The organism is Streptomyces sp. NPDC093089, from assembly GCF_044754405.1.
Taxonomy (GTDB): domain Bacteria; phylum Actinomycetota; class Actinomycetes; order Streptomycetales; family Streptomycetaceae; genus Streptomyces.
In genome coordinates this window covers 153091-208866 of record NZ_JBIVPA010000012.1, presented here as the reverse complement: position 1 = coordinate 208866, position 55776 = coordinate 153091, and the positions used below count along the sequence as shown (strand labels likewise).

The following is a 55776-nucleotide window of genomic DNA, read 5'->3' as shown; positions in this document are numbered from 1 at the left end:
GGTCGTGCCGGGCGCGGGGCACCTGGTGGTGGAGGAGTTCCCGGAGCGGGTCGCCGCACTGGTCGCCGCGGACCCGGCCCGGTGGGGGGACGGATAGGGCTATTCGACGAGGGCCATCTCGTGCGGGGTGTTGTTGAAGCGGTGGCCCGCGCCGTCCTCGGTCGCGGTGACGATGTCCTCGATGCGGACGCCGAAGCGGCCGGGGAGGTAGACGCCGGGTTCGATGGAGAAGCACATGCCGGGGACGATGGGGAGTTCCTCGCCCTCGATCATGTACGGGGGTTCGTGGGTGGTGACGCCGATGCCGTGGCCGGTGCGGTGGATGAAGTACTCGCCGTAGCCGGCGTCGGTGATGACCTTGCGGGCGGCGCGGTCGACGTCCTGGCAGGCGACGCCGGGGCGGACCGCCTCGAAGCCGGCCTGCTGGGCCTCGCGGACGAGGTCGTGGACGCGCCGCTCCTCGTCGGTGGGCTCGCCGACGTGGACGGTGCGGGTGGTGTCGGAGCCGTAGCCGTGCTTGAGGCCGCCGAAGTCGAGGACGACCATGTCGCCGCGCTCGATGACGCGGTCGCCCGCCTCGTGGTGCGGGTTGGCGCCGTTGGGTCCCGAGCCGACGACGGTGAAGTCGACCTGGGAGTGGCCGAAGCGCATGAGGAGCGCGGCGAGGTCGGCGGCGACGTCGGTCTCCTTGCGGCCGGCGAAGCGGACCTTGAGGATCTCGCCGTACGCCTGGTCGGCGGCGGCCCCGGCGGCGGCGATCCGGGCCAGCTCGTGCGCGTCCTTGACGCCGCGGAGCATCGGCAGGGCCTCGGTGAGGGAGACGTACGAGGTGCCGGGCAGGGCCTGCTGGAGGCCGAGGAGGTGCATGGCCCAGGCGTTGTCGCTGACGCCGAAGCGGCCGTCGACGTCGAGGAGCGGGGCGGTGACGGCGTAGGGGTCCTTGCCGTCGGTCCAGTCGCGCAGGGTGAGCGCGGCGGCCCCGGTGGCCCGCTCCGCGTCGGGTGCCTCCAGGGTGGGGACGACGAGGACCGGGTCCTGTCCGGCGGCGAGGACGAGGACGGTGAGCCGTTCGGTGATCGCGGTGGGCTGGTAGCCGGTCAGGTAGACCAGGTCGGGGCCGGGGGCGACGAGCACGCCGGCGAGCCCGGCGTCGGCCGCGGACTCGGCGGCGCGGGCCATCCGCGCCCGGTAGTCGTCCGCGGTGAAGGGCACGACCTCTTCGGTGGCGTGGCTGCTCGGCATGGTGCTTCTCCTCGGCGTCCTCGTCCGATGCGTCGTACAGCATCCTGCCGGGCGGAGGCGCGGCCCGCGACCGGGATCAGCGGCGGTCCGGGCCCTGGGCGATGAGCCGTTCCAGGAGGTCGTGGAAGTCGTCGCCGACGACGATCCGCAGGTCGCCCTGCTCCTCGTCGTGCTCGCTGAGCTGGGTGAGGGTGCCGTCGCGCCACCAGAAGACGTACGGGCTGATGGCACCGGGCACGTCCTCGTACCCGGAGGCGGCGAAGGAGGCCATCGCGCCGAGGGCCGGGATGATCGAGGTGTCGCGGATGGGGTGGAAGGCGAGCTGGTGGCGGAAGGGGAGGGCGACGAGGGCCCCGTGCTCGCCGAGCGGCACGCCGGTGACGCGGCGGACCACGCCGTCGAGGTCGAGGACGCGGCTGGCGGTGTAGAAGGAGTCGCCGAGGATGATCTCGAAGCACATGCCGTCGGCGTCGCGGACGGTCTCGTGCTCCTCGACGGGCAGCCCGCGCAGGTTCCGCAGGGCGCGGTCGCGGAGCTGCGCGTGGTCGCCGAGCCGTTCGAGCGCCTCGTCGGTGAGCATCATGACGCTCTCCGGGAGGTCGAGCGCGAGGATCTCGTACAGCCCGGGGGCGACGGTCCTGGCATAGCCGAAGGCGGCGGCGTCGATGCCGTCGCCGCTGACGACGCGGGGGTAGAGCTGGGCGCGGATCTGCTCGGGCGGCAGGGTGTCGAGGGCGGAGGGGCCGTCCATCGCGCGGACGACGAGGCCGATGTGCCGGTGGATCATGCCGGGCCAGACGCGGGGTCCGCGGCGGTCCTGGTGGCAGACGGCGGCGAGGTTCCCGAGCCCGAACCGCCGCCCCTTGTCGTCGACGACGTGGTCGGCGAAGACGGTGACCTCGAGGCCGAGTTCGGCGAAGGTCTCGCGGACCCGGCCGCGGAAGACCGCGGCCTCGCGCTGGGAGAAGTAGGCGAACTCGGGGTCCCTCGGTGCGTCGTCGCCGTCCCGCCTGGGTCCTCGTCGCAGCCACCCCACGCCTGCCCGCCTTCCGTCGCCGTTGCGGACAGGGTAGCGACTGCGGGTGTCAGCGCTTGAGCCGTCGGGTGAACTCGGCCACGGGTCCGTCCGCTTCGCGCCGTTCACCGGCCGGGAGCAGGAGTTCGGTGCGGTGCACGAGCCGGGGCGCGACGAGCGGGACGGCCGTGGCGCCGGGGACCCCGCCGGCCGCGGGGAGGGGCAGCAGCGCGAGGCCGTGGCCGGCGGCGGCCAGGGCGGCGAGGGTGCGGGTGTCGGTGCCCTCGTAGCGCAGGGCGGTGCGGAAGCCCCGTCCGGCGGGCCCGCCGTGGACGGCCCGCAGCCGGTCGAGGGGCAGGCCCGCGTCGGGGGCGTCGAGCCAGCGGGCGTCGACGAGGTCGTCGAGGCGGACGCCGGTGCGTGCGGCGAGCGGATGGCTCGCGGGCAGGACGACCGCGAGGGGTTCCTCGGCGACGCCGGTCGCGGCGAGCGGGGCGACGTCGGGCAGCCGCAGCGGATCGCTGGGCGCGGCGATGCCGTCGACGAGCCCGGCGTCGGCCTCGCCGGTGGCGACGGCGGCGGGTACCCGCTCGCGCGGCAGCCCGCGCAGGGTGGCGCCGGTGGCGGGGAGCGCGGCGAGGACCCGCGGGTGCAGGGCGAGCGGGGAGGCGGCGACGTGCAGGGTCGCGCGGGGCGCGGCCGCGAACCGGTCGAGGTCGGCGCGGGCCGCGTCGAGGCGGAGCAGCAGTGCCGTGGCGTGTTCGAGGAGCCGCTCGCCGGCCGGGGTGGGCGCGACGGGCCGCCGGGTGAGCAGCGGCAGTCCGAGGTCGTTCTCCAGGGCGGCGACGTGCTGGGAGACGGCGGACTGGGTGTAGCCGAGCGCGCGGGCCGCCTCGGAGAAGGAGGCGAGCCGGGCGACGGTGACGTACGTGCGGAGCAGGTGCGGGTCCATGGGGGTGCGGCGTTCAGGACCCGTCGGGGGCGGTGAGGAGGGCGCGGGCGTAGTGGGCGAGGGAGCGGTTGTAGCGGGGCAGCAGCGGGGCGAGGGCGCCGAGGGCGAGGGAGGCGGCCTCGCGGTCGCGGCCGGTGTCGGCGAGGGCGAGCGCGAGGAACGCGTCGACGGCTCCGCCGAGGGCGGCCTCGTCGGCGTCGAGCCGGTCGGCGGGGACGGCCCGTTCGGCGGTGAGCAGTTCGACGCTGCGGTCGGGCCGGCCGAGGTTGCGCAGGCTGCTGGCGAGCTGGATGACGGCGCGGCGCCGGCGCAGTCCGGTGAGGCCCTGGTCGAGGGCGCGCCGGTAGAGCGCGACCGCCTCCTCGGGCAGGCCGGTGGAGTCGTGGGCCGCGCCCCGCTCGAAGAGGGCGGCGGCGTCGTCCTCGGGCCGCTCGGCGGCGAGTTCGTCGACGCGGGCGCGGAACGCGGCGGGCTCGTGGTCGTCGAAGCGCTCCCAGAGCGCGGTGACGCGGTTCTCCCAGTCCTGATCGTTCGTCATGCGGCCAGCCTATCCAGCCGGGCATTAGCAACCGTGATGCGAAGTGCAGCAATCATCGTTGGACGTGAACCGCGGGTGCCGCCCAGCATGGTCGCCATGACCACCGACACGCCTCCCCAGGCTCCCCGCACGCCCCGCGTCGCCCTGGTCGGCGACCGATCCCCGCACGTCGGGTCGCACGTCCGCGTCCCCGTCCTCCTCGACTCCCTCGCCGAGCGGGACGGCCTCGTCCTCGACGCGTACTGGATCCCGACCGGGGACGCGGAGGCGCCCGGCGCCGTGAAGGGCTTCGACGCGGTGTGGGTGCTGCCCGGGAGCCCGTACGCCAGCGAGGCGGGGGCGCTCGCGGCGATCCACACCGCCCGCGAGGACGGCATCCCCTTCCTCGGCACCTGCGCCGGCTTCCAGCACGCCCTCCTGGAGTTCGCCCGGAACGTCTGCGGCCTGGAGCGGGCGGCGCACGCCGAGAACGCCCCGGCGGCCGACCCGGACGACCTCCTCGTCGCCCCGCTCTCCTGCTCCCTGGTCGGCCACGAGGGTCCCGTACGGGTCGCCCCCGGCTCCCTCGCCGAGCGGGCCCTCGGCGCCGAGCGCACGACCGAGCGCTACCACTGCGCGTACGGCCCCGACACCCGCCACCTCGACACCCTCACCGCCCACGGCCTGCGCTTCACCGGCACCGACGAGGAGGGCGCCGTCCGCATCGCCGAACTCCCCTCCCACCCCTTCTTCCTCGCCACCCTCTTCCAGCCGGAACTCGCGGGCGACGGCACCCGCCCGCACCCGCTGGTCCGGGCGCTGGCGGTGGCGGCGGCGACGCACGCGGCGGGTTAGTGCGGCAACGGTCTTCGTGGTGACGGTTGCCGTACCGGACCGAGGGCCGCGTCCGTGGGCGTTCTGCCGCCCCACCTGCCCGTGAGGGCAGGTGGGCCGGTGGAACCACGTGGCAGCGGGCGGAGGTGTGCGGATACGGTCCTTGCCGTGGCGCGTTGAATCATGCACGCGTCACATCAGGGAGGGAATTCATGCGTACACCCCTGTTCCGGCGTCTGGCCGCCACGGCCGCCGCGCTGGGACTCTCTTCGCTCGGCCTGCTCGGCGCGGGCGCCGCGCCCGCACAGGCCGCGGTGAGCGACTGCCCCACGGGGTACTTCTGTGCGTGGGCGAACACCGACAGCACGGGCTCGATGTTCAAGACGCAGTCGAGCAAGGCGACACTGGGCACGTGGGACAACAAGTTCCGCCTGATCATCAACCGCACGCCGGGTTTCGCCTGCACCTTCGACGAGCCGAACTACGAGGACGCTGCCGGGCGGTACGAGAACGACGGCTATTCCACCAGCATCGCCAGCAGGTCCGTCAGTTCGGTGAAGATCGTCCGCACGATCCGGGAGTGCGAGGGACCCGCGTACCCCTACTGGCTCGCGGAGACCTCGCCCAGGGCCGCGGGCTTCGGCGACATGAACGGCGACCGGAGGGCGGACGTCCTCGTCCGCGACCTGGTCGGACGCCTGTGGTTCCTGCCCGGTGACGGCAGTGGCCGGCTGGTCGGCACGGGCGGCTGGAACGTCTTCGACGCCATGGTCCGGCACGGCGACTTCAGCCGGGACAACCGCGAGGACGTGATCGTCCGCGAGGCGTCCACCGGCAGACTGTGGCTCTACCCCGGCACCGGGACCGGCGGCCTCGGCACGCGCAAGCTGATCGGCGCCGGCGGCTGGAACGCCATGAGCCGGATCGCCGCCTTCGGCGACCTGACCGGCGACGCGCGGGCCGACCTGCTCGCGGTGGAGAGGTCCACCGGCAGGCTGTGGCTGTACCCGGGCACCTCCACGGGCACCCTGGGCGCACGCAAGCTGCTCGGCGCCGGCGGCTGGAACGGCATGAACGCCCTGGCGGGCGTCGGCGACATGAACGGCGACGGCCGGGCCGACCTCTACGCCCGCGAGGCGTCGACCGGCAAGCTCTGGCTCTACCCGGGCAGGGTCGGCGCGCTCGGTTCGCGTGTGCTGGTCGGTAGCGGCGGCTGGAACGGCATGCCGGTGATCATCGCCAACGGCGACTGGTCGGGCGACGGCCGACCCGACCTCATCGCGACGAAGGCCGACGACGGCATGCTGTACCGGTACCCGGGTACGGGCAGCGGCGGCCTCGGAGCCGGCGACTGGCTCGGCGGCGGCGACTGGCGGGACCTGAACGGCGCCTTCTGACCCTCGAAAGGGCCTCCGCCTCCGGGCGGGGGCCCTTTCACGCACCCGGCAGCGACCGTTGCAGTACGAGGGGTGTCCTGTCGATCAGGTCGGGCTCGCGGGGCCTGATCGACGTGACGCTCCCCGGCCGCCGGCGGGACGCGTGGATCAGCAGGCGTATCCGCCGCCGTAGTTGCTCCAGAAGTTCAGCGCGGCCCAGGTCTTGGGGCCGACGATGCCGTCGACACCGGTGTCGGCACAGCCGCTGCCCTGGAACTTGATCACGGCGTCGTAGGTCTGCTGCCCGAAGATGCCGTCCACGGCGATGTGCGTGTTGGTCATGGCGGTGTTCAGCTCGCACTGCAGGGCCTTGACCGACGGACCGGTGTCGCCGTACTCCAGCATCGGCTCCGAGGTGGAGTACATTCCGCAGTTCATGGGGCTGGTCGCCGCGGCGGCGGACGTGGCGGTCGACAGACCCACGCCGGCGAGCAGGGCGGTGCCGGCGGCGACGAGGGCGAGCTTCTTGATCACGAGGATCCTTTCCTGACGGGATGTCGCCAGGAGTGTTCCACTGCCCGGAGCCGCCGCACGGCACTCCGCCGTCCCGGACGCGGAACCGGGACGCCCCCGGGACGCGCGGGACGGGGCGGGGCACCGTCCACGCGCCGGCCGCCGGCTACTGCATCGTCACGACCAGGTGCGCCCGGTCCCGGCCGCGTGCCACCAGGCGCGCGTTGGCCTCGTCGGAGTCGCGGACCCAGCGCTCGGCGCGGGCCCTGTCCTTGCCGAAGCGGACGTGCCGCTCGACGAGCCGGGGGACCCGCCGGCCGGCGTCCAGGTCGAGGTACCAGGCCTCGTCGAGCAGCGGCAGGACGGCGGCCCAGGGGCCCTCGTCGTGCAGCAGATAGTTACCCTCGGTGACGACGAGCGGTACGTCGGCGGGCACCGCTATCGACCCCGCGACCGGCTCCTCCAGGGCCCGGTCGAAGGCGGGGGCGTAGACGGTCGTGCCGGGAACGGGCGTCCGCAGCCGGGCGAGGAGCGCGGTGTACCCGTCGGCGTCGAAGGTGTCCGGCGCGCCCTTCCGGTCCGCCCTGCCCAGCCGCTCCAGCTCGGCCTGCGCCAGGTGGAACCCGTCCATCGGGACCAGCACGGCGAGCCCGCCGAGGCGGCCGACGAGCCGCGCGGCCAGCGTGGACTTCCCGGCGCCGGGGGCCCCGGCCAGCCCCAGCACACGACGGCCGCCGGGCTCGGCGAGATCCCGCGCGCGGCCCACGAGCCGGTCGAACCCCTGTGCGTCCATGCGGGCGATTGTCCCACCGTGACCGCCCGAACGGCAGTGCCCCGGCTCGCTCCCCCCTGCCCCTCGGCCACCCGGGCCTCAGCGCCCACAGGCCGATCCGCTCCCCCTCGGCCGTACGCCCGACAGACCCCGGGTCGACCCACCGGCCTCTCCCCGGGCCGATCCACCACCCCCGGCCCTTCCCTCCGTCCCGCCCCCGCCCCACCCCTCTCGGCCCTTCCCTCCGTCCCACCCGTCCCACCTCTCCCAACCCTTCCCTCCGTCCTACCCGTCCCACCTCTCCCAACCCTTCCCTCCGTCCCACCCGTCCCACCTCTCCCAACCCTTCCCTTCGCCCCTCCCCCGACCCTTGCTCCGACCCTCGATAGGGAGAGGGTCCGGCCGGGGGTGACGCGGGTCGACGTGGATGGTTCCCGCCGGTTGCGCGTATTACGTTGGGTTAATGCCGTCCATCGCACTTGTGACCCTCGTCGTCCGTGAATACGACGAGGCCATCGCCTTCTACACCGACGCCGTCGGCTTCGAGCTGGTCGAGGACACCGACCGGGGTGACGGGAGCCGCTGGGTCGTCGTCCGCCCCCGCAGCGCCTCCGGTTTCGGCGGCCTCGGCAACGCGGGCCTGCTGCTGGCCCGGGCCAAGAACGACGCCGAGGCGGCCTCGGTCGGCAGCCAGACGGGCGGCCGGGTCGGCTTCTTCCTGCACACCGAGGACTTCGCCGGCGACCACGACCGGATGACGGCCGCCGGGGTGAAGTTCCTGGAGGAGCCGCGCCACGAGCCGTACGGTTCGGTCGCCGTCTTCGAGGACCTGTACGGCAACCGCTGGGACCTGCTCCAGCCCGCCGCGTAGCACCCGCCTTAATTCGGTGTCGCCCGCGCGGCGGCGCTCCCTACACTCACGGCACGGCGCACCGACCGGTGGGCCGTGCCGTCACGTCGACCGAGGGGAGCCGACCGTGCGTTGCCGCCTGTCCGTTCCCCGTGCCCGCCGCTTCGACGTGATCCTCGCCTCTCGTGCCGGCCGGTGGCGGCTGCGCGCCCGCCATCGCCGACCCGTGGCACACCGCCCTCACTGAGGGACGTCCGGGAATCGCGCTGCCCTGTTCTCCACGCAGCAGCGAAAGGCACGACACCGTGCGTACCACCACCCTCGGCATCCGCAACCTCGGCATCCTCGCCCACGTCGACGCGGGCAAGACCACCGTCACCGAGCGGATCCTCTTCCTCACCGGTGCCACCCACAAGCGCGGCGAGGTCCACGACGGGACGACCGTCACCGACTTCGACCCGCAGGAGCGGGACCGGGGCATCACAATCTTCGCCGCGGCCGTCAGCTGCGACTGGGCGGGCCACCGGATCAACCTGATCGACACGCCCGGCCACGTCGACTTCTCCGACGAGGTCGAGCGCTCGCTGCGCGTCCTCGACGGGGCCGTCGCCGTCTTCGACGCCGTCGCGGGCGTCGAGCCGCAGAGCGAGAGCGTGTGGCGGCAGGCCGACCGGCACGGCGTGCCCCGCCTCGCGTTCGTCAACAAGCTCGACCGCGCGGGCGCGGAGCTCGACGGCGCCGTCGAGTCGATCCGTACCCGCCTCGGCGCCGTCCCGCTCCCCGTCCAGCTCCCCATCGGCCGCGAGGACGCCTTCACGGGCGTCGTGGACCTGCTCAGGATGCGGGCGTACGTGTGGGCCGACGACGCCGACACGTACACGGACGAGCCGGTCCCGGACGACCTCCGGGACGAGGCCCGCCGCCGCAGGCGACACCTGGAGGAGACCGTGGCGGAGCTCCATCCGGGCGCCCTGGACGAGTTCTGCGACCGGGACGCGCTCTCCGCGGAGACCCTCGCGGGTGCGCTGCGCGACCTCACGCTCTCCGGCGCGGCCGTCGTCGTCCTGTGCGGCTCGGCGTACCGCAACCGGGGGGTCGAGCCCCTGCTCGACGCCGTCGTCGCGTACCTCCCGGCGCCGTCCGACATGCCCCCGGTACGCGGCGAGACCCCCGCCGACCCGGAGGCGCCGTTCACCGCGCTCGCCTTCAAGGTGAGCGCGACCGCCACCGGCCGCATGACCTACCTCCGCGTCTACGCGGGCACGATCGGGAAAGGAGACACCGTGCTGGACACGACCGCGGGACGCACCGAGCGGATCGCCCGCATCCTGCGCGTCCAGGCCGACCGCACGACCGAGGCCGACACGGCCCGCGCCGGTGACATCGTCGCCGTCGTCGGCCCCAAGTCGGCCCGCGCCGGCGCGACCCTCTGCGCCCCGGACGCCCCGCTCGTCCTCGAACCGCCCTCGACCGCCGACCCGGTCGTCTCGGTGGCCGTCGAGGCACGCCGCGGCACGGACACCGGCCGCCTCGCGACGGCCCTCGCCCGCATGACGGAGGAGGACCCCTCCCTCGTCGTGCGGTCCGACCCGGAGACGGGCCAGACCGTGCTGTCCGGCCTCGGCGAACTCCACCTGGAGGTCGCGGTGGAGAAGCTCCGGCGCGACCGCGGCCTCGAGGTCACGGTCGGCCGCCCCCAGGTCGCGTACCGCGAGACGGTGACGAAGGGCGTCACCGGCCTGCTCTACCGCCACGTCAAACAGGACGGCGGCGCGGGCCAGTTCGCCCACGTCGTCATCGACGTCGAACCACTGGAGTCCGATGAGGAGTTCGCCTTCCGCTCCACCGTAACGGGCGGCCGCGTCCCGCAGGAGTACATCCGCGCGGTCGAGGCCGGCTGCCGGGACGCCCTCACCGAGGGCCCCCTCGGCGGCCACCCGGTGACCGGCGTCCGCGTCACCCTCGCGGACGGCGCCACCCACCCGAAGGACTCCTCGGAGATGGCCTTCCGCACGGCCGGCCGCTTCGCCCTGCGCGAGGCACTGCGCGCGAGCGTCGTCACCCTCCTGGAGCCGGTGGCCGACGTCACGGTCACCGTCCCCGCCGAGTCCGTCGGCTCGGTCCTCGGCGACCTCGCCTCCCGCCGCGGCCGCGTCACGGACTCCACGACCCGCTCCGGCACGGCCGTGGTCACGGCGACGGTCCCGCTCGCCGAACTCTTCGGCTACGCGTCCCGCCTCCGCGGCCGCACCCAGGGCCGCGGCACCTTCACCACCCGCCCGGCGGGCTACGCCCCGGCCCCGTAGGACCGTCGGACGTCGCCGTCCGGCCCGCACGAACGGTGCGGGCCGGACGCGCGGCGGCCACGTCCGTGCGCTGCCGCGGGCGGAGACGTAGGCGGAGGCGGAGGCGGAGGCGTACGGAAGGTCAGTCGTCCGCCCCGGGCGTCCAGGTGTAGCGGAAGCGGAGGGCGGCGACCGCGTCCTGGGCGTGGCGCAGGGCCTCGGCCGGGGTGGTGCCGACGGTCAGGACGGCGGCGGAGCGGTCGGAACTCCGCCGGACGGTGGTCTGCGGGCTGCCGGGCTGCTTGAGCAGGTCGACGCGGTGGACGTGCGGCAGGCCGCGGACCTCCTCCACTCCCTGGATCTCGGTGAGGACGTTGCTCGGCGGTCCGGACGGGTCGGCGAACCAGACGGCGGCCGCACCCGCCGCGGTGCCGGCGGCGGCCAGGAGCGGGGACACGTCCTCGCCGATCGCCTGCCGGGCCACCAGCTCGTGCACGTCGACGCCGGTGGCGAGCTCGACCAGGTCCATGATCGAGTCACCGCCGATCCGGTTGTGGGTCTCGATGATCCGCGGGCCGTCGGCGGTGAGGACGAGCTCGGTGTGCGAGGGGCAGTCGTGGAAGCCGAGGGTGTCCAGCACCCGCTCCACGTACGCGGTGATCGCGGCCTCGGCGGCCGGGTCGAGCGGGGCGGGGACGAGGTGTCCGCGTTCGACGAAGGTCCGGGCGTCCTTGTACTTCTTGGTGATCGCGAGGATGTGGTGACGGGTCCCGGTCGAGACGGCCTCGACGCTGTACTCCTCGCCGACCAGGAACTCCTCGACCATGACTCCGCGTTCGAGCCGCTCGCCGAGGCGCCGCAGGGCGGGTTCCAGGTCGTCGGCGGTGTCGATCCGGGCCACTCCGGTGCTGGCCTCGCCGTCCACCGGCTTGACGACGCAGGGAAAGCCGACCGCGGTGACCGCGGCGCGGACCGACTCGTGGTCGCGGGCGAGCCGGTGACGGCAGCCGGGGACACCGTGCCGGTCGAGGACCTCCCGGGTGCGGGACTTGTCGAGGACCCGCTCGAAGAGTTCGACGTCGACCGCGGTCGGGACGCCGAGCCGGTCGGCGACGGCCTCGACGATCCGGTAGGTGTGCTCGTTGAAGGCCACCACGGCGTCGAACGGGGCCTCGGCGTGCAGTACTTCGGCGACGGCGACCCACAGCTCGGGGGCGTCGGCGTCGAGGACGACGGTGTGCCGGTAGACGCCCGTGGCGTCCTCGGGGCGGGCCCGGCCGCGGGGCATCAGCAGGACCAGTTCGTGTCCCAGGTCGTGCAGTCGGTCGTGGCACATCCGGTTGGTGCCCACCACCAGTACTCGCATCTCGCGTCCTTCGCCTTGGGGAACTGTTCGGTGCCGCGGGAGCGGGAACAGCGGGAACATCAGCCGGGCGTCCGCCACCGGACGGCTCGCCCCGGACGGGTCGTCAGCCGACGGCCTTCGCGGGCTCCACGGGGTCGGCGAGAGCCCGCAGGCCGGGGCTGCTCACCCGCAGCCGCTGGGTGAGCAGCGCGGAGAGCAGGGCGAACCCCGCGGCGAACAGCCAGAAGTCGGCGCCGCGCCCGCCGTCGCCGAGCCAGCGGTAGACCGCCACACCGAGGCCGGCGCCGACGGCTTCGCCGAGGGCGTTGCCGATCGAGAAGACGCCGTAGCCGAGGGCGCGGCTCCGGTCGCCGAGCAGCCGGAGCAGCAGTACGTCCATGGTGGGTACGAACATCATCTCGCCCAGGGTGAACAGCACCACGCCGACCACCGCGCCGGAGTAGCCGGGAACCAGGTGGACGGTGGCGAAGGCCAGCGCGAAGGTGGTGTAGGCGGCGACGGTGGTGACGGTCTGCCGGCCCTTGGAGAGCTTCTCGCTCAGCCGGGTGACGCCGAGTTGGGCGACGACGATGAGCAGCGCGTTCAGCGTGTACAGCCAGCCGAGGCGGTCGACGGCCCCGGTGTCGGAGGAGACGTGCAGGGCCAGCGCGTTGAACAGCTGGCCGTAGCAGCACCAGCCGAGCAGGTTGATCAGCATGAACGAGCGCATGCCGGGCAGCGCGAGGATGTCGAGGTAGCCGCGCAGCGAGGAGTCGGGGGCGCGGACCCGGCTGTCCGTCCGCAGACGCCGGTAGTTGAGGAAGGTGATCAGGCCGGCCAGGCAGTAGACCGCCGAGACTCCGCTGAGCACCAGGCCGTGCTGGTGGCGCTGGACGAAGAACAGGGCCACCGGGGCGGCCAGTGCGGAGGCGACGTTGACCGCGATGTTGATCAGCGAGAACAGCCGGGCGCGGTCCCCGGTGCGGTCGCTGGCGTCGGCGGCCAGCTGCTTGCTGGCGAGGGCGTTGACCGAGACGCCCAGGCCCGCCAGCGCGAGGACGGCGGCGGTGGCGGGCAGCCCGTCGGCGATCCGCAGTGCGGTGAAGCCGACCGCCGCGGTGAGGCAACCGAGCAGCACCGACAGGGCCGCCGGGATCCGGTCCAGCCAACGCGCCAGCGGCACCTTGGAGACCTTGTTGGCGATGGTGAAGACCAGGATCAGGAAACCGGCCTGCCCGCCGCTGAAGCCGGCTGCCGTCAGCGACACCACGAGCGTGGAGAGCAGGCCGAACAGGCCCATGTTGGTCATGAAGTAGTGCAGCGTGATGGATCGGGTGCTGCCGCGGGCCGCGGAGGCGTCCGCCGGGGTCGGCCCGCTCATACGGCCCGCTGCGCGGCGGGTTCGAGCCGGACCAGGTCGCGGGCGGCCTCGGCCTTGGCGACCGCGTCGGCGGTGGACTCGCCCTCGCAGATCACATAGCCCTGCCGGGCGTCCGAGGAGGCAAGGTCGGTGAGCACCCGGCCGGGCGTCAGGGTGGAGGCCATGCGCACCAGGCCGGGTGCCCGCCGGGCGTCCTCGAGTCCGTGGACCTCGCCGACGGTGGTGTGCTCGAAGGCGAGGAAGCGGATCGCGGCGGCCTGGGCGCGCGGGGTACGGGCGGGCGCGGGCAGGCCGAGCAGACCGGTGAGCGTCTCGCTGATCACGTCCACGCCGGTCACCAGTTCGGTCAGCTCCCATATCTGGTCGCCGCCGGCCCGGGTCTGCGCCTCGATGAGCCGGGGGCCTGCCGCGGTCACCCGCAGCTCGGTGTGGACCGGGCCGGTGCGCTGCCCGATCAGGTCGAGGAAGCGCAGCACCAGCGCGTCGATCGCCTCGCGCACGTCCGGGGCGAGCCGGGCGGGCTGCTGGTGGCCGAGCTCCACGAAGCCGGGGGCCCCGGTGGTGAGCTTCTCGGTCACCATGACGATCTCGTGCTTGCCGCCCTGGGAGAGGGACTCGACGCTGTACTCGGGCCCGTCGAGGTACTCCTCGGCGAGGACCGGCCCGTCCGTCCAGCGGGTGGTCCAGGTCCAGCGCTCGGCGATCTGGCTGTCCTCGGTGACCAGGTACACGCCCTCGCTGAGGCCGCCGGCGGTGGGCTTCAGCACGATCGGTCCGCCGCCGAGGCCGGCCATGAACGCGCCGGCCTCGGCCGGATCGGCGCACACCCGGTGGCGGACGGGGCTCAGGCCGTGGCGGTCGAGCAGTTCCCGGGTGCGGGTCTTGTCCCGGGTCGCCAGGACCGCTGGGAGGTTGTCGCCGGCCGCGCCGAGGTCGATCGCGCAGCGCGAGGCCGGCTCCAGGCCGTACTCGGTGAAGGACAGCACCGCGTCGAAGGGGTCGGCGGCGTGCCACTTCCGGACCACCGGCAGGATCTCCTCCCACTGCCGGTAGTCGAGCACGGCGTAGTTCTCCGCGCCCGCACGGTGGTCGGCGTCCTCCCGCTCGGGGATCTGGACCATCGAGTAACGCAGGCCCAGTCGACGGGCCTTGGGCACCTCGTGCCCAGGCCCGCCGACGAACAGTACGTGTCGTCCCGTCACGGGAAACCGCCTTCCAGAACTCTTCTACTCGGACCTCGGGAGCTCGGGGAGCTCGGGCCGGTGCCTACTGGCGCAGGCGGGAGAGGTCGATGTCCATCTGGTGCGCCAGCGCCCGGCCGCGCGCCATCACCACGTCGAACAGCTCCGAGTGGGTCACCTTCAGCTCCTCGGGGTTGAGGGCGAGGGCGAGCAGCTCGCCGATCCGCTGGCGGACGTGCAGGCGCAGGTTGGCCTCGTCCAGGGCCTTGCGGCCGAGCCCGATCGAGTCGCTCAGCAGCACGATCCGGTGGAACCACCAGGCCGGCAGGTAGAGCACGTCGCCCGGCTTGAGCACGAAGCGGGTGAGCCGGGTGGCCGGCGAGTCGAGCAGGGCCCGGACGTCGAGTTCGCCGTCCGGACCGGGGAGCAGCTCGGCGTCGGGGCCCATGACGTACCAGAGCTTCTCGCCGACGATCTGGGCGTGCAGCACGTCGACCGAGTACGAGTCCTGGTGCAGCCGGGTGATGCCGCCCTGCTGGCCGAGCCACAGCTGGTGGTTGGTGGAGGCCGCGTCGCCGTACAGGCTGCGCCGGAAGTCGTACTGGGCGATGTCCAGTTCGGGCATGTCCTCGGCCAGCTCCGGGGCGGTGGTCTTGTAGTACCACTCCTGGAGGTAGATCGGGGCCGCACCGGTGCCCGCGCTCTCCTTGAGCAGGGTGACGAACTCGGCGAAGGTGGTCTTCTTCGCCGCCGCGCTGCTGTAGCTGTCGACCACGACGGGGACGTCCCCGCAGCGCTCGGCCAGGTTGTCGAAGGTCCAGTCGCGCACCGACGGCCAGTTCGCGGCGTAGCCCTCGAGGACGACCGGGCGGCCCTTGGCTCGGTACTCGGCGTCGAACTCCTCGTGGGTGAGGTCGGTGCGGCGCTCGATGTCGGGCGCGGTCTCCAGTGCTTCGGCGAGCGGTCCGGACGTGAACGCCGCCTCCACCGCCCGGAGGCTGTCCAGGTCGCGCCGCTTCAGGTAGTTGGGTTCGATCGCCATCGCGTTCAGCTCATCCTCTGCGGGTCGATTGCCGGGTCGGTCGCCGGCCTGGGCGACGGGATCGGGAGCGGGGCCGACAGCACGCGCGCGATCGTCCGCACCACGCGCTCCCGGTCGGCGGGCTCGTCGGGCAGCCGGCGGTGGACGAAGTGGTCGTAGCCCTCCAGCCAGAGGACCTCGGTCGAGCGGGCCCGCCCGGCGCTGTCCAGGTAGCCCTCGACCACGGTCCGGGCGACCACCTGGTCCTCGGCGGCGCCGATGATCAGCAGGTCGCCGTCGAACTCGGCCAGGCCCGCGTAGGCCGGCGAGTCGGGGTAGTTGCCGGGCCGGGCGAGGCTGCTGCCGTCGAAGGGCGAGTCGGCGGCGGACGCCGGGTAGGCCGCGGGACAGAAGAACACCAGCGCGCGCGGGCGTAGTTGCGGTACCAGGGTGGCGGCCAGGTGCGCGCCCATGCTGGTGCCGATCAGCACGGGCGCACGGTCCTGGTCGAGGTGGGCGGCGGCGGCCCGGGTCTCCGCCAGCCGCCCGCGCAGGGTGGACTCGCGCAGCAGGCCGGTGCTGTCCCCGTTGCCGGAGAAGTCGAAGCTGAGCCAGCCGAGGCCGGTCGGCTCCAGCTCTTCCAGCAGGTAGCGGATCCGGTGGCGGCTCGACGTCTCGCCGAGGCCGTGCAGGGCCAGCAGGGCCGGTCGCGAGCCGTCGGCCGGAGCCGTCCGGGTCGCGGTGAGCTTCTGGCCGTTGCCCTCGAAGACGAGGTCCTCGGTGTCCACGGTGTGCTTGTCCCCCTCGGTGAACTGCGGTGAGATGCCTGACAGGATCCGGGTCAGCCCCGGGTGAGGCCGCTGAAGCGCTCGCTGCGCACGGTGGGCCACTCGTCGCGCAGGATGCTGTAGTAGATGACGTCGCGGCGCCGGCCGCCGGGCATGTAGTTGAAGCTGCGCAGCACGCCCTCCTCGGTCGCGCCGATCCCGGCCAGCCCGCGACGGGCCCCGGTGTTCAGCACGTCCGTCTTGAACTCCACGCGCTCGCAGTCGAGTTCGCCGAAGGCGTGGTCGAGCAGGGCGAGCTTGGCGGACCGGTTGATCCCGGTGCGCCGGGCGGCCGAGCAGACCCAGGACCAGCCGATCTCGACCCGCCGGTCGGCCTCGGCCAGGTTGCCGTACGCGCTGGAGCCGACGATCCGGCCGGTGGCGTTGTCGACGATGGCGTAGACGATGCGGGTGCCGTTCAGGCTGTCCTTGACCGCGGCCTCCACGAAGCCGTCGAGGTCCTCCGGGGTGGCGATCCGGGTGACGAAGTACTCCCAGGTCTCGGGCTCGTAGACGATCCGCGAGAACTCCTCGACGTCGCCGATCCGGACCCGCCGCAGCGTCACCCGATCGTTGGACAGCACCGTGTCCGCCAGCTTCTCCCAGCCCATCATTCCTCCGACTTCTCGGTGCGCGGTCGGCCGACCGCAGCGGTCACCAGGACGGGCAGTCCGTCCTCGGTGCCGTCGTTGTACACGGTGTGCTTCTGGTACACCAGGTCGAGATCGTCGCCGTACACGCGGCCGATCTCCTTGCGCACCAGTTTGAACTGCGCGTTCAGCAGTGCGTTGTCGACGGAGAACCGTTCCCCCGCGACCACCACGCCGTAGATCCGCTGCTCGTAGCGCAGTTCGTCGTTCAGACGGCCGATCGCGGCGGCCAGGGCCTCCGGGTCGGTGTCGGCGGCGGCCGGCGAGACGACCGCGCTCAGGTACGGCTTGCCGTCGCCGAAGACCGCGCAGTCGTGCACCTCGGGCAGCTCGCGCAGCCGTTCCTCGACCGCCGGGACGAGGATGTTCAGTGCCCCGCTGAGGGTGACGATGTCGTCGACCCGGCCGTCGATGTAGAGGAAGCCGTCCTCGTCGACGTGGCCGATGTCGAAGGTCTTGACCTCACCGGTGGGCAGGTAGGTCTTCTCGTTGGCGCCCGGTCCGCACCAGGTGTAGCGGGTGTTCACCGGGTCGAGGCCGCCGACGATCAGGATGCCGTCCCGGTCGAAGCGGATCCGCTTGTGCGGCAGCACCTTGCCGACGCTGCCGACCCGGTGTGCGCCGGGGTGGTTCTTGGCCACGATGCAGGTCTCGTTGAGGCCGTAGCCCTCGTAGAGTGGGACGCCGCAGTCGTTGAAGAAGTCCAGCACGGCCCGGCCGGCCGGGGCCGAGCCGGTCCACAGGTAGCGGATGCGGCCGCCGAGTTCGGCCTGGACCGCGGCCCGTCGGCCGTCCGGGTCGGCGGGCGCGCCGGCTGCCTCGAGCCGGGCCTTGACCTGCTCGTAGAAGCCCGGAACGCCCATGATCACGGTCGGTTCGGTGGCCTGCGCCACCTCGATCACGTTGGCCCGGTCGGCCAGGGTCAGGTCGTGGCCGTGGGCCAGCGCCGAGTAGATCCAGTAGCGCTGCTGGAGGAAGCGCACCGGCAGGAAGACCAGCACGTTGTCGCCGTCGCCGTGGGCGAACATCTCCTGGACGGCGGCGATCGACCGGTTGACGCTGGCGACCGTCACCTCGATGCCCTTGGGCACGCCGGTGGAGCCCGAGGTCTGCTTGATCGCGAAGACGTCCGCCGGGTCGTACGGCCGGCGGGCCGGCAGCGACGCCGGGTCGGCCCCGGTGTCCTCGGCCCAGGCCGCCACGGTGGCGATGTCCCGGACGCCGCTCTCCTCCGGCCCGTCCTCGGCGAACAGCAGGGTGAGGCCGAAGTCGGCGATCAGCTGCTCCGGCCGGTGGCGGCCGGGCTCGAAGCCGGCCACCACGGCGCCGAGCTTGAGCACGGCCAGGTCGAGCAGCACCCACTCGATCCGGTTGCGGGACGTGATCCCGATCCGGTCGCGGGCCTTCACCCCGGCGGCGTGCAGGTGGCAGGCCACCCGGGCCGCACCGCGGTCCAGCTCGGCGAGGGTCATCGAACGGACCTCGTCGCCGACGCGGAACCTGATCCGGTGCACGCTGTCCCGGCACTCCGTCGTGGCGACGGTGTTGAGCGTGTCGGGAACGGGCGCGGCGAGGTCGAGAGTGGAGCCCGCGCTCTGATCGGCCACGGTGCTGATCCTCCTGGAGGGTGGGGACGGGACGGGACGGTACTACGGTCAGGCGGGCGAGACACCGGCCAGGTCGCCGGCGGCCAGGGCGTACGGGCGCAGCCGCTCCCAGGCCTGCGAGGCGTACCAGGCCTTGTCGAAGCCGCCGACCGGGCCGACGGGCAGGGTGCCGTCCTGCAGGCCCTGGGCGAGGGTGCGCCACATCTCGTCGACCAGCGAGCAGTGCCGGACGGCGTCGACGAGCTCGGTCATCGTGTACGGCGGGCCCTCCATCCGGACCAGCCGGATGTCGTAGCAGCCGCGGTAGCCGTGGCCGAACACGCTGAACGGCGGGTGCCAGACCTGCGCGCCGGGCGCGCGGAGCGTGTAGCGCACCCGGGAGGCGACGTGGCCCCCGTGGTGGAACTCGGAGTGCTCCGCGATGTCCGGGATCTGCGGCGGGAAGAAGTAGTGCCGCTTCTCCGGGATCTCGGCCCGGTCGTACTCGCCGGGGGCGAAGTGCCAGCGGTTGTACATCATCCGCTGGGCGGCCCGCCAGATGATCGGGGTGGTCTCCTCGCCGACGTGCGCCATCCGGGTGGGGCTCGGCAGGCAGCAGCAGAAGAAGTCGCCCTTCTTCAGCGCCAGCACGCCGTCCGGCCCGCCCGGCCGCGCGCCGCGCAGCCCGTTCAGGTCGCGCACCGAGCTGCTCATGCCGTAGTCGGAGTCGGTCGTCACGATCGCCGACAGCACGATCGCGCCGAGCAGTTCACCGACCGCGCTGTGCTCCCGGAGGACCTCCTCGGACGCCGCCTCGGCGTCGAGGGCGACGGCGGCCACCGTCATCGCCCGCACGTCCTCGCGGACGTTGCCGCTCGGCGTGATGCCGAGGTTCAACTCACCGTGCCGGGCGATCAGATCGGGCATCACCTGGGGGTCGCGCGGGAGCGGGAACTCCAGCATGTGCTCGTTCTTGACGAAGGTCAGGCCGTTGATGCGCCGGTAGCGCATCAGCTGCGAGCGGTCGACCTCGTACATCAACCCACGTATCAGCTCCGCGAGTTCCAGCAGCGGCAGGGCAGCCGGGTTGCCGGGATCGCGCTCCAGGGCGGCGCAGTACTGGGCGTTGCGGTTGATCAGGAACTCCCGCACTCCGGTGGCGGAGAGCTGGCGTCCGTTGAACTCCTCGAACCGCACCGACCGGCCGCTGAGGAACAGCGCGTAGGCCAGGACGACGAACAGCCGGTCGGCCGGCCGCCAGGTGTCGACCGGACATTCCCGGAGGTTCGCCAGCAGGCCTTCCCGGGTCAGGGTGTTCGTTCCCGCGTCGGACTTCGAGAAGACCTCGCGGCCGATCAGGATGTACACCGTCTCGACCCGCTCGACCCAGTCGGCGAGCCGGGCCAGCCGGTCGTCGAGTTCGCCGTTCTTCTCCCACTCGCGCAGCAGTGCCTCGACCTCGGCGCGGTCGGCGGCTTCCCGGGCTTCGACCACCCGGGTCTCCTCGGCCACCATGTCGAGGAGCTCCTGCGGCACCCGCAGGCCGCCGAGGCGTTCGGCGCCCGCTTCGGGCAGCTCGCCGGGCCCCCAGAGGTTCAGTCCGGCCAGCGGTGACCGGGTGACCGGCACCAGGCCCGGCGCGGGCGGCTCGGCGGTGGCGACGAACTCGACGTCCGACCGGCCCAGCACGTGCTGCACCAGGATCGACTCCCAGGCGGTCAGCCGGGACCAGGCGAGTCGGAGGGGTATCCGTCCGTTCCTGGTGAGTTCGGCGAGCAGTGTGTCGGTCGCCGCCGAGACGGCGGTGAGGGGCTCGCCGGAGAGTGTCGGAATCACGACTCTCCTCCCCGTACGTGTGGTTCGACAGAAGTATCGGCAGAAGGGCCGGTCACGAGGGGATCGGCCACGAGGACGAGGTCAGACGAGCGCGTGACGCTCGAACAGGCAATGCCAGGGGTCACCATTTTCACTGCCTTCCAGGGGAGTCGAAAGATCGGAAGGTGCACTTCTGAAGGCGATCCGGTGGACTCCGGGCTCGCTCCAGTCAGCGACTCCGAGGACGAGGCTCGTCCGGCCGGAGCCGCCGGTGAGCACGGTGGAAGCGGCGGCGTCCCGCTCCGTCGGCGCGGTCCGGGTGAAGCCCAGCGCCCCTTCGCAGAAGGCCGCGTAGCTTTCGAGGCGATCGGCCGGGCAGCGGATCGCCAGGTGGTCGAATCCGTGGACCGGGCCGGTCGGGTGGGCGGGTGCGCCCGGGGTGGCGGCCCAACGCCGCCCGGCGGGCAGTGCGGGACCGCCGTCCGGGCTCGCCGGGAGCAGGGTGTGGGAGAAGACGGCGGCTCCGCCCACGACCGCGTTGCCGTGTGCCGAGCGGCGCACGCTCGCGCCGGCCGCCAGCGCGGCACCCTGGACGGCGCCGACGGAGCGGCAGTTCAGGGCGATGTCGGCGACGCCCTCCCCGTGTTCGGACAGGAACCGCCAGGTGCCGCGACCGGAGGTGACGACCAGTTGGACCGGTCCCTGCCGGAGCAGGACCGAACTGCGGTCCATCTCCACGCAGTCGGCGACCCGCGTGAAACCCAGTGCCGACACCAGGTGCCGGACCGCCCGGACTTTGTCCTTGGCGTACAGCTCTACGTACGCGATGTCCTCGACCGTCACGGGGTCACGGCTCCTTGCAGGGGGTGGGTCCGACGGGTGTCAGGCGGGCTGGGCGGTGAACTCCCGCTCCCGCTCGATCTCGGCGGTGGTCTTGGCCATCCGTCCGGTGGTGCGGCGCAGGATCGGCGGCGCCATCACGGAGGTGACCACCGCGACCAGCACCACGATGCTGTAGGAGGCCGGGGTGAGCACGCCGATCCGCAGGCCCACCGAGGCGAGCACGATCTCCACCACGCCGCGTGCGTTCAGCCCGGCGCCGACGGCCAGCGATTCGCCGGGGGAGAGCCGTCCGGCCCGGCCGCCGAGGTAGCCGCCGGCGAACTTCGCGCCGATGGCGACCAGCAGCGTGACCACGCCGGCCAGCATCACCTGCGGGTCCCGCAGCGCCGAGAGGTCCACCTGGAGGCCGGCGGTGGCGAGGAAGAGCGGGGCGAGGACGGCCATCACGAAGGTGCGCATGGAGTCCAGCGAGCGGCGGCTCTCACCGCCGAGCGAGCCGATCACGATGCCGCACAGGAACGCGCCGAGGATCGGCTCCATGCCCAGTGCGTGGGTGCCCGCGGCGGACAGCACGATCAGCACCACGATGACCGCGATGCTGAGCTCCCGCCCGGCCGCGCGCTCCACCGGTTGCAGGATCCGCCGGATCAGCGGGCGGGCGACGAAGGCGGCGACCGCCAGCACCAGCAGCAGGTAGCCGACCGACTCGGCGACCACGCCCATCTGCAGCCCGAAGGTGGCCATCGCCGCGACCACGGACAGCAGCAGCCATCCGACGATGTCGCTGACCGCGGCCGAACCGATGATGATCTGGCCGACGTTGCGGTGCAGCAGCCCCATGTCCAGCAGGGTCTTGGCGATCACCGGAAGGGCGCTGACCGCGACCGCCACGCCCATGAACAGCGCGAAGGTCGGCCGGTCCCCCGCGTTCCCCAGCATCGCCGCGGGGAGTACGAAGCCGAGGCCGAAGCCGAGCGCCAGCGGCAGCAGCACGCTGCCGGCGCTCACCCAGGCGATCGCCCGCCGACGGCGGACCAGCAGCCCCAGGTCGATGTGCGCGCCGGTGATCCCCACCAGCAGCAGCACGCCGAGCTGGGCGACCGCGCCCAGCAGGTGCATCTGGCCGGGGTCGCGGGGCAGCAGCCAGCCGGAGAGGCCGGGGGCCAGGTTGCCGAGCAGCGAGGGGCCGAGCAGCACGCCGGCGGTGAGTTCGCCCACCACGGCGGGCATGCCGATCCGGACGGCGAGCCGGCCGAGGCCGGTCGCCACCCCGAGCAGCAGGCCGATCTGCAGCAGCAGCACCAGCAGGTGGTGGTGGTCGATGCCGGGGACCGGCGCGGTGGCGAGCAGCATCGTCACGACTCCTTCCGCGCCGGCGCGCCGAGGTACAGGCCGTCCTGCTCCAGGGCCCGCAGCGCGCGGTAGTCGCGCTCCACGTCCGCCGGGTCCTCGGCGGCGAGGTAGACGTACCCGGGCGAGTTGATCAGGTCGGTGGTGGCCTCCAGCGGCGCACCGGGCCGGACTCCGTGGGTGAGGCCGACCAGCGTGGGCAGCTGTTCGAGCTGCGCCGTCCAGTCCAGTGACTGCACCAGCCCCGCCTCGTGGTTGATCAGGGCGACGTTGCGCACCGCGCTGGACCAGGTGACCGCGCCATCGTCGAAGGCGAGGAGCCGGCCCGGGTCGATCAGCGAGTCGGCGAAGAGCGCGGTCTGCGAGATCCCGGAGAACTTCTCCACCAGGGCGGGCGTGGTGCCGCCGCCCAGCCGGGCGCCGGTCTCGATCAGCACCGGCCCGCGGGCGGTCATCATCACCTCGGTGTGGGCGGCCCCGGAGACCACGCCCAGCGCGTCCAGTGCCGCGGCGACGAAGGCGCGCAGCGGCGCGGCCTCGGCCGAGCCGACCGGCACCGGCTCCTCGTAGTCGTAGATCGGGAAGCCCGAGCCGCCGGTCCGCTTGGTGTAGCGCCACAGCTCGGCCACCCGGTGCACGCCCTCGTGCGAGACGGTGTTGGCGTAGTACTCGACGCCGTGCACCCGCTCCTGGACCAGCACCACGGCGTTGCGCTGCCCGTACAGGTTGGCGGCGGCGAGCACCACCCGGCAGGCCTCGCGCACCTCGGCCGGGGTGCGGCAGAAGCGGACGTTGTCGGTGCCGGCGCTGCTCGGCGGCTTCACCACGGCCTCGGTCAGGCCGCGCTCCAGGAACCAGGCCTCGGCCTCGGCGGCGTCGTCGAAGGCCTCGCCGAGGGGGGTGGCCACCCCGGCGGCGGCCGCGACCCGGCCCATCAGCACCTTGTCGCGGCGGGCCGCGATGGTCTCGTGGCGGTTGCCCGGCAAGCCCATCAGGTGGGCCAGGGTGTCCGCGAGGATCACTCCGGACTCGGTGCCCGCCACCACCCGCCGGACGCCCAACCGGGTCAGTTCGGCGGCGAGTTCGGACGGCTCGCCGCCGCCGGCCAGGGTGGCCTCGTAGTCCCCGGGCTCGAAGCCCCGGGTGAAGTACTCCGACATCTGCGGCGAGCTCTGCACGTGGATGCAGGCGCTTCCGCGGTTGCGCAGCGCGGACACCAGCGCGCGTCCGGTCGAGTAGCCGTCGACGACCGCGATCCTCATGACGTCGACCCGCCCTGCTCCGAGGACTCGTCCTCGGAGTCCTTCTGGTAGAGGGAGCACGCGACCCGGGCCCCGCCGTTCATGCTGACCACGCCGACCTCCGGGTTGGTGCTGCCGCGCACGAGGCAGCCGTTGTAGCCGTCGCCGCCGGTGACCCGGGGGTCGGTGGCGAAGACGCCCCAGTTGAGGTAGAGCTCCTGCGAGCCGCTGCCCTCGTTGGCGGGGAACAGTTCGGGCACCGGGCGGATCCGCCGCTGCACCACGTACGGGCCGTCCATGGCGGCCGCCAGCTGCTCCCGCCACTCCTCGGCGGAGACCGTCCAGCCGGGCACGACGCCGGTGCCGCCGTGCAGCAGGGTGGGCTTGAGGATCAGGTCGTGCTGCTCGGCCGCCGCGTGCGCCACCAGGTCGATCTCCTGGCCGGCCTGGTCGGTGGCGGTGCGCCGCACGTGCCGGGTCCAGGGCAGGAAGCGGTCGACGACCTCGCGCTCCTGGTCCGAGAAGGCGTGGCGGTTCTCGTCGTCGGAGAGCATCGCCAGCGCGCCCTTGTTGCCGTACAGCTCGGCGTCGAGGCGGCTGAACATGCCGATCCTGCCCTCCTCGAAGGCGCGGAGGACCGGTGCGACCAGCTCCTCGTCGGCGGGGGTGGAGATCTCCTCGACGAGGAAGAAGCGGTAGACCACGTCGATGGTCCGGCCGTGCACCTCCAGGCGCCCGCCGCGCTCGCTGATCTGGCCGACGTGGCAGGGGACGGCGTCGATGCCGAAGCCGTCGAAGAGCGCCGCCATCACCTTCAGCCGCGGCTCGTAGCTCTTGAAGCTCTCCGGCCAGTCGACCAGCGCGACCACCGGGCGGCGGCTGCCGTCGCCCATGTGCTCGGCGCACTCGGCGAACAGGGTCTGCACGATGCCGTGCAGGGTGTCGACGTAGTCAAGCCGGTGCTCGGCGGCGAACTCTGCCAGCGCCGGATGGGCCAGCATCGCCCGGCAGATGCCGGCGTTCTCGAAGCCTCCGAGCGCGCTGGTGATGTTGAGCTCCAGCAGCTTGAAGCCGTCCGCGTCGCGGTAGCAGTCGGAGCGGGCCAGCGGGAGCAGCGGCTGCCCGGCCTTGGTGGCCCGCTCGACCACGGACGCCTGGGTCTCGGTCATCCCGACCGCGCGGGCCAGGGCGCCGGCGTCGCCGCCGAACAGCCGCTCCGGGAGCTGGGTCAGCAGGGTGTGCACGGTGCCCAGGTCGGCGGCCAGCCGGGCCCGTTCGGCGGCGGAGACGAAGACCGGGGCGGGCAGGTAGCGGCCCCGGTAGGCGACCGCGACCAGCTCGTCGGCGACGACCTGCCGCATCAGCTCCTCGGGGCCGGTGCCGCGCCGGGCGAGGTGCGCCAGGTAGTCCGCGGCCAGCCCGGAGCGGGGGACGAGCGGAGCGTGCGAAGGCTGCGTCATGAGGGGGTGGCTCTTTTCTCGGTCGGCTTGGCGGTACGGGGCACCGGGTGGCGGCGCGGGGGCTCCGCTCAGGGAGTCGCCGCGATCGCCTGCAGGTGCGCCAGACAGTGCCGCAGCTGATCCAGTGGGACGAACTCGTCGGCGGTGTGGGCCTCGCTGATGAAGCCCGGGCCGCAGACCACGGTCGGCAGCCCGGCGATGCCCCGGATCAGTCCGGCCTCGGTCCCGAACGGCACGTACTCCGGCGCGGTGTCCTGCCCGGTCGCCGCCGTGGCGCGGGCGATGAAGGCGTGGTCCGACTCCATCGCGAAGGAGGGGGTGTCGGAGAGCTGCTCCAGCTCGGCCTCGGCCGGCGCGTAGCGCTTGCGCATCGCGGCCAGCAACTCGCCCTCGGTGTACCGGCGCAGCTCCTCGGCGATGTCCGCGCAGGCGTGGTCGGGAACGTTGCGGATCTCCAGCTCCACCGTGCAGCCGTCCGGCACGATGTTGGCCTTGAGGCCGCCCTCGATCCGGCCGACGTTGATCCAGGAGTGGCCGATGGAGAACCGCTCGTCGTACGGACCGGAGTCGCGGAAGCGCTCGTTGAGCGACTCGGCGAAGCCGATGAACTCGGCGGCCGACACGATCGGGTTGGCGGTCTGGGAGGCGAGCGCGGCGTGCTTGGGCTCGCCGGTCAGCCGCAGCCGGTAGTTCTGCTTGCCCTTGTGGCCGACGACCACCCGCATGCCGGTGGGCTCGCCCACCACGACGCCGGTCACCTCGCCGGTCCAGGTCCGCATCTCCTCGACCAGGCTGCGGGCGCCGACGCAGCCCACTTCCTCGTCGTAGGTGAGGACCAGGGTGACCGGGATCGGCAGCGCCTGCTGGTCGACGGTGGACAGCAGCGCCAGGCAGCAGGCCAGGAAGCCCTTCATGTCGGCGGTGCCGCGGCCGATCGCCCGGTCCTCGGTCACGCGCAGCGTGAACGGGTCGGCCGTCCAGGCCTGCCCGGTGACCGGGACGGTGTCGGTGTGGGCGGACCAGACGATGCCGCGCCGCCCGTCACCGGCCGGCCCTGCGGTGGCCACCAGGTTGGCCTTGGAGCGGTCCTCGTTGTGGTGCAGGTGGCTGTCGATGCCGTTGGCCGACAGCAGGCCCTGGACGTAGCCGAGCAGTTCCAGGTTGGAGTGGTGGCTCGTGGTGTCGAAGCCCACCAGCCGCTCGAGGATGCTCAGCATGTGGGCGTACAGCTCGTTGTCGGTGTGCTTGACCGGGAATCCCGAGGACATGATGGCTCGCTGACGCGTCGAGGACGGACTGATGGGGGGAGCGGGGGCACCCGCCCGGAACCGGGCGCCCCGCTCAAGTGACTGACGGACCGTCAGTCGGAGGAGTTCGGCGAGCGCCGGCTGTGGCCCACCTCGGGGAGCGAGGGGGTGACCGCGGAACCGGCCGTGGTCAGTCGCAGCAGCCGCCGGACGTGCTTCTCGTCGAGGTCCTTGGTGGTGGCCGAGTGCAGCACGCAGCGGTTGTCCCAGACAACGACGTCGAGGGGGCTCCACCTGTGGCGGTAGACGAAGGCGTCGCTCGTGATGTGCGCGATCAGCTCGTCGATCAGCGCGGTGCTCTCGTCCTCCGGCAGACCGTCGATGCCGATCACGCTGCCGATGATGCGCGGCTGGATGAACAGCGTCTCGCGACCGGTGTCCGGGTGGCGGCGCACCAGCGGGTGGGTGATCTCCGGGGTCTGCTTGCGCTCCTCGGGGCCGATGTACTTCCAGCGGGCCCACGGGTCCTCGCGGTCCGGCGACCAGCGGTACTGGTGGCGCACCCGGAGCGTGCGCAGGTAGGCCTTGCGCTCCTCCGGCAGCGCCGCGAAGGCGGCCTCGGCGTCGGCGAACAGGGTGTCGCCGCCGGGGGTGTCGGGGATCTCCAGGCCGTGCAGCATGGTCGCGCTGCCGGGCACCAGCTTGTACGAGTAGTCCGAGTGCCAGCCCTGGCCGGAGGTCTTCATCTCCTTGTTCCGGCCGGGCTCGTTCTGGTTGGACAGCCAGGTGAGGGTCGGCTCCTCGGGGTGGCGGAGCTTGAGCACGTGGTGCTCCTCCGGGCGCCCGAAGATGGTGCCGAAATCGGCGAAAGTGCGGGCCGTTATGTCCTGGGCGCGGAACACCAGGACCTTGTGTTCCAGGTACGTCTCGTAGATCGCCCGACCCGATTCACGGATGGTCTCGGAGGTGAGGTTCGGAGACTTCACCTCCGCGGCGAAGGTGGCGGCGAGTCGGTTCGCTATGGGCGTGGATTCGAGGGCCACTACTGTGCACTCCCGTTTCAGTGGGCAGCCGGGTTCAGGTCTTTGGTAAAGAAGACGCGACGCGCATTCTCGGTCTCCTCGGAATGCGTGTACACGTAGTCGAGCCCTTTATAGAAGGCTATGTTGTCGCTCATTTCTGCACGGGTCCACAAACGAACTCCGCGCAGATTTCCATCCCGCGCCATTTCCTCGACCAGGGAAACCAGCCGCCGACCTATTCCGCGCCCCTGCTGGGTCGGCCGGACGGCGAGGTTGCGCAGGATCAGATGCGGCTCACTGGGCTCGACCGTCACCATTCCGAGCACCTCGTCCGCCTCCACCGCAAGATAGGTGCGGCCCGCGGCGGCGACCTTCTCGTAGTCGAGCAGTATCGGTGCCGGCGGCTCGTCCAGCTCGGCCAGGTATTTGCCGTACGCCTCGCGCGCTATCTCGGCCAGTTGCCCGCCGTCGGCAGGCCGGGCCGGTCGCAGCGTGATCCGGGTGCCGTTCCCGACGCTTGCCATGGGTTTTGCGGTCCTTGTCTCTGGGGGCGGCGGTCCGCGGCTCTTCGGTGACGTTCCGCGGTGTTTCGGCGATGTTCCGCGGCGTTCTCAGGGCAGCGCGACGGCCCGCCGGGCACCGGGTTCCTGAGGGGATCCCGATGCCCGTGCGGGAGGTGCGGCTCAGCCCAGGGTGCGGGCCTCGCGGGTGCCGTCGAAGTGCGGGCTGTCGTAGACCCGGTCGCCGTCAGCCTTGCCGACGACCTCGTTGAAGTCGCTGCCCACGTCGTAGTTGAAGGTCACCCGCGGGAAGGCGAGCGACTCGACCCGGGACTCGTCCCAACGGGCGTCGATCGAGGAGAAGCGCAGCGCGTAGGCCAGCCGGGAGGCCAGGGGGCCCTCGCCCAGCGGGACGCTGCGGTGCAGCACGTACTTGTCGAAGATCAGCGCGTCACCGGGCTCGAAGTCGTCCTCGACCGCGAAGAAGTCGAGGATCGGCTTGATCTCCGGCGAGTTGAGGAGGTTGTTCTTCAGCGTGTGGAAGTCGTCGTAGCCGATCTCCTTGCCGACCGCGATCTCGTTGCGCATGTAGTCCGGCAGCATGTTGATGTGCTGGTAGACGAACTCGCCCGAGAACACGTTCTTGGAGACGTACTTCATGCCGCCGGCCTGCTCATCGGCCCGGATCTCAGTGAGCGGGGTCCAGATGGTGAAGCCGAGGTCCTCGCGGCGCTGGAAGCCGAAGCTCTGGGTTCCGACGTGCCAGGGGAAACCGGTGCTCTTGTTCTTCTCCAGCTCGAATCCGAGGCCCTGGGTGAAGAAAAGCTGCGCATCGGTGAGCTGCTTCATCGCGGCGGAGAAGGCCGGGTCGCTCATGAGCGAAAGGATCGTCGGGTCGTCGTTCCCGATGTCGTACTTCAGCTTACTGAAGCCGGCGCCGTAGTTGTCGGTCGGCGACGTCACCTGGGAACCGCTGAGGGTCCTCATGTGCTCGACGAGCTCCTGGGAGAATATTCCCTTGAGCTTCAGGAAGCCGTGCTCCCTGAAGCTTTCTACATCCTCGTCGCTGATCGCGAAGTCTGGGTTGATCATGTCAGCTCCCCGTCCAATTCTTTCCGGCGCTTCGGTGACATTATCAGCGGACCCAACGAGAGCAAAGGCTCGGCGTCTATTCCCGATACCCCTTCGGGCGCTGAATTTCTCGGAAATCGACAATCTGGCGTGCGGGAGCCAACTGCTGGGCGAACTCCAGCCAACTGGCGGCGTACTGCGAGGCCAGATCGGCCACCAGCGTGGCGCGGTGCGGCGGGACGGCGGAGCTCAGCCCCGACCACTCGGCGGCGGCGTTCTGCTGGAGCAGGCGCAGCAGGTGCCGGCCCTCCTCCTTCAGCCGCAGCGAGGGGTCGCGCAGCAGCTTCTCCAGCAGTTGGGCGGGAGTGGGCGGGGGCAGCGCGGGCGCGGCCGGGGCGAGCGCCACCGGCGCCGGGGCCGCCCGGAGCACCCAGCCTTCCTTCGGTCGCAGCGCGGTCGGCGCTTCGCCGTCCGACGCCTCGCCCCGCGGCCCGTCGCCGTCCGACGCCTCACCCCGCGGCCCGTCGCCGCGCGATGCGCTGCCCGCCACGCCGTCGCCGACCGGCAGTCGGCCGGCCTGGAGGCGTTTGCGCACGTCGCTCGCGGTGGCCGGGGAGATCCCGGCGACCAGGGCGATCTCCCGCAGTGAGGCGCCCGGGTTCTCGGCGATGAACTCGGCGGCCCGCTGTCTGCCCTCGGCGCTGCTGAGCGGGCGGACCCGCCCGTCGCGTCCGACCCGGGTGTTCAACTGCGGATCCGCCGCAGTTGAACGCGCCCTGATGCCGGCCACCGTCTTCGCCCCCAGCCCGGACACCCGGGCGATCGCCCGGTCGGACATCTGGGGGTGCGAGGCGATGATCCGCTCGGCCGCCGCCCGCCGGTCCGCCAGCGAGAGCGGCAGGCCGTGGGCGGTGTTCGCCTCCACGGCACGCAGGAAGGCGTCCTCGGCGGACCCTTCGAAGAACTCGACGTCGATGGTCTCCTGCCCCCGGACACAGGCGGCCAGCAAGCGGTGCATGCCGTCGATGACACGCATGTCGGATCGGCGCACCAGGATCGGCGGCAGCGGACCGTCCACGTCGGCGAGCCGGCACGCGTGCTCCCGGTCGAGCCCTTCCGAGCGCGGCGACTCACCGGGCAGCAGGGCGGCCACCGGGACGGCGGTCACCCTCGGAGCCTGTACCTCGGCCAGTGCGCCGACGGCGGCATGACGAACCGCCGGTGCGGGAGAGGCCGGGACGAGCGCCCCGGCGTGAGACTGCGACATTTCACGCACCCCGCGAGTCGGTACGGGCTGGATGCCACGAGTGATCCGGGCACGGCATTGCTGTCGCCTTTCTTCCGCCGATTGCGGGATTGCGCCCCTCGGGCCTTGTGGGCCCGAGGGGTCATAGGAGGTCGAGGATCTGGCCGGTACGCCCTGTCACGTGGCACTGCTCGGCTGCCGATCGGCCCGCACCACAGTCCCACGTGACGAGCACGGAGCCTGAACATGTTCATATCCCGTGAGGGTGTTGTCGAGATCTACGCTGCGATCCTCTATGCCGACACCGGCGCACGCCTGAGTTCAAGGCGGCGTCAAGTCGGCTTTCAGCCTGATCTGTTACCGCCGAGTCACTCCACCGGTCGGGTGGTGACCACCTGGACGGCGGTGAGCTCGGCCACCGCGGCAGCGCAGTCGGCCACCCCGTCGGCCGCCAGGGTGGCCACCCCGAGCCGGTCCGCCGAGGAGCGCAGCGGCTGCACCAGGTCTCCCACCGACACCGAGACCTCCCAGTCCACCACCCGGCCGCGGCCCAGCTCGGGCTGCTCGGCGACCCGCTCCACCAGGCCCGGCGCCGCGGTGAAGAACACCTTGGCCGCGGCGGCCGCAGCGGCCTCCTCGCGGCGCAGGCCCTCGCCGAGCGGCCAGCCGAGCGCGGTCCGCCGCCAGTTGATCCCGGTGGTCAGCCGCACCAGTTCGGCGATGCCGTCGCCGCCGGGCCGGTTGTGCGTCTCGATCACGACGACCCGCTCACCGTCGAGCTTCACCTCGGTGTGGCTCGGGCCGTCGGCCAGGCCCACCGCGTCCAGCAGCTCGGCCACCGCGCGCTCCACCAGCCGCCGCCCGGCGGCGTCCAGCGAGGGCGCCGGCATCAGGTGGCTGACCTCGACGAAGCCGTCCGTGGTGCCCTTCTCGGCGATCCCGACCACGGTGTGCCGACCGCCCTCGGAGAAGGTCTCGATGCTGAACTCACGCCCGCCGGCGAACTGTTCCAGCAGGGTCCCGCCGGTGCGGTGCTCCGGCGTGAGCTGCCCGGGGTGCTCGAGGAGCGCGATCGACGTCGAGCCCGCGCCGTCCACCGGCTTGGCCACCACCAGCGGATGTCCGGCGAACAGCCGGGCCACCGCTTCGGCGTCGTCGCCGGCGGCGAAGTCCGGGTTCAGGTGCGGCGCCCTGCGCGCGAGGATCCGCCGCATCTCCAGCTTGTCCCTGGTGGCGCGCACCACGGCGGGCGAGGCGCCGCGGCAGCCGAGCCGCTCGGTCGCGACCGCCGCCGGTTCCAGACCCAGCTCGGTCAGCGAGACCACGGCGGTCGGAGCCAGCGGTCGGAGCGTCGAATCCACGAACTCAAGAAAGTCCGAATCCCGTCGGAAGTCGACGGTGAGGACCGGCGAGCTCCCCTCCTGCGCAGGAGTGCCGGGCAGCTGAACGTGAACAACGTCACCCGGCAGCGTCTCGGCTGCCCGGGCGACCTCCGGGTTGGCCCCGATGACGATCAGGGTCACGGCGACACCCTCCGGGTTCGGGCACTGCGGAACATCCCCCACACACACTTTCTTGAGAATCCGTCCGGCCGAGCGATCGCTCCGAGCCGTTGAGGCGGCGTCATGAGAGCAGCGGCGCGCGGCGGGTGTCAACGACCGTCGACCTGTGCGCGGAAGCCCGGGAGTCCACGCGATCCGCACGCTCGACAGAGAGTTGACAGAGAGTGGGACGCACGCTTGCGGAACTCGACCGAACCGGTTCAAGATCAGGCCGTTTCGGGTACCGTCCCGAACGATCGCGGGGGGGCGCATCCGGCGTACCGTCATGCCCGAGATGCAGCATTCCCTTCGCCGCAGTGTTTCGCACCCTGCTCCGTTCCACTGCTGTTCGTCTCGGCGTGGTTCCGGCCGCTCTTCACCGATCTCCGCCCTTCCTCCCAGTGACCGAGGCACTTCTGATGTCCCTGAGCGACACCGTCACCCATGTTCTGGTCGGCTACGGCGCCTGGATCCTGCCCGAGCTCGAGGAACGCCTCCCGGAGCGGTCGGTGCTGATCCTGGAGGAGCCGAGCGTCGTCGCCGCCCGCGGCGCACACGAACTGGCCGCCCGATTCCGCTGCGTGGCCGCCCTGGTCGAGGCCCCGACCCAGGACGAGGAACACCCGGAACGGCTCGTCGCCGCCCTTCCCCGGCCGCAGAACGTGCAGGCCGTCATCCCCGCCGTCGAGTACGCCGTGGTCGCCGCCGCCGCACTCGCCGAGGCCTGGGGCCTGCCCGGGGCCGGTCTCCCCGCCGCCCGGGTCTTCCGCGACAAGGCCCTGCTGCGCACCGTCGCCGACGAGGCCGGCATCCCCCAGCCCCGGTGGGCCTCCGTCCAGGGCCCCGACGCGGTGGAGCGCTTCCGCGCCGAGCACGGCGCCGCCTGTGTGATCAAGCCGGCCAACCGCCAGGCCAGCCTCGGCGTTCAGCTGCTCGAACCCGAGGACGACGCCCACGCCCTCTGGGAGCACACGGCCGGGGCCGGCGAGACCCGCCAGCGCGCCCCGTACGAGGGCGCCGACCGCTACCTGGTCGAGCAGCGCGTCTACGGGCCCGAGGTCAGCGTCGAGGCCCTCGTCCACCAGGGCGTGGTCGGCTTCCGCAACGTCACCGCCAAGACCGTCCAGGGCTCCCGCCACCCCGTCGAACTGGCCCACACCGTCCCCGCCGGGCTGCCCGCCGCCACCGAGGCCGCGCTGCACGACGTCGTCCAGAAGCTCGCCACCGCCGCCGGCTTCCGGGACGGCGTGCTGCACGCCGAGTGGATCCTCGGTGACGGCGGCCCCTACCTGGTGGAGTGCGCGGCCCGGCTGCCCGGGGACGGCATCTCCGTCCTCATCTCGCTCGCCTACGGCGGCAACTTCGTCGGCGACCTGCTCGGACTGCTCGAAGGCCGCGGGCCGGTCCCGCCGCGGGACCCGGTGGCCGGAGCGGCGGTGCGCTTCCTCAGCGCCGCCCCCGGCCTGGTCGAAGCCGTCCAGGGCGAGGAGGAGGCACGGCAGGCCAAGGGCGTGCACGAGGTCCAGCTCGCCGTCGCCGCCGGCGACACCGTCAGGCCCACCACCAGCTCCTGGGAGCGGGCCGGACAGATCATCGCCGTCGGCGCGGACGGTCCCGAGGCCGCCGCCAACGCGCTGGCCGCGGCCGACCTCATCACCGTCCGCTCGGTGGAGGCCCCCGCTCCCGGCTCCGACTCCGCTCCCGCGGCCTCCGAGGGCGACCGGTCGTGAAGCTGCCCTCCGTCGCCGACTACGTCCCGGCCACCCCCGCCGGGCGGACCTTCGCCCTCACCGCGCTGATCAGCTCGGTCGGCACCGGCCTCTTCCTGGCCGGCTCCACCGTCTTCTTCATCCGCTACGTCGGCCTCAGCAACGCCCAGATCGGCCTCGGCCTCGCGGTCGCCGCCTGCTTCGGCTTCCTCGCCACCGTCCCGGTCGGCGTCATCGGCGACCGCTTCGGGCCGCACCGCACGCTCATCGGCGCCCAACTCTGGCGAGCGGGCTGCTTCGTCGGCCTGGTCTTCGTCGACGGACCGCTGGCCTTCGTCGTCGTCGCCTCCTGCATGGCCGCCGCCGAAGGCTCCACCCCGCCCCTCACGCAGGCCGTGGTCGCCGAGACCACCGGCCCCGAGGACCGGGTCCGCACCATGGCGATCATCCGCACCGTCCGCAACGTCGGCTTCTCGCTCGGCGCGCTGCTCGCCGCTCCCCTGCTGTCCGCCTCCAGCACCACCGCGTACCAGAGCATCGTGCTCGGCAACGCGCTCGCCTTCGCCCTCTCCGCCGGGCTGCTGCTGCGGCTGCGACTGCCGAAGAGCACCGTCGCCCGCACCTCGCGCAGCGCACTGCGCGCGATCCGCGGCTTCCGCGACTGGCGCTACGTCACCCTCGCCGGGCTCAACGGCACGCTCTCCCTGCACATGACCATCCTCTCGGTCGGCATCCCGCTGTGGACCGTCCAGGCCACCGAGGCGCCCGCCGCGATCGTCCCGATCCTGGTGTTCACCAACACCGTGCTCGCCGTCCTGCTCCAAGTCCCCTTCTCCAACGGGGCCGACGACTCCCCCGGGGCGGGGCGGGCACTGCGGCGCGGCGGGCTGGCGCTGGCCGGCTGCTGCGTCGCCTTCGCGCTGGCCCAGGGGACGAGCGCCGTCGTGGCGGTCGGGGTGCTGGCCGTCGGCTGCGTCCTGCTCACCTTCGGCGAGCTCTGGCAGGCCGTCGGCGGCTGGCAGCTCTCCTACCTCTACGCCCCCGAGAAGCAGAAGGCCACCTACCTCTCGGTCTTCAACCTCGGCTCGACCGGCCAGGGCATCATCGGGCCCAGCATCGTCACCACCGTCGTCATCGGCACCGGCCGGATCGGCTGGATCGGTCTCGCCGTCTTCTTCGTCCTCGCCGCGCTCCTGGTCCGCCCCGTCATCACGCTCCTCGACCGGGCCCCGCGCCCCGCTCCCGCCGACGAGCCCGCTTCCGAACCGCTCTCTCCCTGAGGTCCGTCCAGTCCCGCCGGCCACCTTCGGGCGCCGTCCCGGGCAGCCGCGCGGTCCGTGGTCCCCTGTGTCAAGATGCGGGACCGGCCGTCCACCGCACACGGACGGGCCGGTGACTTACGACACGAGGAGCGACACGATGACCGCGACCCCCGCCCGCTTCCTCTCCGAGCTGTTCTCGCTCGACGGGCGCACCGCCCTGGTCACCGGCGGCAGTTCCGGCATCGGCCGGGCCGTCGCCGGGGCGCTGGCCCGGGCCGGGGCCCGTGTGGTCGTCCTGGCGCGCAAGGAGGGCGAGCTCGCCGCGACGGTGGACGAGCTGACGGCCGACGGCTGCGAAGCGGCCTGGGTGAGCGCCGACCTGGGCACCCGCGCGGGGATCAGGTCCGGAGCGGAGGCGGCGGCCGCCGTCTTCGGCGAGCCCGACATCCTGGTCAACTCCGCCGGCGTCAACCTGCGTCCTGCCCTCGGCGAGTTGGGCGAGGAGGTCTGGGACACCACGATGACCGTGAACCTGGAGGCGCCCTTCCTCCTCGGTCAGCGCTTCGGCCCCGGCATGGCCGAGCGCGGCTTCGGCCGGATCATCCACATCACCTCCCAGCAGGCGCACCGCGCCTTCGTCCAGAGCGGTGCGTACGGGGTCTCCAAGGGCGCCCTCGAGTCCCTCGCCCGCTCCCAGGCCGAGGCCTGGTCCCCGTACGGCGTGACCGCCAACACCCTGGTCCCCGGCTTCGTCATGACGCCGCTCAACCGCCGCCTCTCCTCCGACCCCGAGAGGGTCGCCGCGCTCGCCGCCCGCACCATGGTCGGCCGCAACGGCCTCCCCGACGACTTCACCGGCGCCGCCGTCTTCCTCGCGAGCCCCTCCTCCGCCTACGTCACGGGCCAGTCCCTCTTCGTGGACGGCGGCTTCTCCGTCCACTGAAAGGACCGGGTCAGGCGAAGTGGTCCTCGGCGTCCGGCATGGGCGCGTGGGCCAGGGCGATCATCGCCTCGTGCTTGTCGGCGCCCATGTAGTAGTCGCCGGTGTGGTGCAGGTAGAAGAAGCGGCCGCGGTCGTCGATGACGACGGGCGAGCCCTCCGAGCAGTCCACGCCGACGGGGAAGAGCGGGACGCCGAGGCGGCGGCCCAGTTCGGCGATGGCGCCGGCGGCGGAGTGCCAGGGGAGCGCGGGGGTGAGGTGGAGGTGGTCGCCGCGCCGGGCGTCGAGGGTGAGCCGGAGTCCCGCGTGCTCGGCGAGGAAGTCCGTGGCGGCGGGGAACGGCGCCAGGGGGAAGCCCTGGCGCCGGGAGTCCTCGGTGACGTCCGCGAGGATCGCCGGTACCAGGCCGGCGACGTCCCGGCCGGGGAACCATCCGTGTTCCCCGAACCAGGCGTCGACGTCCTGCGCGGTCTCCATGCGCGGCACGAGGACCGCTCCCGTCCGGCGTCAGCCCTCGCGCGGCTCCAGCCGCAGCGAGATGGAGTTGATGCAGTAGCGCTGGTCGGTCGGCGTGGGGTAGCCCTCGCCCTCGAAGACGTGGCCCAGGTGGGAGCCGCAGCGGGAGCAGCGGACCTCGGTGCGGACCATGCCGTGGGAGGTGTCGGCGATCAGCTCGACGGCCTCGCTGTCCTTCGGGTCGAAGAAGGACGGCCAGCCGCAGTGCGACTCGAACTTCTCGTTCGAGGTGAAGAGCTCCGCGCCGCACGCACGGCAGGAGTAGACGCCCTGCGTCCTGGTGTCCGTGTACTCACCGCGGAAGGCGGGTTCCGTGCCGGCCAACCGGAGCACCTGGTACTCCGACGGGGTCAGCTGCGCCTGCCATTCCTCGTCGGTCTTCTCGACCTCGTACGCCATCGTTCGTCCACTCCCTCAGTTCGACAGGCGGGCGAGGATCTGCGGACCCAGGTCCGTGACGTCGCCCGCGCCCATCGTGAGAACGAGGTCGCCGGGGCCGGCCATTCCCGCGATCACGTCGGGCACGGCGGCCTTGTCGTGGACGGGCGTGACGTCGGCGCCGGCGCGCTGGGCGGCGGCGATGATCAGCTCGCTGGTGATGCCCGGGATCGGGTCCTCGCGGGCCGGGTAGATGTCGAGGACGACGGAGGCGTCGGCGAGGGCCAGCGCGTCGCCCATCTCCTTGCCCAGCTCCTGGGTGCGGGAGAACAGGTGGGGCTGGAAGACGACCAGGAGGCGGGAGGCGCCGGCGGCGCCCCGCATGGCCTCCAGGTCGGCGGTCATCTCGGTGGGGTGGTGCGCGTACGAGTCGATGACCTGGACGCCGCGCGCCTCGCCCTTGAGCTGGAGGCGGCGGCCGACTCCGGTGTAGGCGGTGAGGGCCTGGGCCAGCTCGGCCGGGTCGATGCCGACGCGGGCGCCGGCGGCGAGGGCCGCGGCGGCGTTGTGGGCGTAGTGGCGGCCGGGGACGGAGACGGTGAAGGTGTGCTCGGTGCCGTCGAGGAGGACGGTCACCTCGCTCTTCATCCCGTTCGGGACGATCTTGAGGATGCGGGCGTCCGAGTCGGCGGACTCGCCGACCGTGACGATGTGCAGACCCTCGCGGTCCGCGACCCTGCGGGCGAGTTCGCGGGCGCCCGCGTGCTCGCCGACGACGAGGGTGCCGCCGGGGCGGATCTTGGCGGTGAAGGCCTCGAAGGACTCGTAGATCTCGTCCATGGAGGCGTAGTTCGCGTGGTGGTCCAGCTCGACGTTGAGGACGATCGCGACCTCGGGGTCGTACTTCTGGAAGCTGCGGTCGCTCTCGTCGGCCTCGGCGACGAAGACCTCGCCGGTGCCGTGCAGGGCGTTGGTGCCGGGGCCCGCGAGGTCGCCCCCGATGGCGTACGACGGGTCGAGGCCGAGCTCGGTGAGCGCGACGGCCAGCATCGACGTGGTCGTGGTCTTGCCGTGCGTACCGGCGACGGCGACGGCGCGCAGACCGTCCATGAGGGAGGCGAGCGCGTCGGAGCGGTGGACGACCGGGATGCCGAGTTCGGCGGCGCGGGCCAGCTCGGGGTTGTCGGCGCGGATGGCGCTGGAGACGACGACGGCGGAGGCGTCGTCGGCGAGGTGCTCGGCGGCGTGCCCGATGTGCACGGTCGCGCCGAGGGCGCGCAGCGACTCGGCGGTCGGGGACTCCTTGGCGTCACTGCCCGCGACCTTGGCGCCGCGCTGGGCGAGGATCTTCGCGATGCCCGACATTCCGGCACCGCCGATGCCGATGAAGTGCGGCCGTTCCATGGCGGCGGGAATGGCGGGTGCCATGCGGATCTCTCCCCGGGGTGGTGGTTCTGGAGCTTCCCAGCCTAGTGGTTCCGGCCGGGCGCCCCGGGCGGCCGGCGGCCGTGTCCGCGCGGGGCGGCGAGCCGGGCCCGGGACGGAGGGGCTTGCCCGCGCGCGGGGGCGGCGAGCCCGGGACGGGAGGGGCCGTGCCCGCGCCCCCTGCACGGGGCGCGGGCACGGCCGGGGTCCGTCAGTCGCTGTGGGCGAAGAGCTTGAGCACGGGTACGCCGACCTTGTGGCGGGCCCGGGAGGCCCAGTCCCGGTGGAAGAACTCCTCCACGTAGTGGGGGGCGGTGAGCACGATCACCTCGTCCGCCTCCGATTCCTCGACCACCGCCTTCATCTTGGTGAGGGGGTGGTCCTCGACGACCTGGCCGACCGCTTCGCAGCCGGCGTTTCTCAGGGCCTGGAGCGAGGCCTCCAGGGCCTGCTCGGCCGGGCCCCTGGCCGCTTTGCCCTCCGGTTCGTCGCCCTCGCGGGTCGCTTCCTTCAGTTCGCCCATGGCCACGTCGTCGATGGCACGCAGCAGTACATCGGCCTGGTCACCACGCGGCTGCATGAGGACGATGAAGGACACGCCCTCGTCGCCGTGCAGGGTGGTGACGAATTCCACGTCGACGGACGTCAGGGGCTTCTCGATCATCAGAACGCTTGTGAACACCTCAGGAGCCCTTCTGCGGAAACCATCCTTCCCCGTGCCCGCACGGGGTCTGCGACAGTAAGTGTGCCCAGCGGACGGAAAGCGGAACGACAAATTCCGCCGATTGTCAGATCCGACGGTAGCGGGTGAAGAGGAAGCCGTCCTGCTCCAGCACGGAAGCCACCTGGAAGCGTGTCGGGACGGCAACCGAGGGGCCCCCGGCGATCCGCTGGGCACCGCCCGCCGTCATCGTCGGCGAGAGCGTCAGGCACAGCTCGTCGAGCACCTCCGCGGCCACGAACTGGCCCAGCAGCCGGGGCCCGCCCTCGGTCAGCTGCCGCCGCAGCCCGCGCTCCGCGAGCACCGCCACCGCGCGGGCCGGATCGACGCCGGCCCCGTCGCCCGCGACCAGCACCTCGGCGCCCGCCGCCCGCGCCGCGGCGACCCGGTCGGCCGGGGCCCCGGCCCCGGTCAGGATCAGCGTCGGCACCAGCGGCGAGGTGAAGAGGGGCAGCGAGAAGTCCAGCGAGAGGGAGGCGCTGACCACGGCGATCACGGGCGCCTCGCCCTGTCCCGCGGCGGCCCGGCGGGCGGCGAAGGCCTCGCGCGCCCGTGCGGGGCGGTACCCCTCCAGGCGTACCGTCTCCGCGCCCACGACGACCACGTCGGCCAGGCCCCGCAGGGTGCCGAAGATCCGCATGTCGGTCTCGGAGGAGAGCGGCTGGGAGCGCCCGTCGTGCTGACCCGCGCCGTCGAGCGAGGAGACCATGTTGGCCCGCAGCCACACTCCGTCGCCCTCCGGGTACGCGTAGGCGTCGGCGAGCTCGTCGAGCGACCACTCGCGACCGCCGGCGGCGGCCGGACCCGCGGGGGTCTCGGGGGCTGTCATGTCCGTCACAGGGAGCAGTCGTCGCATCCTCGCAGTCTGACATGACGATTACAGTGGGGAACTGTGTCGACCCGCGCCCTCTCCGAAGCCGCCTCCGCCGAGGCGGCCCCGCTCTCGCTCTGCTCCCGAGAGCCCCACGTCCCCGCCGACCGCCTCGTCGCGGAGATGGTGCCGCCGCCGCGGTTCGACTCGGTCCGGTTCGACACGTACCTCCCGGACCCCAACCAGCCCAGCCAGACGGACGCCGTCAAGGCGCTGAGCACCTTCGCCGAGGGCCTGGGCGGAGCGCACGCCTCCGGAGCCGGCAGGCGCCGCTGGTTCGCCAAGAAGCCGGCCGCTCCGACCGGGCCGCGCGGGGTCTACCTCGACGGCGGATACGGCGTCGGCAAGACCCACCTGCTCGCCTCCCTCTGGCACGCCACCCCCGCCGAGCCCTCGCTGAAAGCTTTCGGCACCTTCGTCGAGCTGACCAACCTGGTCGGCGCGCTCGGCTTCCAGCAGACCGTGAAGACCCTCAGCGGGCACCGTCTCCTCTGCATCGACGAGTTCGAGCTCGACGACCCGGGCGACACCGTCCTCGTCTCCAGCCTCCTCGCCAAGCTCGTCGAGGCGGGCGTGGCGCTCGCCGCCACCTCCAATACGCTCCCCGGCAAGCTCGGCGAGGGCCGCTTCGCCGCCGCCGACTTCCTCCGCGAGATCCAGGGCCTCTCGGCCCACTTCATGCCGCTGCGGATCGACGGCGAGGACTACCGCCACCGCGGCCTGCCCGAAGCCCCCGCCCCGTACACCGACCAGGTCGTCACGGAGACCGCGTACGCGACGCCGGGCGCCTCCCTCGACGACTTCCCGCACCTGCTCGAACACCTGGCCAGGGTTCACCCGAGCCGGTACGGCGCGCTCACCGACGACCTCACCGCGGTCTGCCTCACCGACGTCCGGCCGGTCCCCGACCAATCGACCGCGCTGCGGCTCGTCGTCCTGGCCGACCGGCTCTACGACCGCGAGATACCCGTCCTCGCCTCCGGACTCCCCTTCGACAAGCTGTTCAGCGACGAGATGCTGAACGGCGGCTACCGCAAGAAGTACTTCCGGGCGATCTCTCGGCTCACCGCGCTCGCCCGCGACGCGAAGGGCCTCGTCGCGCAGTAGCTTGGTGGCCGTACCCGATCGAAAGGGATCCACCATGGCCACCGTGCGTCACGCACACACCGTCTGGCAGGGCGACCTCCTCAAGGGCTCCGGCGTCGTCACCCTCGACTCCTCCGGCCTCGGTTCGTACGACGTCTCCTGGCCCGCCCGGTCGGAGGAGCCGAACGGCAAGACGAGCCCCGAGGAGCTCATCGCCGCCGCGCACTCGTCCTGCTTCTCGATGGCCTTCTCCAACGGCCTGGCCAAGGCCGGCAGCACGCCGACCCGCCTGGAGACCAAGGCCGACGTCACCTTCCAGCCGGGCGAGGGCATCACCGGCATCCACCTGACGGTGACCGGCGAGGTCCCCGGCCTGGACGCGGACCAGTTCAAGGCGCTCGCCGAGGAAGCGAAGAAGAACTGCCCGGTCAGCCAGGCGCTCACGGGCACGACGATCACCCTCACCGCGAACCTCGCCTGACCCCGGGTCGGACACGGAACTGACCTGACCCCAGGTCAGAACACCCGCCACACGAGGCAGTTGTGGCCCGCATGGTTCACGCGTCACGACGGTGCGTGATACACACATGCGGGTCACACGTCACACACCACCTGTCTGTCCGCCAACAGGAAGTGGGTTGTTGCCTCATGTCCGCAACACGACGTCAGCTCCTGTCCCGCACCGGCGCGTCCGTCGCCGGCATCGCCTTCACCGGCGCCCTCAGCGAACTCTTCGCCGGCAGCGCGGCCGCCGCCGGAAGCCGGGGCGGCTACGGCCCCCTCGTCCCCGACCCGGCCGGACTCCTCGACCTGCCGGCCGGCTTCCGCTACAAGGTCCTCTCCCGGCAGGGCGATCCGCTCCGCTCCGGCGAAGGACCCGTCCCGAGCAACCACGACGGCATGGGCGCCTTCCCCGGCCGCCGGGGCCGCGTGCACCTCGTCCGCAACCACGAGAACCGGGTCACCGGGAAGATCGGCGTCCCGACCGTCCCCGGTCTCACGTACGACCCGGCCGCCAAGGGCGGCTGTACGGTCCTGGAGCTCGACGGCCGGAGCAACGTCCTCGGCGAGCGCGTCGCCGTCGCCGGCACCGCGGTCAACTGCGCGGGCGGGCCCACCCCCTGGAACACCTGGCTGACCTGCGAGGAGACCGAGGACCGGGCCGGCACCAACGGCTACACCAAGGACCACGGCTTCGTCTTCGAGGTCGACGGCGCCGACCCGCACCGCACCGGAGCCGTCCCCCTCACCGCCATGGGCCGTTTCCAGCACGAGGCCGTCGCCGTCGACCCGGGCAGCGGCATCGTCTACGAGACCGAGGACGCCTTCGACCGCCCCTTCGGCCTCTTCTACCGCTTCCTGCCCCACCGGCCGCTCGGCGGCACGGGGTCCCTCCGCGCCGGCGGCGCCCTGGAGGCCATGCGCGTCCCCGGCGTCCCCGACCTGTCCCTCGTCCAGGAGCCCGGTGCCCGCTTCGAGGGCGTCGAATGGGTCCCCGTACCCGACCCCCTGGCCACCACCACCCCCATCCGGCTCCAGGACTTCGGGCCCCGGGGCATCACCCACGCCCAGAAGCTCGAAGGCTGCTACTGGGGCGGACGGGCCGTCTACTTCGTCTCCTCCTTCGCCCGCCTCAAGGACGGCTCCGCCGCCACCCACTTCGGCCAGGTCTGGAAGTACGAGCCCCACCGCCGCCGGCTCACCCTCGTCGTCGTCTTCGGCCCCGACACCGACGTCCGGCTCCCCGGCGAATCCCCCGACAACATCTGCCTCGCCCCCACCGGCGGCCTCATGGTCTGCGAGGACGGCGACGGCGCCCAGCACGTCTTCGGCGTCAGCCGCGAGGGCGAGGTGTACCCCGTCGCCCGCGGCGCCCAGAACATCGGCACCCCGGACACCCCCGAATGGGGCGAATTCGCCGGCGTCGCCTTCTCCCCCGACCGCGGCACGATGTACGTCAACTGCTACACCCCCGGCACGACCTTCGCCGTCACCGGCCCCTGGTACTGACCCGGCCCCGCTCCGGCGGCCGCACGCGCGTGCGGCCGCCGGAGTTCCGTCGCAGGATCGGGGGAGGACGAGCGGCGCGGCGGCGGAAGGGGCACGAGACGGCGAAGGCGGACGACGGGAAGAGGAGGCGGAAGCCCCGGGAACCGGCCCTGCGCGAGGTGCTCCGCGCCCCCCGGGGCGAGCGCGTCGACCTCGGCCCGTACGACGCCTCGGCCACCCCGGCCGGCCCCGCCGGCGAGGCCGCCGGACTCGCCGCGTCCGCCGCCCTCGCCCCGCGGCCCCGGCTCGACCTCCGCTACGACGAGATCAACCGCTTCGAGAAGGCCCTCGCCGACGACGGCGTCACCCTCGTCAAGGTCTTCCTCCACCTCCCCTACGAGGAACAGCGCGCCCGCCTCCTCGAAGCCCTCGCCCCGACCTACCCCCCGGGCGACTTCGACGTGGAGCGGTGCCGGGCGCGGCTGCTGGAGACGTGAGCGGAGCCACCGCGTGGCCCCGTCCGTCCTGACGCCGCTGTCGAGTCGCGAGCATCAGAGACTTTGATCGGTTAACTTCCGATCGTGAACATTTCTGTACGAAAGATGGCGACGCTCGGCCTCCTGGGCGTCGTCCTCGTCGGTTGCGGCGGAGGTGGGGCGGAGAGCCCGGCGCGCGAGGCGGAGGCCCCGGTCGTGTCGCGCGGTGCGTCGCCGAAGGCGAGTGCGGCGGCCGCCGGCCCCGCGCCGGCGCACGCGCCGACCGCGCCGCCCACGATGGCGGCGGGCCCCGGCGGGCTCACCCCGGTGTACACGCGGAGGACGAAGGGGGCCGAGAAGGTCGTCGCGCTGACGTTCGACGCGGACATGACGGCGGACCAGGGACCGAGGGCGGCGCGGGGCGAGCGGTTCGACAACCCGGAGCTGATCGCGACGCTGAGGCGGCTCGAGGTGGACGCGACGGTGTTCATGACGGGCCGTTGGGCGGAGGAGTACCCGGAGCAGGCGAAGTCGATCGGCGGGGATCCGCGGTTCGAGATCGCGAACCACTCCTACAGCCACTACGCCTTCGCGTCGCCGTGCTACGGGCTGCCGACCGTCGCGGGTCCCGACATGGCGACCGACGTGCAGCGGGCCTTCGACGCCTTCCGCGACGCCGGGGCGGTCAACGTCGTCCCGTACTTCCGCTTCCCCGGCGGCTGCTACGACGACGCCGCGCTGCGCGCCCTCGCCCCGACCGGCGTCACGGCGGTCCAGTGGGACGTCGTCAGCGGTGACGCGTTCGCGAAGGACCCCGGCCCCGTCGCCGAGCAGGTCATCGACGAGGTGAGGCCGGGCTCCCTCGTCGTCCTGCACTGCACCCGCAGCGCCGCCCCCGTGACCGAGCGGGCGATCCGCCGCATCGTTCCGGAACTCCGCGCCCGCGGCTACCGCTTCGTGAAGGTCTCGGAACTCATGAGCCGGTGAGCCGGCGGGGCCGACGGCGGGCTCTGCTCACTCCAGGCGGGCCGTGGCCCGGGAGGAGAGGGCGGCCGCGACCGCCGCGAGGAGGAGGGCGGCGGCGCAGGCGAGCACGGGCGGGTCGGCGGTCGCGGTCCGGGCGCCGGTGATCAGGGCGGTCATGGCGTGCTTCGCCGGGGAGCCCGTCGTGACCAGGGCGAGCAGGGAGCCGAGGACGAGGGCGGTGAGGGACCAGCCTGGGGCGGGGAGGAAGGGCCGGGAGGACAGGACGCCGACGGCGGCACCGGTCAGGGCGCAGGTGAGCGCGGCGAGCAGGCCGGTGGATCCGGCGGCGAGCACGGTGACGCCGCGGCGGTCGCTCACCGCCGTCACGGTGAGGACGGCGACGGTGCCGACGAGCGCCGGCCAGGCGGTCCCGGTGAGCAGCGCCGCGAGGTGCGCGCGGCCCCGGCCCGCGGCGGCGGCGATCACGCTCCGGGCGGCGGGCGGCTCCTGCGTGAGGCAGATCCGCACCGACCAGGCCGCGACGGGCAGCAGCGCGGCGGCGGTGAAGCCGAGGGCGCCGAGCACGGGTTCGCCGGCGCGCACCCCGACGCCGACGACGGCCACGTACAGGAGCAGCGGCGCCAGCCAGCGTTGCGAGCGGAGCAGCAGTCCCGACTGGTAGCGCAGGAGCGCCGTCATACCCGTACGCCTTCGCCGTCGAGGTGGTGGACGTGCCAGGAGGCCGCGAGGAGCGCCCCGAGGAGCGCGTCGGAGTGCGCCGCGTCCACGGTGAGGACGAGGGTGCCGGTCCGGGTGGCGGAGCCTTCGCGGTCGGGTGCGGGCTCGGTGACGGGGTCGCCCGGTAGGCGCGCCGGGAGCGGCCGGCCGCCGGACACGGTGATCCTGACGAGGGGTCCGGGGGCGCTCGCCGCCGTCTCGCGCACCTCCCGCACCCGGCCCGCCGCCACCGCGTGCACGGCGTCCGCCTCGCCCGCGAGCCGCCGTGGGTCGTGGTCGACGAAGACGACGGTCGCGCCCGCCGCGAGGCGTTCGCGGACAGCGCCGTCCAGTTCCGCGCGGGCGCCGGTGTCGAGGCCGGTCCAGGCCTCGTCGAGGACGAGGAGGCCGGGTTCGGCGAGGAGCGCCTGGGCCACGGCGACCTTCTGGCCGGTGCCCTTGGAGAGTTCGGCGAGGGGGGTACGGGCGTGGTCGGCGGCGCCGAAGCGTGCGAGCCACTCCACCGCGCGGGTGCGGGCGGCGGTGCGGCCGATGCCCTGGATCCGCGCGAGGTGGACGAGGTAGTCCGCGGCGGTGAACGGCAGGGCCGCCGGGAAGCGCTCGGGGACGTACGCGGTGCGGGCCGGGCGGCCGGTGATCCGGCCCTCGGTGGGCGCGTCGACGCCGGCGAGGAGCCGGAGCAGGGTGGACTTGCCGGTGCCGTTGGCGCCGACGATCCGGACGAGGGAGGCGGCGGGCAGCGTCAGCCCGACCTCGCGCAGGACCCACGGTCCGCGCAGCCCGTGCCGTCGCCCGACCCGCTCCAGTCTCGTTCCCGTACCCGATCCGGCGCTCACCGCGGCCCCCGCTCCCCGCCCGTTCCGCCCCGGTCTCAGTTCGACGCGTTCTTCTGCGGGGTGAGCTCGCTGGGGCGGACGACGACGAAGCCCTGGCCCTCCAGCTTGAGCTGGACCGCTTCGCCCGAGCCGCCGCGGATCATCGAGCCGAGCGACTGGGAGCGGTGGAGCGAGGTGTGGAGCTGGTCGCTCCAGCCGACGACGGCGTCGGTGTCGACGTAGACCGGGGCCTGCGGGGTGACGGGGATGACGATCGGGGTGCCCTCGCACATCAGGGCGATCTTGCCGTACCCGGAGAAGACGGAGTTGAAGATGCCGCCGCCGGTCATGCCGGCGCCCTTCACGGTCTTGATGTCGTAGTGGAGGGTCGCGTCGAAGCAGAGCACGTTGCGGCCGTTGACGGTGAAGGCCTCGCCCTGCTCGATCTCGACGATGAAGCAGTTCTGCGCCTCGTGCGCGAACCAGGCCTCGCCCTGACCGCGCACGGCCATCAGCGCCAAGCCCTCGCCGGTGACGGCCCGCTTGAGGAGGCCGCCGATGCCCTGGCCCTTGCGCTCGAACTGGAGGTCGCCGCGGAAGGCGATCATGGAGCCCTGTCGGGCGTGCATCTCGCCGTTGACGGTGTACTTGACGGACTTGGCGTTCTGGAGGGTCATCCCCGGGAAGCCGGCGGTCTCGGCGAGGTGTTCGCCTGCGAAAAGATCACTCTTCATGAGGGGCATCCTGGCCCGGAAGGGATGATTCCCACAAGAATCACTCGTCGCGGCAGTGGCAGACTTGCCGGGTGAGCAGCAACGAGACCGATCTCCGTGACGAAAAGCCCCAGTTCGTCCTCCCCCTGGTCGTCCGCATCGAGAAGGACGCGCCGCCGGCCAGGACCGACGCCCTGGAGACCGCGGCGCGGGCCGTCCTGGAGATCCTCACCGACGACCGCTCCCTCGGCGACGGCGCGTGGGCGCGGGCCATGGCCGACTGGCAGGACGCCCGCATCCGCAAGGTGGTGCGCCGGGCGCGCGGCGCCGAGTGGCGGAAGGCGGGCGCGCTCCCGGGGATCACGGTCGACGGCGAGGAGGCGGAGGTACGGGTCTTCCCGCCGGTCCCGCTCGACGGCTGGCCCAAGGAGCTGGCCAAGCTCCAGGTCTCGGGCACCGACCTCGACGACCCGGCCGCGCCCGGCCCCGTGCCGGACGGGGCGGCGGTGCTCTGGCTCAACCCCGAGCTCGACATGTCGGCCGGCAAGGCGATGGCGCAGGCCGGGCACGGCGCCCAACTGCTGTGGTGGGCGATGTCGGAGGCCGAGCGCACGGCGTGGCAGGAGGCCGGTTTCCCGCTCGCGGTCCGGACCGCGACGGCCGGGGACTGGGCGGATCTGACGACGAGCGGGCTCCCGGTGGTGCGGGACGCCGGCTTCACGGAGATCGCACCGGGCTCGTGCACGGTGGTGTCCGCGTTCCCGAACCTCAAATGAAGCTCTGAACGTCCCCCTCGCGGGGTTCGAACGTCGCCGCCCGGGTCATCACCGGGGTGACTGAGGACCGAAGGAGGGGGACATGACGGAACTCGGCATCGGCATCGGCTGGCGTCCCGAGATCGCGGAGGCGGTGGAGGCACTGCCCGGCCTCGACTGGGTCGAGGTGGTCGCGGAGAACATCTGCGCCGGCCACCTGCCCGACTCGCTGACCCGGCTGCGGGCCCGCGGCGTGACGGTCGTCCCGCACGGCGTCTCGCTGGGGCTCGGCGGCGCGGACCGGCCGGACCCGGCGCGGCTCGCCGCGCTCGGGGAGAAGGCGGTGGCCCTGGGGGCGCCACTGGTCTCCGAGCACATCGCGTTCGTACGGGCCGGGGGGCCGCTCACGGCGACGCCCCTGATCGAAGCCGGCCACCTGCTGCCGGTGCCGCGGACCCGCGACGCGCTCGACGTCCTCTGCGAGAACGTCCGGATCGCCCAGGACGCGCTGCCGGTGCCGCTCGCCCTGGAGAACATCGCGGCCCTCATCTCCTGGCCGGGCGAGGAGATGACGGAGGGGCAGTTCCTGGCGGAGCTCGTCGAGCGCACGGGGGTGCGCCTGCTCGTCGACGTCGCCAACCTGCACACCAACCGCGTCAACCGCGGCGAGGACCCGGCAAGGGCCCTGTCCGAACTGCCCGTGGAGGCCATCGCGTACGTCCACGTGGCGGGCGGGGTGGAGCGCGACGGGGTCTGGCACGACACCCACGCGCATCCCGTGCCGCCGGCGGTGCTCGACGTCCTCGCGGACCTCGCGTCGCGGGTCTCGCCGCCGGGGGTGCTGCTGGAGCGGGACGACGACTTCCCTCCCGCGGAGGAGCTGGCCGGGGAGTTGCGCGTGATCCGGCACACCGTCACCACCGCCGCCGTGGGCCCGCGTTGTCCGGGTGCCGTGCGGACGGGCACGCCCCACCGGCACGGCGCCCGTGCGTCGATACCCGCGCCCCGCCGGGCCGTCACCGCCCCGGAGCAGTCCCTGCTCATCGGCGCCGGCGCCCGCGTCTCGGGCGGCCCCATGCCGGGCGCGGTCCCGGCCTCGGTGGAGACCCCGGCCCCGGTGGAGGCTCCGACGGAGGCACCGGTGCGGGCGCTCGCCCCGGTGGAGGGCTCCGCCCCGCGCGGGGACGCCCGGCAGCGCCTCGGCCTCGCGCAGGCCTCGCTGCTGTCGGCGCTGGTCGCGGGCACGCCGGTGCCCGAGGGCTTCGACAGCCGGAGGCTCGGGGTGCAGAGCAGGGCGCTGGCGGCGAAGCGGGCCGGAGTCGTCGCGAAGGTCGCGCCGGAGCTGCCGGAGATCCTGGGGAAGGGGTTCCGGCCGGCGTTCCTGGCGTACGCGAGGTCGCGTCCCATGAGCGGCGGATACCGCCGGGACGCGCTGGACTTCGCCGAGCACCTGCTGGTGGCCGGGCGTCCGGAGGACGCGGAGGCGCGGCGGAGGCTCACGGAGTGGTGGCAGGACCGTTCCGGCAGCCGGCCGCCCGGCCGTGCGACCCGGCTGGTCCGGGCCGCCCGTCACGCACTCGTACGGAGATGACCATGGGCATTCTGACGCTCCTCCTCTACACGGCCGGTGTCACCGGCATCGTGCTGCTCGTCGCCCGGGTGGTGCGGTCGCGCCGCGGTTCCGGCGGGCCGGTGCACGACCGGTACGAGGCCGCCTTCCTGAGCGGCGGGCCCGCCCGGGTCGTCGACACGGCGCTCGCCTCGCTCCAGGCGGACGGCAGGATCGCGATCGGCGGTCCCGGCATCGTGGCCGTCGTGCGCCCCACCGCGTACGACCCCGTCGAGCGGGCGGTGCTCACCGAGCACGCCGCCGCCCCGCACGGGGCCCTGCACCACCTGCGGACGGCCGTCATGCGGCACCCGGCGGTCCAGGAGATCGGCGACGGGCTCGCGGGGCGCGGGCTGATCGTCGACCCGGCGACCCGGCGGACGACGCTCCGCCGGTGCGCCGTCCTCGGCTTCTCCGCCTTCCTGTTCTTCCCGGTCGCCGCGGTCCTGACGATCGTGGACTTCGCGACCTCCCCCGACGCGTCGGTGCCGTTCCTCGTGAAGGTGCTGCCGCTGCTCTTCGGCGCGGGGGTCACGGCCCTCGTGTGCGGGGCGGTCTCCGCGAAGCCGGTCACCCCGGCCGGGCTGCGGGCCCTGTCGGCGTACGGCCGCGGGCACGGGCACCTCGCGGACGCCGGACACCTGGTGGCCCTGCACGGGCTGCGGGCGCTGCCGGACCCCGTCCTGCGCGAGCAGCTCCTCGCCGCCGCGCGGGTCAACGGGGGGCCGCGCGGTCGCGGGCTCAGGCAGCGGACGCCGTCGACGCACCACTCGTCGGCGGACGCCGCGGTCCTCGGCGTGGCCGCCACGTGGTGCGCCGACAACGGCTCCTGCGGCGGGGGCGTCGGCTCCGGCCCGTCCGGGTCCTCGTGCTCGTCGGGTTCCTGCTCGTCCGGGTCCTGCTCCTCGGGCGGGTCCTGCTCCTCGGGCGGTTCCGGCTGCGGCGGCGGTTCGAGCAGTTCGTGCTCCAGCTCCGGCGGGAGCTCGTGTTCGAGTTCCAGCGGGAGTTCGTGCTCCAGCTCCAGCTCCAGCGGCTGACCGCTCGTACGCACGGCGGGCGCGCCCATTCGAGTGGCGGGCCCGCCCGTCCTCCCGTAGAACTCGGACATGATCTGGGTTCCCCTGTTCCTGCTGGCCTGCGTCGTGGCGGGCGTCGGCTGCGCGCGGGTCTGCCGTGCGGCGCTCGCCGCCGCCCTGCCCCACCCCGCCGCCCCGGGGAGCGCGGCCGACCCGGAGCTCGCCCTGTGCGAGGCCGCGTACCTGGCCGGCGGTCCGCTGCGGGTCACCGATCTGACCCTGGTGTCGATGCACCGGGGGCGGCGGCTGCTGCTCGCCCACACCGGCTGGGCGACGGTCGTCGACGCGGGCGGCGCGGACCGGGACGAGCTGGAGCGTGCCGTGCTCGGGGCCATCGGGCCGGGCGGCCAGTGCCGCGTCCCCGCCGTACGTCCGGTGGTGGCCGCCGGCGACGCGGTGCGGTCCATCGAGGAGCGGCTCGTCGGCCTGGGGCTCGCCGTGCCGGCGGCCCGCCGCCGTGAGGTCGCGGACGGACTGCGGGCGGTGAAGGCCGGTTTCGCACTGAGCCTGGTGCTCGGGACGGCCGCGGCGCTGCTCGTCCCGGCGGCCGAGCGGACCCTGGTGGTGGCCGCGTTCACGCTGCCGCTACTGGCCTCGGGGCTCTGCCTGCTGATCGGCGTGGTCGAGCGGTACCCGTACACGCGCTGGGCCTCACCGGCCGGGCAGCGGCTGCTCTCCGGCCTCTCCCCCGCCGATCCCCTCACCGCCCTGGCGACGCGCGGACCCGCGGTCCTGGAGCCCGAGCTGCGCGCGGCGCTCCGTGGGCAGGCCCGCCGGGGACGGGACGTCCGGGACCGGTCGTAGGGGTCCGGGGAGGACGTGCGGCACCGGCCGCAGGAGGTCGGGGGCTCTGTCGAAAGGCCCCGGAAATGACGCCGGTGCGGCGCGCGTCACGCGCGCCGCACCCGGAGCCGGACCCGGTGTCGCTGGAGCGGCAGGCACGTGTTTCCCGCCTGCCGTCTGATCTTCCGGGTCGAGGGGTGGCGCGCCCGGCCGGGAGCCGGGCCGCCACCAGGTTTCGTACGGCCGTCAGGCCAGGCCCGCCACCAGGTCGGCGACGCTCTTGCGGCGACCGGTGTAGAAGGGGACCTCTTCGCGGACGTGCATCCGGGCCTCGGAGGCGCGCAGGTGGCGCATCAGGTCGACGATGCGGTGCAGCTCGTCGGCCTCGAAGGCGAGGATCCACTCGTAGTCGCCGAGCGAGAAGGAGGCGACCGTGTTGGCGCGGACGTCGGGGTAGCCGCGGGCCATCTTGCCGTGGTCGGCGAGCATGCGGCGACGGTCCTCGTCGGGCAGCAGGTACCAGTCGTAGGAGCGCACGAAGGGGTACACCGAGACGTAGTCGCGCGGGGTCTCGTCGGCCAGGAAGGCCGGGATGTGCGACTTGTTGAACTCGGCGGGGCGGTGCAGCGCCATGTTCGACCAGACCGGCTCCAGAGCGCGGCCCAGCTTGGTGCGGCGGAAGAGGCTGTACGCCTCCTGGAGCTCGTCGCTCGTCTCGGCGTGCCACCAGATCATGACGTCGGCGTCGGCGCGCAGACCGGACAGGTCGTACGTGCCGCGGACCGTGATGTCCTTGGCGGCGAGCTGGTCGAACAGCTCCTGGGCCTCGTCGGCGAAGCCGGCGCGGTCCTCGGGCAGAACGTCGCGCAGCTTGAAGACAGACCACAGGGTGTAGCGGATGACCTCGTTGAGGTCCTTCGCCTTCTTACCGGCGTTCGGGATCTTTTCGGGCGCACTCATACGCCTATTCTCGCCCGTCACGAGGAGTGCCCCGCACCGGGGTCGGTCCTTTGCGACGTGGCGAGGATCTCCTCCGCGATCCCGTCCGCCGCGCGGTGGGCCGAGGCGACGCAGGCGGGGATGCCCACACCGTCGTACGCGGCTCCCGCGACGCGCAGTCCGGGAAGGGCCGCGAGGGCCCCGCGGACGCGGGCGACGCGGTCCAGGTGGCCGACCGGGTACTGGGGCAGGCCGCCGATCCAGCGGGTGACCGCGGTGGCGACGGGGCGGGCGGTGAGCCCGGTGGCGGCGGCCAGGTCCTTGACGGAGGCGGCGACGAGGTCGGCGTCCTCGCGGTGGACCTGCTCCTCCTCGCCGTGGCGGCCGACGGAGGTGCGCAGCACGAACAGGTCGGGGGCGGAGTCGCCGACCCAGTTCCACTTTTGGCTGGAGAAGGTGGAGGCCTTGATCGTGTGTCCGTCGACGGGCGGGACCAGGAACCCGGAGCCGGGCAGCTCCGGCACCTCGGAGCGGCGGAAGGCGAGGGTGACCAGGGCCATCGAGGCGTACTCGATGGCGTCGAGCTCGGCGGCGGCGTCCGGGGCGTGGCCGCCGAGGAGTCCGGCCGCGACGCCGGCGGGGGTGGCGAGGACGACGGCGTCGGCCTCGAACGTCCGGTCGGGGGTGACGACCCGCCAGCCGGTGGCGCCGGAGCGGAGCAGCGCGGTGACGGGCGTGCCGGTGAGGATCTCGCCGCCGGCGGCGCGGATCGCGTCGGCGACCGCGCCGGGCAGGGTGCCGATGCCGCCGTCGAGCCCGAGGAAGGCCGAGCCGCCGAGACCGGTGGCGGCGCCCGCCGCGTCGGCGGGGACGGCCGCGCCGGCCTGCTGCACGGCGCGGACGGCCGCGGTGAGGGTGGGGTGGACGCGGGCGGCCTCGAACAGGGCGGGCACGGCCGCCTTCATCGAGATGCGGTGCGCGTCACCGGCGTACACGCCGCCGAGGAGGGGTTCGACGAGCCGGTCGACGACCTCGTGGCCCATGCGCTCGGCGACGTACGCGCCGATGGCGATGTCCTCGCCGATCTCGGTCGGCGGCAGCTCCGGGTCGGCGTCGATCCGGCGCAGGCCCTCCGGGGAGACGAGCCCCTCGACGGCGCGGGCGTCGCCGGGGACGCCCATCACGTGGCCCTTGGGCATGGGGATCAGCTCGCCACGGGACCAGACGGACGCGGTGGTGGTGCCCGGGGCCTGGAGCCGGTCGCCGAGGCCGACGGCGCGGGCCAGGGCGACCGCCTCGGGGCGGCGGGCGAGCAGCGACTCGGCGCCGAGGTCGACGGGCGCGCCCGCGATCTCCCCGGCGAGGAGCTTGCCGCCGACCCGGCCGCCCGCTTCGAGGAGGGTCACCCGGTGGCCGGCGAGGGCCAGCCGGTGGGCGGCCGCGAGTCCGGCGATACCGCCTCCGGCGACGACGACATGGGATCCCGTGGTGTCCGCGTTCATGGGACCACTCTCTCAAATCGCCCGTCTCCGGCGGACCGCCGTCCGCCTGTCGGCCGTCCGGGTCCCGGGCGGGTCCGCCGCTCCCGTTCCGAGGCCGGACCGTGACCGCATCGCTACCGCCGGAGGGAAACCCGTTCCGCCCGCCGGTACGTCCAACCGCCGGCACTCACCCACCAACCCCCGGGGGGAACTCATGCGGAGCGTACGAACGACGGCGAGAACGCGGACGGCGGCGGGACCGGCGGTGCGGGCGAGGACCGTGGCGGCGGCGCTGCTCACGGCCGCGCTCGTGCTGACCGGCTGCGGCGCCGGAGGGAGCGCGGAATCGGGCGGGGACGCGAAGTCGGACCTGAGCGCGGCGCGGCCCGCCGACGGGGCGGCGGCGGACACGGACGAGCGCGGTGCCGTCGACGGTTCGTCGGGCGCCGGGAAGCCCGCGTCGCAGGCGTCCGCGCGGCCGCAGCACGTCATCCGGACGGCCTCGCTGTCCGTGGAGGTCGCGGACGTGGCGAAGGCGCTGGCCACGGCCCGGCAGGTGGCGGCGGGCGCCGGCGGGCGGGTCGAGAACGAGGCGACGGAGCGGGTCGACGACGCGTACGTCACCTCCCGTGTCGTCCTGCGGGTGCCGCAGGAGCGGTACGACTCCGTCCTCACCGAGCTGGCGGGCACCGGCAAGCTCCTCTCCCGCACGGCCGACGCCAAGGACGTCACCGACCAGGTGGTCGACGTGGAGAGCCGGATCGCCACCCAGCGGGCCAGCGTGGCGCGGGTGCGGGCGCTGATGCAGCGGGCGGAGCGGCTGGCCGACGTCGTGACCCTGGAGGGCGAGCTGAGCCGCCGCCAGGCCGACCTGGAGTCGCTCCTCGCCCAGCAGGCCTCGCTGAAGGACCGGACGACGCTCGCGACGATCACGCTCGAACTCATGGAGAAGGAGAAGCCGGCGGCCGAGCCCGAGGAGGGCCGCCCGGGCTTCGGGGACGCCCTGAGCGGCGGCTGGAACGCCCTGGTCGGCGCGGTGGCCTGGGTCGGCATCGTCCTGGCGGCGCTCGCGCCCTGGCTCGCGGTGGCCCTGGTCGTCTTCGTCCTCTGGCGCCGGCTGGTGCGGCCCCGCCTGGCCGCCCGCGCGGCCCGGCGGCCCGAACCCGCTCCGGTACCGGGGGCCCGGGTGGAGCGGAACGCGGCGGGCGCGGTGGTGAACGCGGCCGGGGTGACCCCGGAGGCCGGGCCTCCGGAGGCCCCGGAGAAGTAGCTTCTCTCCCATGAGCGAACGACTGGTGGTCATCGGTGGCGACGCGGCGGGCATGTCCGCCGCGTCGCAGGCGCGCAGGCTCAGGTCCGCCGGGGAGTTGGAGATCGTCGCGTTCGAGCGCGGTCACTTCTCCTCGTACTCGGCCTGCGGCATCCCCTACTGGGTCGGCGGTGACGTCGCCGCGTCGGCGGAGCTGATCGCCCGCTCCCCGGAGGAGCACCGGGCCCGGGACATCGACCTGCGGATGCGGACCGAGGTGACGGCGATCGACGTGCCGGGGCAGCGGGTCCTCGCCCGCGATCTGGAGGCGGGCACGGAGTCCTGGACGGGCTTCGACAAGCTGGTGATCGCGACCGGCGCCCGTCCGCTGCGCCCGCCGCTGCCGGGGATCGACGCGCCCGGGGTGCACGGGGTGCAGACCCTGGACGACGGCCGGGCGCTGCTCGACTCGCTGGCGCTGACGCCGGGGCGGCGCGCGGTGATCATCGGTGCCGGCTACATCGGGGTGGAGATGGCGGAGGCGCTGCTCGCCCGGGGCCACGAGGTGACGGTGCTGACCCGGGGCGAGCAGCCGATGACGACCCTCGACCCCGACATGGGCCGGCTCGTGCACCGGGCGATGGACGGTCTCGGGATCAGGACGGTCGTCTCGGCCGCGGTGACGAAGGTCCTCACCGGTGACGACGGGCGGGTGCGGGCGGTGGCGACGGACGCGGCCGAGTACCCGGCGGACGTGGTCGTCCTGGGCACGGGCGTGGTGCCGGAGACCTCGCTCGCGCGGGCGGCGGGGCTGCCGCTCGGCACCTCGGGCGGGCTCCTCACCGATCTGGCGATGCGGGTGCGCGGCCACGGGAACGTCTGGGCGGGCGGCGACTGCGTGGAGGTCCTCGACCTGGTGTCGGGCCGGGAGCGGTACGTGCCCCTGGGGACGCACGCGAACAAGCACGGTCAGGTCATCGGGGCGAACGTGGGCGGCGACTACGCGACCTTCCCCGGGGTGGTGGGGACGGCGGTGTCGAAGGTCTGCGACCTGGAGATCGCCCGGACGGGCCTGCGGGAGAAGGACGCCCGCGAGGTCGGGCTGCGGTACGTGACGGTGACGATCGAGTCGACCAGCCGCGCGGGCTACTACCCGGGCGCCGCGCCGATGACGGTGAAGATGCTGGCCGAGCGGCGTACGGGACGGCTGCTCGGGGTGCAGATCGTGGGCCGGGAGGGCGCGGCGAAGCGGGTGGACATCGCGGCGGTGGCGCTGACGGCGGGGATGACGGTGGAGTCGATGACGGCCCTCGACCTGGGGTACGCGCCGCCGTTCTCGCCGGTGTGGGACCCGGTCCTGATCGCGGCCCGCAAGGCGACGGCGGCGGTCCGCGCGGCGGGCTGAGCGCGGAACCGGCCGCACGCGGAACCGACCGAGCGCGCAACCGGCGGGGGGGGGGGGGGGGGGGGCCCCCCCCCCCCCCCCCCCCCGGGGGGGGGGGGGGGGGGGGGGCGCCCCCCCCCCCCCCGCCCGCCCGCCGCCCCGCCCCCCCCCCCCCCCCCCCCCCCCCCCCCCCCCCCCCCCCCCCCGGTCC

General features: G+C 73.3%; 53 protein-coding genes (1 of these 53 only partly in view). 19 read left to right on the top strand and 34 right to left on the bottom strand.

Annotation, left to right across the window (positions count from 1 at the left end; genetic code table 11):
* Positions 1-97: the 3' portion of an alpha/beta fold hydrolase gene (locus ACIQFX_RS27640; protein ID WP_402468639.1), read on the top strand. The gene continues 776 nt to the left of window position 1, outside the view; the window shows 97 of its 873 coding nt (coding positions 777-873); its start codon lies beyond the left edge, outside the window; its stop codon occupies positions 95-97.
* Positions 98-99: 2 nt separating this feature from the next.
* Here the strand turns inward: ACIQFX_RS27640 and ACIQFX_RS27635 are convergent, their stop codons facing one another.
* The 4 genes from ACIQFX_RS27635 to ACIQFX_RS27620 form a co-directional block, all read right to left on the bottom strand.
* Positions 100-1242 carry an aminopeptidase P family protein gene (locus tag ACIQFX_RS27635; protein ID WP_402468637.1) on the bottom strand — a complete coding sequence of 381 codons (1143 nt, stop codon included), beginning with the start codon at positions 1240-1242 and terminating at the stop codon, positions 100-102.
* A 76-nt stretch (positions 1243-1318) separates the two neighbouring features.
* A complete protein-coding gene (locus ACIQFX_RS27630; RefSeq protein ID WP_402468635.1) occupies positions 1319-2278 on the bottom strand; it encodes a hypothetical protein in 960 nt (319 codons plus the stop codon).
* 49 nt (positions 2279-2327) lie between these two features.
* Entirely contained in the window at positions 2328-3209 is an 882-nt protein-coding gene (locus tag ACIQFX_RS27625) for a LysR family transcriptional regulator (RefSeq protein WP_402468633.1), read from the bottom strand.
* A gap of 13 nt (positions 3210-3222) precedes the next feature.
* Positions 3223-3747 carry a tetratricopeptide repeat protein gene (locus ACIQFX_RS27620; protein WP_402468631.1) on the bottom strand — a complete coding sequence of 175 codons (525 nt, stop codon included), beginning with the start codon at positions 3745-3747 and terminating at the stop codon, positions 3223-3225.
* 96 nt (positions 3748-3843) lie between these two features.
* Here ACIQFX_RS27620 and ACIQFX_RS27615 point away from each other — a divergent pair, with 96 nt between their 5' ends.
* Together ACIQFX_RS27615 and ACIQFX_RS27610 are read left to right on the top strand one after the other, a co-directional pair.
* On the top strand, positions 3844-4581 hold the full coding sequence (locus ACIQFX_RS27615) for a hypothetical protein (RefSeq protein WP_402468628.1): 738 nt from the start codon (positions 3844-3846) through the stop codon (positions 4579-4581).
* A 191-nt stretch (positions 4582-4772) separates the two neighbouring features.
* On the top strand, positions 4773-5957 hold the full coding sequence (locus ACIQFX_RS27610; RefSeq protein WP_402468626.1) for an FG-GAP-like repeat-containing protein: 1185 nt from the start codon (positions 4773-4775) through the stop codon (positions 5955-5957).
* Positions 5958-6104: 147 nt separating this feature from the next.
* Here ACIQFX_RS27610 and ACIQFX_RS27605 read toward each other — a convergent pair whose 3' ends face one another.
* Positions 6105-6470: a peptidoglycan-binding protein gene (locus tag ACIQFX_RS27605; protein ID WP_402468624.1), complete on the bottom strand. Its 366-nt coding sequence runs from the start codon at positions 6468-6470 to the stop codon at positions 6105-6107.
* Between the two features lie 145 nt (positions 6471-6615).
* Positions 6616-7242, bottom strand: coding sequence for a nucleoside/nucleotide kinase family protein (locus ACIQFX_RS27600; protein ID WP_402468621.1), 627 nt, complete (start codon positions 7240-7242; stop codon positions 6616-6618).
* A gap of 442 nt (positions 7243-7684) precedes the next feature.
* Here ACIQFX_RS27600 and ACIQFX_RS27595 point away from each other — a divergent pair, with 442 nt between their 5' ends.
* Together ACIQFX_RS27595 and fusA are read left to right on the top strand one after the other, a co-directional pair.
* On the top strand, positions 7685-8092 hold the full coding sequence (locus ACIQFX_RS27595; protein WP_376481196.1) for a VOC family protein: 408 nt from the start codon (positions 7685-7687) through the stop codon (positions 8090-8092).
* Between the two features lie 284 nt (positions 8093-8376).
* On the top strand, positions 8377-10377 hold the full coding sequence (gene fusA, locus ACIQFX_RS27590) for an elongation factor G (protein WP_402468618.1): 2001 nt from the start codon (positions 8377-8379) through the stop codon (positions 10375-10377).
* Positions 10378-10498: 121 nt separating this feature from the next.
* Here fusA and ACIQFX_RS27585 read toward each other — a convergent pair whose 3' ends face one another.
* The 18 genes from ACIQFX_RS27585 to ACIQFX_RS27500 all read right to left on the bottom strand — a co-directional run bounded on the left by ACIQFX_RS27585 (position 10499) and on the right by ACIQFX_RS27500 (position 31665).
* Entirely contained in the window at positions 10499-11722 is a 1224-nt protein-coding gene (locus ACIQFX_RS27585) for an ATP-grasp domain-containing protein (protein WP_402468614.1), read from the bottom strand.
* 103 nt (positions 11723-11825) lie between these two features.
* Positions 11826-13082, bottom strand: coding sequence for an MFS transporter (locus ACIQFX_RS27580; protein WP_402468611.1), 1257 nt, complete (start codon positions 13080-13082; stop codon positions 11826-11828).
* Entirely contained in the window at positions 13079-14284 is a 1206-nt protein-coding gene (locus tag ACIQFX_RS27575) for an ATP-grasp domain-containing protein (protein WP_402468608.1), read from the bottom strand. The genes ACIQFX_RS27580 and ACIQFX_RS27575 overlap by 4 nt, the downstream gene beginning before the upstream one ends.
* A 64-nt stretch (positions 14285-14348) precedes the next feature.
* Entirely contained in the window at positions 14349-15305 is a 957-nt protein-coding gene (locus ACIQFX_RS27570; protein WP_402468606.1) for a cupin-like domain-containing protein, read from the bottom strand.
* Positions 15306-15310: 5 nt separating this feature from the next.
* Positions 15311-16072 carry an alpha/beta hydrolase gene (locus tag ACIQFX_RS27565; protein ID WP_402468603.1) on the bottom strand — a complete coding sequence of 254 codons (762 nt, stop codon included), beginning with the start codon at positions 16070-16072 and terminating at the stop codon, positions 15311-15313.
* Between the two features lie 53 nt (positions 16073-16125).
* Positions 16126-16725, bottom strand: coding sequence for a GNAT family N-acetyltransferase (locus ACIQFX_RS27560; protein WP_402468601.1), 600 nt, complete (start codon positions 16723-16725; stop codon positions 16126-16128).
* The gene (locus ACIQFX_RS27555) at positions 16722-18368 is read right to left on the bottom strand and encodes an AMP-binding protein (RefSeq protein WP_402468599.1); all 1647 of its coding nucleotides are present in this window, start codon (positions 18366-18368) and stop codon (positions 16722-16724) included. Before ACIQFX_RS27555 ends, ACIQFX_RS27560 begins: the two co-directional genes overlap by 4 nt.
* A gap of 48 nt (positions 18369-18416) precedes the next feature.
* Positions 18417-20183, bottom strand: coding sequence for a hypothetical protein (locus tag ACIQFX_RS27550; protein ID WP_402468596.1), 1767 nt, complete (start codon positions 20181-20183; stop codon positions 18417-18419).
* A gap of 81 nt (positions 20184-20264) precedes the next feature.
* Positions 20265-21005, bottom strand: coding sequence for a hypothetical protein (locus ACIQFX_RS27545; protein ID WP_402468594.1), 741 nt, complete (start codon positions 21003-21005; stop codon positions 20265-20267).
* A gap of 39 nt (positions 21006-21044) precedes the next feature.
* The gene (locus ACIQFX_RS27540) at positions 21045-22358 is read right to left on the bottom strand and encodes a cation:proton antiporter (protein WP_402468803.1); all 1314 of its coding nucleotides are present in this window, start codon (positions 22356-22358) and stop codon (positions 21045-21047) included.
* Between the two features lie 2 nt (positions 22359-22360).
* Positions 22361-23617 carry an ATP-grasp domain-containing protein gene (locus ACIQFX_RS27535; protein WP_402468592.1) on the bottom strand — a complete coding sequence of 419 codons (1257 nt, stop codon included), beginning with the start codon at positions 23615-23617 and terminating at the stop codon, positions 22361-22363.
* Positions 23614-25056 (bottom strand): hypothetical protein, encoded by a 1443-nt coding sequence (locus ACIQFX_RS27530; RefSeq protein ID WP_402468589.1) that lies wholly within the window; start codon positions 25054-25056, stop codon positions 23614-23616. Before ACIQFX_RS27530 ends, ACIQFX_RS27535 begins: the two co-directional genes overlap by 4 nt.
* 68 nt (positions 25057-25124) lie before the next feature.
* A complete protein-coding gene (gene argE, locus ACIQFX_RS27525) occupies positions 25125-26324 on the bottom strand; it encodes an acetylornithine deacetylase (RefSeq protein ID WP_402468587.1) in 1200 nt (399 codons plus the stop codon).
* 92 nt (positions 26325-26416) lie between these two features.
* A complete protein-coding gene (locus tag ACIQFX_RS27520) occupies positions 26417-27346 on the bottom strand; it encodes a TauD/TfdA dioxygenase family protein (protein ID WP_402468584.1) in 930 nt (309 codons plus the stop codon).
* A 17-nt stretch (positions 27347-27363) separates the two neighbouring features.
* The gene (locus ACIQFX_RS27515) at positions 27364-27849 is read right to left on the bottom strand and encodes a GNAT family N-acetyltransferase (RefSeq protein ID WP_402468581.1); all 486 of its coding nucleotides are present in this window, start codon (positions 27847-27849) and stop codon (positions 27364-27366) included.
* 159 nt (positions 27850-28008) lie between these two features.
* Entirely contained in the window at positions 28009-28917 is a 909-nt protein-coding gene (locus ACIQFX_RS27510) for a phytanoyl-CoA dioxygenase family protein (RefSeq protein WP_402468578.1), read from the bottom strand.
* Positions 28918-28993: 76 nt separating this feature from the next.
* Positions 28994-30064, bottom strand: a complete 1071-nt coding sequence (locus ACIQFX_RS27505) for a transcriptional regulator (RefSeq protein ID WP_402468575.1) — start codon at positions 30062-30064, stop codon at positions 28994-28996.
* 446 nt (positions 30065-30510) lie between these two features.
* Entirely contained in the window at positions 30511-31665 is a 1155-nt protein-coding gene (locus ACIQFX_RS27500) for an ATP-grasp domain-containing protein (protein ID WP_402468572.1), read from the bottom strand.
* A 437-nt stretch (positions 31666-32102) separates the two neighbouring features.
* Here ACIQFX_RS27500 and ACIQFX_RS27495 point away from each other — a divergent pair, with 437 nt between their 5' ends.
* The 3 genes from ACIQFX_RS27495 (at position 32103) to ACIQFX_RS27485 (ending at position 35597) form a co-directional block, all read left to right on the top strand.
* Positions 32103-33413, top strand: coding sequence for an ATP-grasp domain-containing protein (locus tag ACIQFX_RS27495; protein ID WP_402468569.1), 1311 nt, complete (start codon positions 32103-32105; stop codon positions 33411-33413).
* A complete protein-coding gene (locus tag ACIQFX_RS27490; RefSeq protein WP_402468567.1) occupies positions 33410-34672 on the top strand; it encodes an MFS transporter in 1263 nt (420 codons plus the stop codon). The genes ACIQFX_RS27495 and ACIQFX_RS27490 overlap by 4 nt, the downstream gene beginning before the upstream one ends.
* 139 nt (positions 34673-34811) lie before the next feature.
* Positions 34812-35597 carry an SDR family NAD(P)-dependent oxidoreductase gene (locus tag ACIQFX_RS27485; protein WP_402468565.1) on the top strand — a complete coding sequence of 262 codons (786 nt, stop codon included), beginning with the start codon at positions 34812-34814 and terminating at the stop codon, positions 35595-35597.
* A gap of 10 nt (positions 35598-35607) precedes the next feature.
* On the opposite strand, the gene ACIQFX_RS27480 is transcribed toward ACIQFX_RS27485, so the two are convergent.
* The 5 genes from ACIQFX_RS27480 to ACIQFX_RS27460 form a co-directional block, all read right to left on the bottom strand.
* Positions 35608-36072, bottom strand: a complete 465-nt coding sequence (locus ACIQFX_RS27480) for an SUKH-3 domain-containing protein (protein ID WP_402468562.1) — start codon at positions 36070-36072, stop codon at positions 35608-35610.
* Positions 36073-36102: 30 nt separating this feature from the next.
* Positions 36103-36510 (bottom strand): peptide-methionine (R)-S-oxide reductase MsrB, encoded by a 408-nt coding sequence (gene msrB, locus ACIQFX_RS27475; protein ID WP_402468560.1) that lies wholly within the window; start codon positions 36508-36510, stop codon positions 36103-36105.
* Positions 36511-36525: 15 nt separating this feature from the next.
* Positions 36526-37917, bottom strand: coding sequence for a UDP-N-acetylmuramate--L-alanine ligase (gene murC, locus ACIQFX_RS27470; RefSeq protein WP_402468557.1), 1392 nt, complete (start codon positions 37915-37917; stop codon positions 36526-36528).
* Positions 37918-38125: 208 nt separating this feature from the next.
* A complete protein-coding gene (locus ACIQFX_RS27465) occupies positions 38126-38596 on the bottom strand; it encodes an indole-3-glycerol phosphate synthase (protein ID WP_402468555.1) in 471 nt (156 codons plus the stop codon).
* 106 nt (positions 38597-38702) lie between these two features.
* Entirely contained in the window at positions 38703-39491 is a 789-nt protein-coding gene (locus tag ACIQFX_RS27460) for a pyrimidine reductase family protein (RefSeq protein ID WP_402468553.1), read from the bottom strand.
* Positions 39492-39527: 36 nt separating this feature from the next.
* Here ACIQFX_RS27460 and zapE point away from each other — a divergent pair, with 36 nt between their 5' ends.
* The 5 genes from zapE (at position 39528) to ACIQFX_RS27435 (ending at position 44044) form a co-directional block, all read left to right on the top strand.
* On the top strand, positions 39528-40613 hold the full coding sequence (gene zapE, locus ACIQFX_RS27455; protein WP_402468551.1) for a cell division protein ZapE: 1086 nt from the start codon (positions 39528-39530) through the stop codon (positions 40611-40613).
* A 34-nt stretch (positions 40614-40647) separates the two neighbouring features.
* On the top strand, positions 40648-41073 hold the full coding sequence (locus ACIQFX_RS27450; protein WP_402468548.1) for an OsmC family protein: 426 nt from the start codon (positions 40648-40650) through the stop codon (positions 41071-41073).
* A 167-nt stretch (positions 41074-41240) separates the two neighbouring features.
* Complete coding sequence (locus tag ACIQFX_RS27445; protein ID WP_402468546.1) at positions 41241-42602, top strand: alkaline phosphatase PhoX; 1362 nt, start codon at positions 41241-41243, stop codon at positions 42600-42602.
* Between the two features lie 158 nt (positions 42603-42760).
* Positions 42761-43078 carry a hypothetical protein gene (locus ACIQFX_RS27440; RefSeq protein WP_402468543.1) on the top strand — a complete coding sequence of 106 codons (318 nt, stop codon included), beginning with the start codon at positions 42761-42763 and terminating at the stop codon, positions 43076-43078.
* Between the two features lie 105 nt (positions 43079-43183).
* Positions 43184-44044 carry a polysaccharide deacetylase family protein gene (locus ACIQFX_RS27435; RefSeq protein ID WP_402468801.1) on the top strand — a complete coding sequence of 287 codons (861 nt, stop codon included), beginning with the start codon at positions 43184-43186 and terminating at the stop codon, positions 44042-44044.
* Between the two features lie 27 nt (positions 44045-44071).
* Here ACIQFX_RS27435 and ACIQFX_RS27430 read toward each other — a convergent pair whose 3' ends face one another.
* The 3 genes from ACIQFX_RS27430 to ACIQFX_RS27420 are packed head-to-tail and all read right to left on the bottom strand — an operon-like array spanning position 44072 to position 46310.
* Positions 44072-44722, bottom strand: a complete 651-nt coding sequence (locus ACIQFX_RS27430) for an ABC transporter (protein WP_402468540.1) — start codon at positions 44720-44722, stop codon at positions 44072-44074.
* Positions 44719-45597 (bottom strand): ATP-binding cassette domain-containing protein, encoded by an 879-nt coding sequence (locus ACIQFX_RS27425; protein WP_402468538.1) that lies wholly within the window; start codon positions 45595-45597, stop codon positions 44719-44721. The genes ACIQFX_RS27430 and ACIQFX_RS27425 overlap by 4 nt, the downstream gene beginning before the upstream one ends.
* 35 nt (positions 45598-45632) lie before the next feature.
* Positions 45633-46310, bottom strand: a complete 678-nt coding sequence (locus ACIQFX_RS27420; RefSeq protein ID WP_402468535.1) for an AIM24 family protein — start codon at positions 46308-46310, stop codon at positions 45633-45635.
* 71 nt (positions 46311-46381) lie between these two features.
* Here ACIQFX_RS27420 and ACIQFX_RS27415 point away from each other — a divergent pair, with 71 nt between their 5' ends.
* The 4 genes from ACIQFX_RS27415 to ACIQFX_RS27400 all read left to right on the top strand — a co-directional run bounded on the left by ACIQFX_RS27415 (position 46382) and on the right by ACIQFX_RS27400 (position 50533).
* Positions 46382-47065: a peptidyl-tRNA hydrolase gene (locus ACIQFX_RS27415; protein WP_402468532.1), complete on the top strand. Its 684-nt coding sequence runs from the start codon at positions 46382-46384 to the stop codon at positions 47063-47065.
* A gap of 82 nt (positions 47066-47147) precedes the next feature.
* Positions 47148-48635, top strand: coding sequence for a DUF692 family multinuclear iron-containing protein (locus ACIQFX_RS27410; RefSeq protein ID WP_402468529.1), 1488 nt, complete (start codon positions 47148-47150; stop codon positions 48633-48635).
* A 2-nt stretch (positions 48636-48637) separates the two neighbouring features.
* Positions 48638-49690: a TIGR04222 domain-containing membrane protein gene (locus tag ACIQFX_RS27405; protein ID WP_402468526.1), complete on the top strand. Its 1053-nt coding sequence runs from the start codon at positions 48638-48640 to the stop codon at positions 49688-49690.
* A gap of 69 nt (positions 49691-49759) precedes the next feature.
* The gene (locus ACIQFX_RS27400; RefSeq protein WP_402468524.1) at positions 49760-50533 is read left to right on the top strand and encodes a TIGR04222 domain-containing membrane protein; all 774 of its coding nucleotides are present in this window, start codon (positions 49760-49762) and stop codon (positions 50531-50533) included.
* 225 nt (positions 50534-50758) lie between these two features.
* Here the strand turns inward: ACIQFX_RS27400 and hemQ are convergent, their stop codons facing one another.
* Positions 50759-51472, bottom strand: coding sequence for a hydrogen peroxide-dependent heme synthase (gene hemQ / locus ACIQFX_RS27395; RefSeq protein ID WP_402468521.1), 714 nt, complete (start codon positions 51470-51472; stop codon positions 50759-50761).
* Between the two features lie 17 nt (positions 51473-51489).
* On the bottom strand, positions 51490-52953 hold the full coding sequence (hemG, locus tag ACIQFX_RS27390; protein WP_402468519.1) for a protoporphyrinogen oxidase: 1464 nt from the start codon (positions 52951-52953) through the stop codon (positions 51490-51492).
* Positions 52954-53146: 193 nt separating this feature from the next.
* Here hemG and ACIQFX_RS27385 point away from each other — a divergent pair, with 193 nt between their 5' ends.
* Together ACIQFX_RS27385 and ACIQFX_RS27380 are read left to right on the top strand one after the other, a co-directional pair.
* The gene (locus ACIQFX_RS27385) at positions 53147-54202 is read left to right on the top strand and encodes a DUF4349 domain-containing protein (protein WP_402468517.1); all 1056 of its coding nucleotides are present in this window, start codon (positions 53147-53149) and stop codon (positions 54200-54202) included.
* A gap of 10 nt (positions 54203-54212) precedes the next feature.
* Complete coding sequence (locus tag ACIQFX_RS27380) at positions 54213-55586, top strand: FAD-dependent oxidoreductase (RefSeq protein ID WP_402468514.1); 1374 nt, start codon at positions 54213-54215, stop codon at positions 55584-55586.
* The last annotated feature ends 190 nt before the right edge of the window (positions 55587-55776 follow it).

Bases quoted from the DNA above. Each gene is read 5' to 3' on its own strand.
- ACIQFX_RS27450 (WP_402468548.1), top strand. From the start codon at position 40,648: ATGGCCACCGTGCGTCACGCACACACCGTCTGGCAGGGCGACCTCCTC.
- hemQ (WP_402468521.1), bottom strand. From the start codon at position 51,472: ATGAGTGCGCCCGAAAAGATCCCGAACGCCGGTAAGAAGGCGAAGGAC.
- murC (WP_402468557.1), bottom strand. From the start codon at position 37,917: ATGGCACCCGCCATTCCCGCCGCCATGGAACGGCCGCACTTCATCGGC.
- ACIQFX_RS27430 (WP_402468540.1), bottom strand. From the start codon at position 44,722: ATGACGGCGCTCCTGCGCTACCAGTCGGGACTGCTGCTCCGCTCGCAA.
- argE (WP_402468587.1), bottom strand. From the start codon at position 26,324: ATGTCCTCGGGATTCCCGGTCAAGCACACCGACAACGAGCTGTACGCC.
- ACIQFX_RS27625 (WP_402468633.1), bottom strand. From the start codon at position 3,209: ATGGACCCGCACCTGCTCCGCACGTACGTCACCGTCGCCCGGCTCGCC.
- ACIQFX_RS27400 (WP_402468524.1), top strand. From the start codon at position 49,760: ATGATCTGGGTTCCCCTGTTCCTGCTGGCCTGCGTCGTGGCGGGCGTC.
- ACIQFX_RS27380 (WP_402468514.1), top strand. From the start codon at position 54,213: ATGAGCGAACGACTGGTGGTCATCGGTGGCGACGCGGCGGGCATGTCC.
- ACIQFX_RS27420 (WP_402468535.1), bottom strand. From the start codon at position 46,310: ATGAAGAGTGATCTTTTCGCAGGCGAACACCTCGCCGAGACCGCCGGC.
- ACIQFX_RS27580 (WP_402468611.1), bottom strand. From the start codon at position 13,082: ATGAGCGGGCCGACCCCGGCGGACGCCTCCGCGGCCCGCGGCAGCACC.
- ACIQFX_RS27385 (WP_402468517.1), top strand. From the start codon at position 53,147: ATGCGGAGCGTACGAACGACGGCGAGAACGCGGACGGCGGCGGGACCG.
- ACIQFX_RS27620 (WP_402468631.1), bottom strand. From the start codon at position 3,747: ATGACGAACGATCAGGACTGGGAGAACCGCGTCACCGCGCTCTGGGAG.
- ACIQFX_RS27435 (WP_402468801.1), top strand. From the start codon at position 43,184: ATGGCGACGCTCGGCCTCCTGGGCGTCGTCCTCGTCGGTTGCGGCGGA.
- ACIQFX_RS27530 (WP_402468589.1), bottom strand. From the start codon at position 25,056: ATGACGCAGCCTTCGCACGCTCCGCTCGTCCCCCGCTCCGGGCTGGCC.
- hemG (WP_402468519.1), bottom strand. From the start codon at position 52,953: ATGAACGCGGACACCACGGGATCCCATGTCGTCGTCGCCGGAGGCGGT.
- ACIQFX_RS27595 (WP_376481196.1), top strand. From the start codon at position 7,685: ATGCCGTCCATCGCACTTGTGACCCTCGTCGTCCGTGAATACGACGAG.
- ACIQFX_RS27480 (WP_402468562.1), bottom strand. From the start codon at position 36,072: ATGGAGACCGCGCAGGACGTCGACGCCTGGTTCGGGGAACACGGATGG.
- ACIQFX_RS27405 (WP_402468526.1), top strand. From the start codon at position 48,638: ATGGGCATTCTGACGCTCCTCCTCTACACGGCCGGTGTCACCGGCATC.
- ACIQFX_RS27495 (WP_402468569.1), top strand. From the start codon at position 32,103: ATGTCCCTGAGCGACACCGTCACCCATGTTCTGGTCGGCTACGGCGCC.
- msrB (WP_402468560.1), bottom strand. From the start codon at position 36,510: ATGGCGTACGAGGTCGAGAAGACCGACGAGGAATGGCAGGCGCAGCTG.
- ACIQFX_RS27485 (WP_402468565.1), top strand. From the start codon at position 34,812: ATGACCGCGACCCCCGCCCGCTTCCTCTCCGAGCTGTTCTCGCTCGAC.
- ACIQFX_RS27570 (WP_402468606.1), bottom strand. From the start codon at position 15,305: ATGGCGATCGAACCCAACTACCTGAAGCGGCGCGACCTGGACAGCCTC.
- ACIQFX_RS27535 (WP_402468592.1), bottom strand. From the start codon at position 23,617: ATGAGGATCGCGGTCGTCGACGGCTACTCGACCGGACGCGCGCTGGTG.
- ACIQFX_RS27585 (WP_402468614.1), bottom strand. From the start codon at position 11,722: ATGCGAGTACTGGTGGTGGGCACCAACCGGATGTGCCACGACCGACTG.
- ACIQFX_RS27410 (WP_402468529.1), top strand. From the start codon at position 47,148: ATGACGGAACTCGGCATCGGCATCGGCTGGCGTCCCGAGATCGCGGAG.
- ACIQFX_RS27560 (WP_402468601.1), bottom strand. From the start codon at position 16,725: ATGATGGGCTGGGAGAAGCTGGCGGACACGGTGCTGTCCAACGATCGG.
- ACIQFX_RS27610 (WP_402468626.1), top strand. From the start codon at position 4,773: ATGCGTACACCCCTGTTCCGGCGTCTGGCCGCCACGGCCGCCGCGCTG.
- ACIQFX_RS27460 (WP_402468553.1), bottom strand. From the start codon at position 39,491: ATGCGACGACTGCTCCCTGTGACGGACATGACAGCCCCCGAGACCCCC.
- ACIQFX_RS27510 (WP_402468578.1), bottom strand. From the start codon at position 28,917: ATGATCAACCCAGACTTCGCGATCAGCGACGAGGATGTAGAAAGCTTC.
- ACIQFX_RS27515 (WP_402468581.1), bottom strand. From the start codon at position 27,849: ATGGCAAGCGTCGGGAACGGCACCCGGATCACGCTGCGACCGGCCCGG.
- ACIQFX_RS27445 (WP_402468546.1), top strand. From the start codon at position 41,241: ATGTCCGCAACACGACGTCAGCTCCTGTCCCGCACCGGCGCGTCCGTC.
- ACIQFX_RS27635 (WP_402468637.1), bottom strand. From the start codon at position 1,242: ATGCCGAGCAGCCACGCCACCGAAGAGGTCGTGCCCTTCACCGCGGAC.
- ACIQFX_RS27600 (WP_402468621.1), bottom strand. From the start codon at position 7,242: ATGGACGCACAGGGGTTCGACCGGCTCGTGGGCCGCGCGCGGGATCTC.
- ACIQFX_RS27540 (WP_402468803.1), bottom strand. From the start codon at position 22,358: ATGCTGCTCGCCACCGCGCCGGTCCCCGGCATCGACCACCACCACCTG.
- ACIQFX_RS27615 (WP_402468628.1), top strand. From the start codon at position 3,844: ATGACCACCGACACGCCTCCCCAGGCTCCCCGCACGCCCCGCGTCGCC.